Genomic DNA, 46,261 nt, shown 5'->3' with positions numbered 1-46,261 from the left:
GGGCGGACCGAGAGGTCCGCCCGGCCCTCACGCCGTCGTGCCCCCTGAGTGCTCGTGCGCGCCCGTCGCCGACCGGGTCGCCGACGTCCCGGTGGGTGCCGTCTCCGCTGCGGCGCCCCGGCGACGTCGTCACCAGAGAGCTGCGGAGAGGGCGGTCGCCGCCAGAGCGGGCGCAGTCGTCGAGCTCCAGCCGCACGACGGCCGGCTCCGACAGCGGGCGAGGTGCGGCCGTGTCGCCCTGGTGCGCCCGCCGACGGGGGCGACATGTGGCCATGTCGCCCCGGCGTGCCGCGAGCGGGGGCGATGTGTGGCCGTGTCGCCCTGCGGGGGTGCTGGGAGGGGTGGTGTGCGGCCGTGTCGGCCCGTGATGGTCGCCGCCCCGCCGGCGAGCTCAGCGGGTCAGCGCCGCAGCCGCGCGAGCGGCACCCAGCGGGCGCGCCAGCGCTGCCGGCGCGGGCGCCGGGCCGCGACGGCGGCGAGCACGACGTCGACGTCGGCCCGCGCCTCACGGGCGGCGGCCCTCGCGCGCCGCCCACGGTCGTCCACCGCCTCGGAACCCTCGACCTCGACCTCGACCTGAGGCTGAGGGACGCCGTAGCGCGCGGCCTCGAGCGCCTCGCGCTGCCGCCGCAGCCGGTCGCGGACGCCGACCGCCTCCGTCTCCGACTCCGCGGCCTCCTGAGGGGGCGGCGCCGGCGTCGAGGCGGGGCCCGGGTCCGCCACGGTCGGCCGCGAGGGGCTGGTGCCCTCGCCCGCGCCGTGGGCGGTGACGCCCGCGAGCACGGGCGACCGGTCCCCGTGCCCGTCACCGTCGTCCGGCTCGACGCCGGCGAGCCGGGCGCGGCGCCGCTCCTCGGCGCGCGGGGTGTCGGACGCCTGCGGGGCGAGGCCCAGGTCGGCCAGGCCGCGCCGCAGGTCGTCCTCGGCGCGCTCGACGAGGGCGGTGGGCGAGCCCGCTGCGGCCGCCCGCCGCGCCGCCCGCCACCGGCGCCGCCGCAGGAGGCCGGCCGCGGCGGCGGGACCGAGGGCGAGGACCAGGAGCAGCGCGCCCGCGACGAGGGACAGGGCGAGGACGGGGGCCCCGGCGTCGGCCGCCGGGTCCGACGCCCCGGGGACGGCGCCGTCCGCCTCCGGGACCTGGCCCGCCGGTCCCGGCTCCGCGGGCGCCGGCGCGGGCGCGGGGGCGGGGGACTGCGCCTCCTCCTGGGCGGCGACCGCCGCGTCCGCCGCGTCGACGGTGCTCCAGCGCGGCGCCGCCCCGGTGCGCACGCCGGGCGTCGGCTCGAAGCGCACCCAGCCGTCGCTGCCGAGGTACACCTCGGGCCAGGCGTGCGCGTCGCTCAGGCGCACGCGGTAGCTGCCGTCCGCCTGCGCCGTCCCCGGCAGGAAGCCCACGGACACGCGCGCGGGGAGCCCGAGGGACCGCGCCATGAGCGCCATGGCCGAGGCGAAGTGGACGCAGTAGCCGGAGCGGCGGTCGAGGAAGGCCGCCACCGAGCCGGCGCCGGTGCCGCCCGGCGCCTCCTCGCTGTAGGTGAAGCCGCCGTCGTCGCGGAAGAAGGCCTGCAGGCGGGCCACGCGCTGCAGGGGCTCGCCGTCGCCCGCCACCTGCTCGGCGAGCTCGCCGATCTCCGGCGGCAGGTCGTCCGGCAGCTCCGTCCACGTCGTCCGGACGGAGGCGGGGGGGCCGCCCACCTCGACGAGGTCGGCGGCGTCGGGCACGAGCCGCAGGGAGCGCACCGCGTAGGTCTGCCCCTCGGTCGTCGTCGTGCCGCCCTCGCCGACGAGGTCGAGCGTCCCCGGGCGCACCCCCCAGGCGCCGGCGTCCGGCTGCAGCTCCACCGCCGTGGCGGGGTAGGGGGCGGGCAGGTACTCCTGCCGCAGCGCGGCCACCTGGACCTGCAGCACCTGCGGCACGGCGACGCCCGCGTCGACGGCCGCCTCGACGTCGAGGCCGGGCGGCTCGGGCACGCCCTCCTCGAGGGGCTGCAGGGACGTGCCGTCGTCGCGGGGGCGCCAGGTGTCGCCGTCGAAGACGTCGACCGTCACGAGGCGCAGGGGCTCGGTGGCCGGGCCGCCGCCCTCGAGGCGGTAGGTGAGGGCCGTCGCGTCCGAGCGCTCGCCGAGGTCGTCCGCCAGGCTCAGCAGCGGGTTGACGCGGGCCCCACCCGGCCCGCTGCCGGCGGGCCCCCCGCCCCAGCCCTGCGCCCCGAGGAGGCCGGTGCCGCCCCAGGGCCCGAGGGCGGGCACGACGACGGCGGCGAGCAGGGCGACCGCCGCCGTCGCCGCGGCGGCCACCAGCGGCGGGCGCGGGCGGGTCGCCCGACCGCCGCCGCGGCGCCACCGGGTGGCCGTGCGCCCCCAGCGCCCCTCGCGCCAGCGGCTCTCCGCGCGCAGGAGGAGGAGGTAGGGCACCGCGGCGACGACGAAGGCCGCCACGGGCAGCCCGGTGCGCTGCAGCGCGGCGGCGGTGGCGACGAGGGCCAGCAGCGGCGCGCCGGCGGCGCTCACGCGCCCGAGGCGGACGGCCAGCACGTCGACCGCCACCGCGACGGCCCCGACGCCCCCGACGACGAGCAGCCGCAGGCCCTGCGGATCGGCGACGGGCGGCAGGGAGGACCGGACCACGGCCATGCCCTCGTCGACGAGGAGGCGCCCCGACGCGAACGCTGCGGGCCCGGGCAGCAGGCCGAGGACACCGCTGCCGGGCGCGTAGAGGGCGGTGAGGACCATGAGCGCCGCGAGGACCTGCGCGCCGGTCCGGACGAGCGCCGACGACGTCAGCGCGTCGAGCACGACGCCGACCAGGCCGACCACGACGACGACGACGACGGCGTCGACGAACCAGCCGGGCCCGTCGACGAGCGGCAGCAGCGAGAGGGCCGCCGCGAGGACGGCCGCGCCGGCGAGGAGCGAGGGGGCGCCCGGCGGCACGCCCTCGCGCCCGCCGGGCCGGCGCTCGGCGCTCACGCGGCGCCTCGCGCGCCCGCGTCAGGGCTGCCGGGTACCCGGCGCCCGCTGGTGGCGGAGGCGGTGGCGCTGGCGCGCCGGTCCTCCGGCGCGGTCGTCCCACCGCCCCGCAGGGCGGCGGCCCAGGCGTCGGCCAGGTCGTCGTCCGGGCCGAGGCGCGCGGCGCCCCAGCCGGCGGCCCGGAGGGCCCGCACGACGGCGCCCACGGAGTCCGGGTCCGTCCCCGCGGCGCCCGTCCCGGCCGGGCCCGCGGCCGTGCCCCGTCCACCGGAGCGGCTGCTCCCGGCGGCATCGGTGCCGTGGGGCGCGTCCGCCTCCGGGCCCTCGTCCCCGCGTGCGACGACGAGCGCGAGCCGCCGCCGCGCCGGCGCGGCGGCCAGGGCGCGCGCCTCCCGAGGGCCGCAGACGACGACGAGCAGGTCCTCCCGGCGGCCGCGGAGCTCCCTCACCGCAGCCTCCGCCGCGTCCCCGCCCCCGTCCCTCCCACGGCCCGCGCGCCCCGGCCCGCCCGCGTCGTCGGTGAGCTCCGGAGCGGCCTGCGACGTCGGCCCAGCGGCGGTCTCGGGCGTCACCAGGGCCAGGCGCTCGAGCCGGGCGGCGCGCCCCCGGGCGTCGGCCCGGGCGGCGTCCCCGGGGCCGCCGAGCAGGAGGCGGACGGCCAGGCCGTCGCGCGCGAGGCGCTCCGCGGCCGAGGCCGCCGCCGCGACGGCGCGCTCGAAGGCCGCGACGCCCCGGGCGTCGTCCGCGCCCGTCACCGCGCCGGCGCGGCGGTCCAGCAGCACCGAGGCGCCCGCGCGGCGCGGGCGCTCGTCGCGCCGGACCATGAGCTCGCCCCGGCGGGCGCTGGTGCGCCAGTGCACCCGGCGCCGGTCGTCCCCGGGGTGGTACTCGCGCGGCACGACGTCGTCCTCGCCCGCACCCGGGTCCACGGAGGAGGCGCCCGCGGAGTCGCCGCGCACGGCGACCGGCGCCAGCGGCGCGAGCGCGGGCACGACGAGGAGGGGGTCGACGGCGGTCGTCGAGCGGGTGACCGCCACGAGGCCGAAGGGGTCCTGCACCACGAGCCGCAGCGGGCCCACGGGGTGGCGGCCCCGGCGCTCGCCCCGCAGGGCGTACCGCACGGAGGCCGACGTCCCCTCGGGCAGCGCCTCGACGACGAAGCGGGGGCTGGCGCGCAGCGCCGGCGGCACGAGGTCCTCGGCCAGCAGGGTGCGGCCGCCGCGGCCGCGGCCGTGCAGGTCCAGGCGCACCGAGGCGCTCCCGCCGACCGGGACGACGCCGGGCGACACGGAGCGGTCGACGACGAGGGACGGCGACGCCGCGCGGGCTCCCACCCAGGCGGCGAGGGGAAGGACGAGCAGGAGGACGGCCAGGCGCACGAGGTCGCGGTGGCCCAGGGCGACGCCGAGCGCGGCGGCGACGACGCCCGTGGCGGTGAGCGCCGCCCCCCGCCCCGTGAGAGCGCCCCAGGAGGCGCGGGCGCGCGCGGCGGCCTCGCGCCGCCGACCCCGCGCCCGCTCGGTCACGGCTCTCAGCCGCCCCGGACCGGCGTGCGGGCGAGGACGTCGTCGAGCGCCGACCGCGCGGCCCGCTCGTCGGCGAGGAGGTCGCCGCGGTCCACCGTGACGAGCCGGTGGGACAGCACGGGGCCGCACAGCGCCTGCACGTCGTCGGGCAGCACGTGCGGCCGGCCGGCGAGCAGGGCCCGGGCGCGGGCGGCGCGCAGGAGGTGCAGGGCCGCGCGGGGGGAGGCGCCGAGCACCACGGAGGGGTGCTCGCGCGTCGCGGCCGCGAGGTCCACGACGTAGCGCACGAGCGCGGGCGCGGCGTGCACGCGGGCCGCCAGGTCCACGAGCCGCCGCACGTCGGCGGCGTCCGCGACGGGGCGGACGGCGTCCAGCGGGTCGCCCGCGGCCCCGCCGCTGCGCGCGAGGAGCACGGCCACCTCCTCGTCGGGAGCCGGGTAGCCCACCGACACGCGCGCGAGGAACCGGTCCCGCTGCGCCTCGGGGAGGGGGTAGGTGCCCTCCATGTCGGCGGGGTTCTGCGTGGCGACGACGAAGAAGGGGGTCGGCAGGGCGTGCGTGGTGCCGTCGACGGTGACGTGGCCCTCGGCCATGCACTCCAGCAGCGCGGACTGCGTCTTGGGCGACGCCCGGTTGATCTCGTCGGCGACGACGAGCCCGGCGAAGACGGCGCCGGGGGTGAAGGTGAAGCGGCGCTCGCCCGGGTCCCAGATGCTCACGCCGGTGACGTCGCTCGGCAGCAGGTCCGGCGTGAACTGGATGCGCCGCACGCTGAGGTCCACCGAGCGGGCGAGGGCCGTCGCGAGGACGGTCTTGCCCACGCCGGGGACGTCCTCGAGCAGGAGGTGCCCGCCCGCGACGAGCGTCGTGACGGCGGTGCGCACGACCTCGTCCTTGCCGCGCACGACGGCCCGCACCTCGTCCACGACGGCCGTGGCGACCCGCCGCGCCTGCTCGAGCTCCTCGGGGGAGGGCGGGGGCGGCGACGCCGCACCCGCCGTGCCGGCGCTCGGTGGCGCGGTCGTCGACGTCACCCGCGCACGGTACGTGAGCCCCCCGCCGGGCACGAGGTCCTCCCGCGGCGTCCCCCGGACGGGGCGTCAGGCCGCCCCACCGGTCCCCACCCGCCCGCCCCACCGGTCCCCACCCGCCCGCCCCACCGGTCCCCACCCGCCCGCCCCACCGGTCCTCGACCGTGCGCCGGGCGCCCCCCACTCCCCTCCACCCGCGTTCCTCGGCCACCCGGCGGGTGCCCTCCGCGCGCGTCTCGAGGCCCAGCAGGGCCCCGGAGGGGCGCCAGCGGGGCTCTGCGGCCGGGCGGCCCGGCGGCGGCGCCGCTCCGGGTGCCGCGCGCCCCCACCGCCCCTCCACCGCCCCCCACCACCGCCCGTCCGCCGTCTTGACGCGCTGACCTGGGCAGACGTCGTCCGCGCTGCTCCGGACGGGTGGTCCGGCGGGCGCGCGGCGCGTTGACGGTGGGGCGAAGTGGAGTACGGTGGGGGACGTCGGAGCGAGAGAGCGTCGACCGGCCCTCCCGGGCACCGGGGGAGGGGTGGTCGGGGCTCGCAGGGGAGGAGCGGCCGGTGTTCCTCGGCACGCACTCGCCGCGCCTCGACGACAAGGGCCGGCTGATCCTCCCCGCGAAGTTCCGGGACCAGCTGGCCGACGGCCTGGTGGTCACGAAGGGGCAGGAGCGCTGCCTCTACGTGTTCCCGGAGCGGGCGTTCGAGGAGCTGCACGAGCAGCTCCGCCAGGCGCCCGTGACGAGCAAGCAGGCCCGGGACTACGCGCGCGTCCTCCTCGCGGGGGCGTTCGACCAGGTCCCGGACCGGCAGGGGCGCATCACGGTGCCGCAGCCCCTGCGCACCTACGCGGGTCTCGAGCGCGACGTCGTCGTCATCGGGGCCGGCACCCGCATCGAGGTGTGGGACGCCGCCGCCTGGGAGGCCTACCTGGCCGAGCAGGAGGAGTCCTTCGCCAGCACCGCCGAGGAGGTCGTTCCCGGCCTCTTCTGACGGGGCGTCCCGAGCCGGTCCGCCCGGCACGGACCCCGGGGCGACGCGCCGCGCGCCTCCCTGGCCCGCGGGCCCCTGACCTGCACGATCGGTCAGCACAACGTGACGGGCCGCACAGCCAGTCACACGCTTCACGACAGTCACACGAGTCACACGAGCACCACCCGGCGCCCGGTCCGGCCTCCAGCCGCTCCCGCCGCCCCAGGTCCTGGCGCACTTCCCCGGCGCCAGGCCCCGGGACCGGCCGGAGCGGATGGGGACCAGTCCCGGCGGCGGAACGCGGCGGACGCGCGGCCCCCGGGCCGCAGGAGAGGGGGCGGGCATGGGCGAGCAGCCCGACGCGGTCACGCCCCCGGAGGGGGACCGCCTCCCCGACGGCCCCCCTCCCGGCGCGGCGCCCGAGCGGGGCACCGCCGACCGCCACGTGCCCGTGCTCCTCGAGCGGTGCGTCGACCTCCTCGCCCCCGGGCTCGCGGCCGAGGGCGCCGTCGTCGTCGACGCGACGCTGGGGATGGGCGGCCACGCCGAGGCGCTGCTGCGCCGCTGCCCGGGCGCGGTGCTCGTCGGCCTCGACCGCGACCCGCAGGCGCTCGCGCTCGCGGGGGAGCGCCTGGCCCCCTTCGGCGACCGGGTCCACCTCGTCCGCACGGTCTTCGACGGGCTGCCCCGCGCCCTGGCCGGTCTCGGCGTGCGCCAGGTGGGCGGCGTGCTGCTCGACCTCGGCGTCTCCTCGCTGCAGCTCGACGAGGTCGACCGGGGCTTCTCCTACGCCCGCGACGCGCCCCTCGACATGCGCATGGACCCCACCGGCGGCCCGACGGCGGCGGACGTGCTCGCCACCTACCCCGCCGGGGACCTGGCGCGGGTCCTGCGCGACTACGGCGAGGAGCGCTTCGCCCGCCGCATCGCCGACCGCGTCGTCGCGGCGCGCGAGGTCGCGCCGCTGCGGACGACGCGCGAGCTCGCCGACCTCGTGCGCGACGCCGTGCCGGCCGCCACGCGCCGGACGGGCGGCAACCCCGCCAAGCGGACCTTCCAGGCGCTGCGGGTGGAGGTCAACGGCGAGCTCGACGCCCTGCGCCGCGCGCTCCCCGCGGCGGTGGACGCGCTCGCCGTCGGCGGCCGCGTCGTCGTCATGAGCTACCAGTCCCTCGAGGACCGGATCGCCAAGCAGGTGCTGGCCGCCGGTGCGGCCAGCACCTCACCGCCCGACCTCCCGGTCGAGCTGCCCGAGCACGCGCCGCTGCTGCGCCTGCTCACCCGGGGCGCCGAGACGGCGCCCGAGCCCGAGACCGCCCGCAACCCCCGAGCCGCGTCGGTGCGGCTGCGCGCCGCCGAGCGCGTCCGCGGGGGCCGCCTCCGAAGGAGCGCCGCATGAGCGCCGCCAGCGCCGCTCGAGCCGTCAGCGCCACCGGCGCCGCCCGGCCCGCGCGCCCCCTCGGGCCTCCCCGCAGCCGGTCCGCCCGGGCCGCGTCCCCGCTGGCGCGCAGCGCGGGCGCCCGGCCCGGCTCCCGCCCCGCCCCTCGTCCTCCGGTCGGCGCGGCCGCCGCCACGGCGCGCGCCGCGGCGCCGGCCCGGCCGCTGCCCGGGCGTCAGGACACCGGTCGTGAGAGCGCCGCGCCGCGCGTGCGCCTCGTCGCACCGCCGGCCTCCTCGCGCCGGCGGCTGCCCTTCGGCGCCCTGTGCGCGGTCGTCGTCCTCGCGTCCCTGCTCGCCGTGCTCCTGCTCAACATCTCGCTGTCGCACGGGGCCTACGAGCTCCACGACGTGCAGGCCCGCCAGCAGCAGGCGGGGGAGCGCCGCCAGGCCCTCACCGAGCAGGTGCAGCGCAGCGCGTCCCCCGAGGAGCTCGGCCGGCGCGCCGCCGACCTCGGCATGGTGCCGTCGGGCACCACGGGCTTCGTGCGGCTGCCCGAGGGCGTCGTCGTCGGCGCGCCCGCGCCCGCCCCCGAGCCGCCCGCCGGCGAGGAGGGCGCGGCGGCGCCCGGGACGGCCGCAGCCGCGCCCGCCCCGGGGGACCTCGGCGTCGAGGACCTCGCCGCCGACGAGCCGCCGCCCGCCGAGGCGGCGGCCGAGGGCGACCGCACCGCCCGCGACCGGGCCGAGGACGAGGCCGCCGCCGGCGGCAGCACCGCCGAGGACAGCACCGCCGACGACAGCACCGCCGAGGAGAGCGCGCCCTGATGCCCGGCCCCGACCGCAGCCCGCACCGCACGCCCCACCACCCCGCGAGGCCGCTCGTGCGCCACGAGCGGCGGGCGCGGCTGATCCTCGCGCTCGTGCTGGCGCTCCTCGTCGTCTTCGCCGGGCGCCTCGTGCAGGTGCAGGCCGTCGACGCCGAGGCGGTCGCCCAGCAGGCGCTCGCCGACCGCATGGGCGTGGAGCAGCCGCTGCTGGCCCAGCGCGGGCGCATCCTCGACGCGAGCGGCCAGGTCCTCGCCGCGAGCGTGGAGCGCCGCGACGTCATCGCCGACCCGCAGATCGCCGCCGAGGGCTACGAGCGCGAGGACGCCGACGGCGAGGTCGTCGCCGAGGGGCTGGACGGCGCCGTCGCCGACCTCGCCGCGCTCCTCGATCGCGACCCCGCCGACGTCCGCGCCGCGCTGACCCGGGGCGGCGGGTCCCGCTGGAGCGTGGTGGCCCGCGACATCACGCCGGAGCTGTGGGCGCAGGTCAAGGCCCTGGGCGTCGCCGGCATCACGTCCGAGCCGCGCTTCAGCCGCAGCTACCCGGGCGGTGACCTCGCCGGGAACGTCCTCGGCTACACGGGCGGGGACGGCGACGCCGGGCTGGGCGGCGTCGAGGCGGTCATGGACGACGAGCTCGCCGGCACGGACGGCTTCCAGCGGGTCGAGCGCGGCCGGATGGGCCAGGCCATCCCCATGGGGGAGAGCCAGCGCGTCGAGCCCGTCCCCGGCTCCGACGTCCGCCTGACCATCGACCGCGACCTGCAGTGGACGGCGCAGGAGCGGGCGACCGCGATGCGCGAGCAGGCCGGTGCCGAGTGGGTCAGCGTCGTCGCGCTCGAGGTGGGCACCGGGCACGTCCTCGCCCTCGCCGAGTCGCCGACGGTCGACCCCAACGACTTCGCCTCGGCCGACCCCGCCGCGCTGGGCAGCCGCGCCGTCTCCGACGTCTTCGAGCCCGGCTCGACGAGCAAGGTCGTCACGGCGGCCGCGGCCCTCGAGGAGGGCGTCGTCGAGCCGCTGGACCGGTTCGAGGTGCCCTACACCTGGGAGGCGGCCAACGGCCAGTCCTTCCGCGACTCCCACCACCACGACCTCGAGAGGCTGACCTTCGCCGGCATCCTCGGCGAGTCCTCCAACACCGGGACCGTCCGGGTGGGCGAGCGGCTCACCCGGGAGCAGCGCCACGACTACATGCGGCGCTTCGGCTTCGGCGAGCGCACCGGGATCGAGCTGCCGGGCGAGACGCCGGGCATCCTCGCCGCCGCCGACGACTGGGACGGGCGCCAGCAGTACACGGTCCTCTTCGGCCAGGGCGTCTCCGTCAACGCGCTGCAGGCGGCGGAGGTCTACGCCACCATCGCGAACGACGGCGTCCGGGTCCCGCCGCGCCTCGTCGCGGGCACCGTCGACCCCGACGGCACGGAGCACCCGGCGGCCCAGCCGCCCGGCGTGCGCGTCGTGAGCCCCGAGACGGCCCAGCAGGTCTCGACGATGCTCGAGGGCGTCGTCGCCGAGGGCACCGGCGACGCGGCCGCGATCCCCGGCTACCGCGTGGCCGGCAAGACGGGGACGGCGGAGGCGCCGGACGACCGCGGGGGCTACACCGGCTACACGAGCTCCTTCATCGGCTACGCGCCGGCCGACGACCCGCAGGTCGTCGTGGCCGTCATCGTCCAGCGCCCGACCAACGGGTTCTACGGCGGCCAGGTGGCGGCGCCGGTGTTCAAGGACGTCCTGTCCTACGCGCTCACCGCCCGCGGCGACATGCCGTCCTCGGAGCCGGCGCGCCTCTACCCGCAGACCTGGTGAGCCGCCCGGAGCCGGCGGCGCCGGCCCTCCGCCGCCCCGCCCCCGCCCCCTCGGCGGCGCGGCGAGGGTCGCGCTCGCGCGCCGGTAGCCTCCCGGGGTGCCCGAGCCGACCCACGACGCCGCGCGCGGCGGCGGTCGGTCGGAGGCCGCGGTGAGCGAGCGGCGGACGGACCCCGTCGAGCGGGGTGCCCAGGGCGCCGGCGCGGACCTGACCGACCTCGTCGCGGCCCTGCCCGGCGCGCGGGTCGACGGCGACGCCGCGGGCGTGCGGGTCCTCGGGGCGACGCTGGACTCCCGCGCGGTGCGCCCCGGCGACCTCTACGCGGCTCTCCCCGGGGCGCGCGCGCACGGCGCCGACTTCGCGGCGGCGGCCGTCGCCGCCGGTGCGGCCTGCGTGCTCACCGACCCCGCGGGGGCCGGTCGCGCGGCGGCCGCGGGGGCGCCCGTCCTCGTCGTCCCCGACCCGCGCGCCGTCCTCGGCGACCTCGCGGCGCGCGTGCACCGCACGGGCGTCCACGCGGCGCCGGGTCGCGCCCCGGTGCTCCTCGGCGTCACGGGCACCAACGGCAAGACGACGACGGCCTACCTCCTCGAGGGCGCCCTGTCCGCGCTCGGCCGCACCACGGGCCTCGTCGGCACGGTCGAGACGCGCGTCGCGGGCGAGGTCGTGGCCAGCACGCGCACGACGCCGGAGGCGCCCGACCTCCACGCGCTCCTGGGGCGGATGGAGCGCGCCGGCGTGGAGGTGGCCGCCCTCGAGGTCTCGAGCCACGCGCTCGTCCTGCACCGCGTGGACGGCGTCGTCCTCGACGTCGCGGCCTTCACGAACCTCTCCCAGGACCACCTCGACTTCCACGACGGCATGGAGGACTACTTCGCCGCCAAGGCCTCGCTGTTCACCCCCGAGCGCTCCCGCCGGGGCGTCGTCGTCGTCGACGACGCCTGGGGCGAGCGCCTCGCGCGGGAGGCCCGGGTGCCCGTCACGACGGTGACGACCCGGCCCGGGGCGCGGCCGGGCGAGGACGCCGACTGGGTGGCGCTGGACCCGCAGGTGGGGAGCACCGGCACGGGCTTCGTCCTGGCGGGGCCGGGTGGGGCGCGCCTGCCGCTGCGGGCGCCGCTGCCCGGCGCCTTCAACGTCGCGAACACGGCGCTCGCCGCCGTCGTGCTGCTCGAGGCGGCGCCGCTCCTGCCGGGTGCGACGACGCCCGACGCCCTGGCGGCCGGCCTCGCGCGCGCCGGCGGGGTGCCCGGGCGCCTGCAGGTCGTGTCCCCCTCGCGCCCGGCCGGCGGGCCGGGGGCGGCCCGCGTCCCGCGCGTCCTCGTGGACTACGCCCACACCCCCGACGCGGTGGCGGCGGCGCTGGAGGCCGTGCGCCCCAGCGCGCGCGGGCGGCTCGTCGTCGTCCTCGGCGCGGGCGGCGACCGCGACCGCGGCAAGCGCGGCCCCATGGGCGCCGCGGCCGCCCGGCACGCCGACGTCGTCGTCGTCACCGACGACAACCCCCGCTCGGAGGACCCGGCGGCCGTGCGGGCCGCCGTCCTGGCCGGCGCCACCGCGCCGGAGCCCGACGGCGGCGCCCCCCGGGGGGCGCGGCCGGCCCCGCAGGTCCTGGAGGTCGCCGACCGCGCCGCGGCCATCCGCGCGGCCCTGGACGCCGCCGGCGAGGACGGCACCGTCCTCGTCGCCGGCAAGGGCCACGAGCGCGGCCAGGAGGTCGCGGGCGTGGTCCACCCCTTCGACGACCGCGACGAGGTCCGTGCGGCGCTGGACGCGCTGCTCGGCCCCGACGAGAGCGAGAGCGCATGATCCCCCTGTCCCCGCAGCGCCTGGCCGAGGTCGTCGGGGGTGAGCTGCGGCTGCCCGCCCACGGTCCCGAGGGGACCTCCGCCGACGGGTGGCCGGACGTCAGCGCGCCCGCGGCGACGGACTCGCGGTCGGTCGAGCCGGGCGGCCTCTTCGTCGCCCGCGCGGGGGAGAGCGCGGACGGCCACGACTTCGTCGTCGCGGCCGTCGCCGCCGGCGCCGCCGCGAGCCTCGTCGCCCGCCCCGTGGTGGACCCCGGTGCCGGGCCCGACGGCGACCTCGCGGGCCCCCAGGTCGTCGTGCCCGACGTGCAGGCCGCCTTCGAGGCGCTCGCCCGCCACCACGTCAACGCGCTGCGCGCCGAGGGCGCCGTCGTCGTCGGCATCACCGGCAGCGCGGGCAAGACGTCGACGAAGGACCTCCTGGCCGTCCTGCTCGCCGAGCTCGGCCCGACCACCGCCACGCCGATGTCCTACAACGGCGAGGTCGGCCTCCCGCTGACGGTCCTGGCCGCGCCTCCCGGCACCCGCCACCTCGTCCTCGAGATGGGGGCGCGGGGCGTCGGCCACGTCGCCGCGCTGTGCCGGGTGGCGCCGCCGGACGTCGCCGTCGTCCTCAACGTCGGCTCCGCGCACGTGGGCGAGTTCGGCTCGGTGGACGCCATCGAGCGCGCCAAGGGCGAGCTGCCCGAGGCGCTCGGCGAGGGCGGCGCGGCCGTGCTCAACGCCGACGACGAGCGGGTCGCGCGCATGGCGGCGCGCACCCGTGGCCGCGTGCTCGCCGTCCGGGCCGCGGGGTCGGGCGAGGGCGCGGCCGTGTGGGCGCAGGACGTCGACCTCGACGCGGGCGGGCGCGCGGTCTTCCGCCTCCTGTCGCGCCTCGGCCCGGGGGCGGGCGCGGGGGCCCACGACGACGCGCCGCAGGAGGCGCGCATCGCGCTGCGCCTCGTCGGCGAGCACCACGTCGCGAACGCCGTCGCCGCCGCGGCGGCGGCCCTGCACCTCGGCCTGCCGCTCGAGCGCGTGGCCGCGGTGCTCTCCCGCGCCGTCCCCGCGAGCCGGGCCCGCATGGAGGTCACCGAGCGCGCCGACGGCGTCACCGTCGTCAACGACGCCTACAACGCCAACCCGGAGTCGGTCCGCGCGGCGCTCAAGGCGCTCGTCGCGATGCGCCGCGGCCCCGACGGGCGCGAGCGCCGCACCTGGGCCGTGCTCGGGGAGATGCTCGAGCTGGGCGCCTCGAGCACCGCCGAGCACGACCTCGTCGGCCGGCTCGCCGTGCGCCTCAACGTCTCCCACCTCGTGGCCGTCGGGCCGGGCGCCCGCGCGGTGCACTCCGGCGCCCAGCACGAGGGCTCGTGGGGCGACGAGGCCGTGCACGTCGCCGACGTCGACGAGGCCCTCGCCCTGCTGCGCGCGGAGCTGCGCCCCGGCGACGTCGTCCTCGTGAAGTCGTCCAACGCCGCGGGCCTGCGGGCCCTGGGCGAGCAGCTCGTCGCCGACGCGCCCCCCTCCGACGCGTCCGCCGCGGCCGGCTCGGCCGCGCGCGGGGAGGGGGGCGCCGCGTGCTGACCGTCCTCGTCGCCGCCGCCCTCGCGCTCGTCCTGTCGCTGCTCGGCACGCCCGTCTTCATCCGCTGGCTCGTGCGCAAGGGGTACGGGCAGTTCATCCGCGACGACGGCCCGACGACGCACAAGACCAAGCGCGGCACGCCGACGATGGGCGGCGTCGTCATCGTCGCCGCGACGGTCCTCGCCTACCTCGGCGCCCACCTCGCGACGCTCGACGCCCCCACCGCCTCGGGCCTGCTCGTGCTCCTGCTCATGACCGGCCTGGGCGTCGTCGGCTTCCTCGACGACTACATCAAGATCTCCAAGCAGCGCAGCCTGGGGCTGCGCAGCCTGCCGAAGCTGCTCGGGCAGATCGGCGTCGCGGTCGTCTTCGCCGTCCTCGCGCTGCAGTTCCCCAACGACCGGTTCCGCACGCCGGCGTCGACGAGCATCAGCTTCATCCGCGACACGGGCGTCGACCTGGCCTTCGCGGGGGCCCTGCTGGGGACGGTGCTCTTCGTCGTCTGGGCGCTGCTCATGGTCGCCGGGGCCAGCAACGGCGTGAACCTCACCGACGGCCTCGACGGCCTCGCCACGGGCGCGACGACGGCGGTGGCCGGGTCCTACCTGCTCATCGGGGTGTGGCAGTCCAACCAGAGCTGCCAGAGCATCGCGACGGCGGGGCCCAACTGCTACGAGGTGCGCGACCCGCGCGACCTCGCCGTCGTCGCGGCCGCCCTCATGGGCGCCTGCTTCGGCTTCCTGTGGTGGAACGCCTCGCCCGCCAAGATCTTCATGGGCGACACGGGCTCGCTGGCCCTCGGCGGCGCGCTCGCCGGCCTCGCGATCCTCTCGCGCACCGAGCTGCTGCTCGTCCTGCTCGGCGGCCTCTTCGTCATCATCACGCTGTCCGTGGTCATCCAGGTCGGCTCCTACAAGCTCACCGGGAGACGGGTGTTCCGCATGGCGCCCCTGCAGCACCACTTCGAGCTCGCCGGGTGGGCCGAGGTGACCATCGTCATCCGCTTCTGGATCGTCGCCGTGCTCTTCGCGGCGCTCGGCCTCGGCATCTTCTACGCCGAGTGGGTCGTCGGGACGGGCCTGTGAGCCCCCTCGGCCCGGGGGAGCAGCCCGTCACCGCCCGCACCGCGCCCCTCGTCGACGCCGGCGCGGAGTGGGCGGGCCTGCGCGTCGTCGTCGCCGGCGTCGGCGCGTCGGGGTTCGCCGCCGCCGACGCGCTCGCCCAGCGCGGTGCCCGGGTGCTCGTCGTCGACGCGCGCGACGGGGCGGAGGAGTGCGAGAAGGTCCGCGTGCTCGACGTCATGGACGTCCGGGCGCTCCTCGGCGACGACGCCGCGGCCGCCCTCGGCGGCGACCTGCCGCGCGTCGACGGCGCGGCGCCCGACCTCGTCGTCACCTCGCCCGGGTGGCGGCCCACCGCGCCGCTGCTCGCGGCCGCGACCGCGGCCGGCGTCCCCGTCTGGGGCGACGTCGAGCTCGCGTGGCGCCTGCAGCCGCCGCCGGGCAGCCCCGGCCGCGCGCCCTGGCTCGCGATCACCGGGACGAACGGCAAGACGACGACGACGCGGATGCTCGCCGCCATGCTGTCCGCCGCCGGCCTGCGCACCGCGGCGGTCGGCAACGTGGGGACGCCCGTGCTGCACGCCGTCGTCGACCCGCAGCCGTACGACGTGCTCGCGGTCGAGCTCTCGAGCTACCAGCTGCACTGGAGCTCCTCGGTCGCCGCTCAGTCCGCGGCCGTGCTCAACCTCGCGCCCGACCACCTCGACTGGCACGGCGGCATGGAGGCGTACGCGGCCGCCAAGGGCCGGGTCTACGAGGGCGTCGAGCGCGCGTGCGTCTACAACGTCGCCGACCCGGTGACGGAGCGGCTCGTGCGGGATGCCGACGTCGTCGAGGGCGCGCGGGCGGTGGGCGTGACGCTCGGCGTCCCGTCCGTCGGCATGCTCGGCGTCGTCGAGGACGTCCTCGCCGACCGCGCCTTCGTCGCCGAGCGGTCCGGCGCGGCCGCCGAGCTCGGCACGCTGGAGGACCTCCTCGCCGCCTCGGGCGGCACCGGGCCCGCCCCGCACGTCGTCGAGGACGCGCTGGCCGCCGCGGCGCTCGCCCGCTCCCACGGCGTGCCGCCCGCGGCGGTGCGCGACGCGCTGCGCGGGTACCGCCCCGACGCCCACCGCATCGCGCTCGTCGCCGAGGCGGACGGCGTGCGCTGGGTGGACGACTCCAAGGCCACCAACGCCCACGCCGCGTCGGCCTCGCTGACGGCGTTCGACCCGGTGGTGTGGGTGGCCGGGGGCCTCGCCAAGGGCGCCTCCTTCGACGAGCTCGTGGCCCGCCACGCCCACCGGCTGCGCGGCGTGGTGCTCGTGGGGCTCGACCGCGAGCCGCTGCGGTCGGCCCTGCGGCGACACGCCCCCGAGGTCCCCGTCGTGGAGGTCGAGCGGTCGCAGGATGCGGGGGTGGCTCAGCCCGTGGCACCTCCGACGACGGCCCTGACGGGGCGCGCGGTCATGGACCGCGCCGTCGCGCTCGCCGGCGACCTGGCCCGCCCGGGCGACGTCGTCCTGCTGGCCCCGGCGTGCGCGTCCATGGACCAGTTCACCGACTACGGCGCCCGCGGTGACGCCTTCGCCGCGGCGGTCCTCGCCCGCACCGGCGGCGCCGACGGGGACGGCGGGCGCTGACCGTGGCCTCGAGGACCTCGCCCGCCCGTGCGCACCAGGGCACCGCCCGCCCGCCCGCGCAGCGCGGCGCGCGCCACCCCGGCCCCGCCGGTGCGGCGGCCCGGGCCGGTGCCCACCCGGCGCCCGACCCCCGCCGCGGCGGACCGCGCCGCGCGCTGGAGCGCGCGGGCGGGGTGGTGGTGTCGTGGCTCGCCCGCGCGGACACGCCCGCGACGAGCTTCTACCTGCTGTCCGCGACGACGGGGGTCCTCGTCGTCCTCGGGCTCGTCATGGTCCTGTCGAGCTCGAGCGTGGAGTCGCTGCAGGCGGGGAACTCGCCGTTCGCCGCCTTCACGAGCCAGCTGCTCTTCGCCGTGCTCGGGCTGCCGCTGGCCTACGCCGCCTCACGGGTGCCGGTCCGGGTCTGGAAGGCGCTGGCGTGGCCGGCGGTCGGCCTCGCGGCGGTCCTCCAGCTGCTCGTCTTCAGCCCGCTGGGCGACGAGGTCGGGGGCAACCGCAACTGGATCTACGTCGGGGGCTTCTCGCTCCAGCCCTCGGAGTTCGCCAAGCTCGCCCTCGCGGTGTGGCTCGGCGCGGTGCTCGTGCGCAAGGCCCCGCTGCTGCGGGACTGGAAGCACGTCGCCGTGCCCGTCGTGCCGGTGGCCGGGGGCGTGCTCGGCCTCGTGCTGCTCGGCCACGACCTCGGCACGGGCATGGTCGTCATGCTCGTCATCGCCGCCGCGCTGTGGGTCGCCGGCGTGCCCGCCAAGATCCTCCTGCTCCCGGCCGGGGCGCTCGCCGCGGTGGCCGCCGTCATGGTCCTCACGAGCCCCAACCGGATGACGCGCATCGGCGACTTCCTCTCGGGGGAGTGCGACCCGCAGGGCGGCTGCTACCAGTCGGCGCACGGGCTCATGGCGCTCGCCGGCGGCGGGGTCACGGGACTCGGCCTCGGGTCGAGCCGTGAGAAGTGGTCCTACCTGCCCGAGGCCCACAACGACTTCATCTTCTCCATCATCGGCGAGGAGCTGGGCCTGCTCGGGACGCTGCTCGTGCTCGTCCTCTTCGGCGCGCTCGCGGTGGGGTGCATGCGCGTCATCAAGCGGCACGAGGACCCCTTCGCCAAGGTCGTCACCGCGGGCGTCATGGCGTGGGTGGTGGGCCAGGCCCTCGTCAACATGGCCGTCGTCCTGGGCCTCGTCCCCGTCATCGGCGTGCCGCTGCCGCTCGTCAGCGCGGGCGGCTCCGCCCTCGTGGCGACGCTGCTGGCCCTCGGGGTGGTGCTCTCCTTCGCGCGCACCGAGCCCGGGGCACCGGCGCTGCTCGCCACCCGCGCCGGCGTCGTCCGGCGCTCGCTCGTCGTGGCCGCCGCGCCGCTCTCGCGGCGCTCGGCGGGCGGCCCGAGCGGGCGGGGGCGCCGCGGCGCCCGCCGCGCCGAGCGCGGGGCCGCCCGGTGACCGCCCCGAGCCCCGCGTCGTCGTCCGGAGCCCTCCCGTCGCAGGACGCCTCGACGCGGCCGGGCGAGGACGTCGCGGCCACCCGGCCGCCCTCGGTGCTCCTGGCGGGCGGCGGCACGGCCGGTCACGTCAACCCCATGCTGGCGCTCGCGGACGCCCTGCGGCGCCGGTACCCGGACGCGTCCCTCCTGGCCCTCGGCACCGAGGCGGGCCTGGAGTCCCGCCTCGTGCCGGCGCGCGGCTACGAGCTGGCGCTCGTGCCCCGCGTGCCGCTGCCGCGGCGCCCGTCGGCCGAGCTGCTGTCGCTGCCCGGCCGCCTGCGCGCGGCCGTCGCGGCGGCCGACCGGGCGCTCGCCTCCTGCGGGCCGGACGGCGCGGACGTCGTCGTCGGCATGGGCGGCTACGTGGCCGTGCCCGCCTACCTGGCCGCGCGGCGGCGCGGCGTGCCCGTCGTCGTCCACGAGCAGAACGCCCGCCCGGGCGTCGCCAACCGCCTCGGCGCCCGGCTCACCCCCCACGTCGCGACGACCTTCCCGGGCACGCCGCTGCGGGGGGCCGTGCGCGTCGGCCTGCCCATGGCCCCCGCGCTCGCCCACCTCGACCGGGCCGCCCTCCGCGGGGAGGCCGTGCGGCACTTCGACCTCGACCCCGACCGCCCGACCCTCCTCGTCGTCGGCGGGTCGCTGGGGGCGCAGCGCCTCAACGAGGCCGTCGCCGGGGCGTGGCCGGACGTCGAGGCGGCGGGCGTCCAGGTCCTCCACCTCACCGGCGCCGGCAAGGCCGTCGTGGCGGCGCACCGGCCGGGCGGCCCCGCCCACCGCGTCCTCGAGTACACGGACCGCATGGACCTCGCCTACGCCGCCGCCGACGCGGCGCTGTGCCGCTCCGGCGCCGGGACGGTGTGCGAGGTGAGCGCCGTCGGCCTCCCGGCCGCCTTCGTCCCGCTGCCCATCGGCAACGGCGAGCAGCGGCGCAACGCCGAGCCCGTCGTCGAGGCCGGCGGGGCCCTGCTGGTGGCCGACGCCGACCTCGACGCGGCGTGGCTGCGCGAGCAGCTCCTCCCGCTCCTCGTCGACCGCCCGCGGCTCGCGGCGATGGCGGCCGCGGCGCAGGCCAGCGCCGTGCGGGACGCCGACGAGCGCCTCGCCGACCTCGTGCTCGCCGCGGCGGGCCGCTCGTGAGCGCCGCGCCCACCGCCGGGGTCCCGTCCGCCGGGGACCTCTCGGCCGCCGACGCCGACCTCCTGTCCGGCGACGTGCCCCTGGCCTTCGACGTCGCCGCCCCCGTCCCGCCGGCCGCCGAGCTCGGCGGCGTGCACCTCGTCGGCGTCGGCGGGGTGGGCATGTCGGGCATCGCCCGGGTGCTGCTGGCCCGCGGGCTGCCCGTGAGCGGCAGCGACGCCAAGGACGTGCCCGTCCTGGCGGCGCTGCGCGCCGTGGGCGGTCGCGTCGACGCCGGCTTCGACGCCGCCCGCCTCGACGGCGCCGGGACCGTGGTCGCGTCCTCGGCCATCCGCGCCGACAACGTCGAGCTCGTCGCCGCCCGCGAGCGGGGCCTGCGGGTCCTGCACCGCTCGCAGGGCCTGCAGGCCCTCATGGCCGACCGACGGGCGGTCGCCGTCGCGGGCACCAACGGCAAGACGACGACGACGTCGATGCTCGTCGTCGCGCTGCAGCACGCGGGCCTCGACCCGTCCTTCGCCGTCGGCGGCGAGCTGCGCGGCGCCGGGACCAACGCCCACGAGGGCACGGGGGACCTCTTCGTCGCCGAGGCCGACGAGTCCGACGCGTCGTTCCTCGTCTACGAGCCCGAGCTGTCCGTCGTCACCAACGTCCAGCCCGACCACCTCGACCACTACCGGGAGGCGGCGGCCGTCGAGCGGGCCTTCGGCGCCTTCGCGGGGCGCGTGCGTCCCGGCGGCGTCCTCGTGGCCTGCGCGGACGACCCGGGCGCGGCCCGGCTCGCCGCGGCCGTCGCACGGGCGCACGAGCGCGAGCCCGGCGCCTGGCCCCGGGTCGTCACCTACGGGCAGTCCCCGGCCGCCGACGTGCGCCTGGAGGACCTCGAGCCGGAGGGCGGGCGGACGTCGTTCGCCCTCGTCGACGCGGGCCGCCGCGAGGGCGAGGTCCACCTGCAGGTGCCCGGGCTGCACAACGCCCTCGACGCCGCGGCCGCCTACACGGCCGCGACGCGCCTGGGCGTCGCCCCCGCCACCGCCGTGGCCGGCCTGGAGGCCTTCACCGGCACGCGGCGCCGCTTCGAGGACCGCGGCCGCGCCGACGGCGTGCGCGTCTACGACGACTACGCCCACAACCCGGCCAAGGTCGCGGCGGCCGTCGCCACGGGTCGCCAGGTGGCGGGGGAGGGGCGCCTCGTCGCCGTCTTCCAGCCCCACCTCTACAGCCGCACGATGGACTTCGCCGCCGAGTTCGGCGCCGCGCTCGGCGCGGCCGACGAGGTCGTCGTCATGGACGTCTACGCGGCGCGCGAGGACCCGGTGCCCGGGGTGACCGGCGGGCTCGTCGCCCGCGCCGTGCCGCTGCCCCCGGAGCGGGTGGCGTACGTGCCCTCGTGGGGCGACGCCGCGCGGGAGGCCGCGGGGCGCGCCCGGCCCGGTGACCTCGTGCTGACCATCGGGGCCGGTGACGTGACGATGGTCGCCGGCGAGGTCCTGGGGGAGCTCGAGCGCCGCTCGCCCGCCGCGACGGCCGGTGGTGGCGCGGCGTGAGCCGGCGACCGCTGGCGCCGCGGGCCCGTCCGGCCGCCGAGGCCCCTCCGGCGGCGGACCCCGGCCTTGCCCCCGGGCGCACCGAGGTGCCCGAGCCCGTCGAGGACGCCGACGAGCCGACCGGCGCGGCTCCCGTCGACGACGTCGACGGCGCCCCCGAGCGCCGGGACGGCCGCCCCCGACCGCCGCAGGGCGGTCTGCCGCCCCGCCCGCGCGGCGGGTCCTCGCCGGTGTCCCGCAGCTCCTCGTCGCCGGTGTCCCGCAGCTCCTCCTCGCCGGTGTCCCGGCCGGGGAGCCCCGGGCCGGTGCACCTGCGCCGGTCGTCAGCGGCCTCGGCCGCGGCGCCGTCCGGCGCCGCCCCCGCCGCCGTGCTGGGGCGCCGCCGCGCCGCGGCGGCGCCCACGGACACGGCGCGGCGCTTCGCCGAGCGGGCGCGGGCGCGCCGGCGCCTCGCGCTGCGCCCCCTCCTGGCCGTCCTCGCGGCGCTCGTCGTGGTGGCCGGGCTCGCCTACGTCCTGCTGTGGTCGCCCCTGCTCGTGGTGCGCGAGGTCGGCGTCGTCGGCGTCGAGCGCCTGGAGCGCCCGGCCGTCGCCGAGCTCGTCGAGCCCGCCGTCGGCACCCCGCTGGCCCGCGTCGACACCGCGGCGCTCGAGGAGGTCGTGGAGCAGGTGCCGCTCGTCGAGACGGCGACCGTGGCGCGCGTGTGGCCCTCCGGCCTCGAGGTGCGCGTCGTCGAGCGGGTGCCCGTGGCGGCCGTCGCCGACCCCGCCGGGGGCTACAGCGTCGTCGACCGGACGGGCCTCACCGTGCTGCACGAGGCGGAGGTGCCGACGGACGTCCCGCTCGTGGCGGTGGACCTCGGGAGCGCGCGGCCCGGCACGGTCGAGGCCGTGACCCGGGTGCTCGACGGGCTGCCGCCCCAGCTGCGCGAGCAGGTGGCGACCGCCGGCGGGACGAGCCCGGACGACGTCGTGCTGCAGCTGCGCTCCGGCGCGCGCGTCGTCTGGGGCGGCGCCGAGCAGACGCCCGTCAAGGCCGACGTCCTGACGGCGCTGCTGCAGCGCCCCGCGGCCGTCTACGACGTCAGCTCCCCGGCCGCGCCGGTCACGCGCGAGGGCTGACCCCCCGCCCCGGCGCCGGACCGCCCGCCGTGCGGCACCCGGCGTGACGGCAGCCCCTCGGGCACCCCGGCGAGCGACCCTCCGCCCGGCCCGTGAGCCCTCCTCGTGCCTCGGCGCGCCCGGACGTCGGCGCGTCGCGGCGTGTCCCGGCGCGGCGGTCGACAGCGCCGACCCGGGGGACCTACCGTTCAGCCCAGCACGGACCTGACATAACTATCACCCTCAACCTGAGGGTGAGGGTCCACCCGGCACCGCACCCAGGAACTCCAGCGAAGGGCTCGCCTCGTGGCATCACCGCAGAACTACCTCGCCGTCATCAAGGTCGTCGGCATCGGCGGCGGCGGGGTCAACGCCGTGAACCGGATGATCGAGGTCGGCCTCAAGGGCGTCGAGTTCATCGCGGTCAACACCGACGCGCAGGCGCTCCTCATGTCCGACGCCGACGTCAAGCTCGACGTGGGCCGCGAGCTCACCCGCGGCCTGGGCGCGGGCGCCGACCCCGAGGTCGGCCGCAAGGCGGCCGAGGACCACGCGGAGGAGATCGAGGAGGCCCTGCGCGGGGCTGACATGGTCTTCGTCACGGCCGGCGAGGGCGGCGGCACCGGCACGGGCGGCGCGCCCGTCGTCGCGCGGATCGCGCGCGAGCTCGGCGCCCTGACGATCGGCGTCGTGACGCGGCCCTTCACCTTCGAGGGCCGTCGGCGCGCCAACCAGGCCGACAGCGGCATCGAGAGCCTCCGCGAGGAGGTCGACACCCTCATCGTCATCCCCAACGACCGGCTGCTGTCCATCAGCGACCGCGCCGTGAGCATGCTCGACGCCTTCCGCTCCGCCGACCAGGTGCTCCTGTCCGGCGTGCAGGGCATCACCGACCTCATCACGACGCCGGGCCTCATCAACCTCGACTTCGCCGACGTCAAGAGCGTCATGCAGGGCGCCGGCAGCGCCCTCATGGGCATCGGGTCGGCCCGGGGTGACGACCGCGCCGTCCTCGCCTCCGAGGCGGCCATCTCCTCGCCGCTGCTCGAGGCCAGCATCGACGGCGCCCACGGCGTGCTGCTGTCCATCCAGGGCGGCTCCGACCTCGGCCTCTTCGAGATCAACGAGGCCGCGCGCCTCGTGCAGGAGGCGGCGCACCCCGAGGCCAACATCATCTTCGGCGCCGTCATCGACGACGCCCTCGGCGACGAGGTCCGCGTCACCGTCATCGCCGCCGGGTTCGACGGCGGCACCCCGTCGCGCCGCCGCGACGAGCGCGGGGCCGCGCAGGCGGCCCCGGCCCGCCCGCAGCCCGCGCGCGGCGCCGTCCCCCCGCGCCAGCAGCCGGCGCCGGGCGGTGACGACGTCCCGACCTCGCCGTGGCCGGGTGCCACCGCGGGCCAGGCGTCGGGCTCCTCCCAGCAGCAGGGCCAGCAGCAGGGCCAGCAGGAGCAGGAGGCGCCGGCGGAGGAGCGCCCGGGGAGCCGCGAGGAGGCGCCCTCGCCGCAGCCGCTCGACCAGGGGCCGGCCTGGGGCCGCGGGCAGCGCTCCTCCGACGACGACCTCGACGTCCCGGACTTCCTGCGCTGAGCGCGCACGGCACCGCCGGGGGGACGACGCTCCCGCCCGCGCCGCAGCCCGCCGACCCGTCCGCTCCCGGGCGGGGCGGCGGGCTGCTCGCGTGGTCGCGGGCGCTCCCCGGTCGCGGCGGCGGCAGCGGGGACGGGGAGGTCGGCGACGGGGAGGGCGGCCCCGGGGCCGGGCCGGGGGCGGTGCTCGCCCTCACCTCGCGCGCCGGCGCCGGGTGGGGGCCCCCGGGCGCCGGGGGCGCCCCGCCGGGGCCCTACGACGGCCTCGACCTCGCCCTGCACGTCGGCGACGACGAGACGGCCGTGCGCGCCGCGCGGCGCGCGCTCGCCCGTGAGCTCGCGGGCCGCGGCGCCCGCGAGGTGCGCTACCTCCAGCAGGTCCACGGCGCCGACGTCCTCGTCGTCGACGAGGCGGGCCCGGGCGGCGCCGACGGGGTCCCCGACGCGCCGGCGGTCGACGCCGCCGTCACGGCCGTCCCCGGGGTGGCGCTCGCCGTCCTCGTCGCCGACTGCGTGCCCGTGGTGCTGGCCGACCCCGTCGCCGGGGTGGTGGGCGTGGCCCACGCCGGGCGCCGGGGCGCGCTGCTCGGCGCGCCCGTGCGCGCGGTGGAGGCGATGCGCGGGCTCGGGGCCCGCGACGTGGTCGCCGTCCTCGGCCCCAGCATCTGCCCGCGCTGCTACGAGGTGCCGGCGGACCTGCGTGCGGCGGTGGCCGCCGAGCACCCCGTCGGTGCGAGCACGACGTGGGAGGGCGCCCCGGCGCTCGACGTCGCGGCCCTCGTGCTCGAGCAGCTCGCCGGTGCCGGCGTCCGCGTCGAGCAGGTGCCCGGCTGCACGGCCGAGCGCGCCGACCTCTGGTCCTACCGCCGCGACGGCGCGGCGAGCGGCCGCACGGCCGGTCTCGCGTGGGTGCCGGCGTGAGCGCCCGCCCCCCGGCCCCGGGTGGTGGGCGGCCCGACGCGGAGGGCGGCCCCGAGGGGCCCGGGCGGCGCGCCGAGCTCGCCGCGGCGCTGGACGACCTGCGCCGTCGGGTCGGGGGCGCCTGCTCCGCGGCGGGGCGCGACCCGGCGGGTGTCCGCGTCGTCGTGACGACGAAGACCTTCCCCGCGACCGACGTCCTCCACCTCGCCGGCCTCGGCGTCCGTGACGTGGGGGAGGCGCGCGAGCAGGAGGCCCGCGCCAAGCGGGAAGAGGTCCTCGCCGCCGGAGGGGGGGAGGAGCTGCGCTGGCACTTCCTCGGGCGGCTGCAGCGCAACAAGGCGGGCGCCGTCGCCGCCTGGGCCCACCTCGTGCACTCGGTCGACAGCGCGCGGCTGGCCGACGCCCTGGGGCGGGGCGCCGAGCGCGCCGGGCGCGAGCTGCCCGTCCTCGTGCAGGTCGACCTCGACGGCGAGGAGGGCGACGAGGCGCGCGGCGGCGCGCCCGCCGGCGTCGTGCCCGCGCTCGCCGACCACGTCGCCGGCGTCCCCGGCCTGCGCCTGGCGGGCCTCATGGCCGTCGCCCCCCGCGAGGCCGACCCGGCGGCCGCCTTCGCCGCCCTGGCGGCCCTCGCGGCGCGGGTGCGGGCCGACCACCCGGGTGCCGACGTCCTGTCGGCCGGCATGAGCGAGGACCTCGAGGAGGCCGTCGCGGCGGGCGCCACGCACCTGCGTGTCGGGCGCGCCGTCCTCGGCGGCCGTCCGCCGCTCCGGTAGCGTCTCGCCCCGAGGCGCGGCCCGCAGGGGGCCCGGCGCCGGACGGCGAGGACGGGCGGGAGCCCGCGGGCACCGCACGGCGGACGGCGAGGGAGTGGCATGGCAGGCGCGCTGCGCAGGACGATGGTCTACCTCGGCCTGGCGGAGGAGGACCCCCGCGAGGACGAGCTCGACGGCTACGACGGCGAGGAGCGCCGCGACGCCGACGAGCGCCGCGGCGGGGCGCACCGCTCCGCCGAGCGTCCCGCCGACCCCGAGCCCCGGGGCGAGTCCCGGGCCGAGCAGAGGCCCGAGCACCGGGCCGCCGTCACGCCGATCACCCGGGAGCGCTCCATGTCACGCGTCGTGCCCGAGCCGCTGGGGGGCGACCTCAGCCGCATCACGACCATCCACCCGCGCAGCTACAACGAGGCCAAGGCCATCGGGGAGAGCTTCCGCGAGTCGGTGCCGGTCATCATGAACCTCACCGACATGGACGACGCGGACGCCAAGCGCCTCGTCGACTTCTCCGCCGGGCTCGTCTTCGGGCTGCGGGGTTCCATCGAGCGGGTCACGAGCAAGGTCTTCCTGCTCTCCCCGGCGCACGTCGAGGTCACCGCCGAGCAGGCGAGCCCGCAGCGGACGGGCACCTCCAGCTCGTTCTTCAACCAGAGCTAGGGGCTCCGTGTCCGTCGTCCTCGAGCTGCTCTCCCTCGTCGTCCTCCTCTACATCGTCGTGCTGCTCGGCCGCCTCGTCCTCGACTGGGTCCAGGTGTTCTCGCGCGACTGGCGCCCCACGGGGCCGGTGCTCGTGCTGGCGGAGGGCGTCTACTCCCTGACCGACCCGCCGCTGCGCGCGCTGCGCCGGGTCATCAAGCCGATCCGCATCGGCCAGGTGCAGCTCGACCTCGCCTTCATCGTCCTCTTCCTCGGTCTCGGGCTGCTGCGCTCGCTCCTCGGCGGCCTCGCGGTCGCCGCCCGCTGAGCGCACCGGTCGGCGAGGAGCAGGCGGCCCGGTCCGCTACCGTCGTCCCGCTCCCCGGCGACGGCGGAGCCCGACCCGAGGACGAAGGTGGAGGCTCATGGCTCTGACGCCCGAGGCCGTGACGGAGCGCACGTTCACGCAGACGCAGTTCCGGCACGGCTACGCCGTGGAGGAGGTCGACGACTTCCTCGACGAGGTCGTCGGCGAGCTCACGCGCCTGCGCAGCGAGAACGACGGGCTGCGGGAGCAGCTCGCCGACGCCGAGCGCCGCGCCGAGGAGGCCGCGTCCGCCCGCGACGAGGCCCCGGTGCCGCAGGACGCCCCGGCGCAGGAGGCGGTCCCCGCGCCGTCCGCGCCCGCCGTCCCCGCGCAGGCCACGGCGCCCGAGGACGCGGTGGCAGACGAGGGCCTCGCCGGCGGCTCCGCCGCCCCGGGGGCCGCGGGCAGCGCCGCGGGCGTCCTCGCCCTCGCCCAGCGGCTGCACGACGAGCACGTGCGCGCGGGCGAGGAGCAGCGCGACCGCCTCGTCGGCGACGCGTCGGCCGAGGCCGAGCGCCTCGTCACCGAGGCGCAGGAGCAGCGCCGCACGACCCTCGAGCAGCTCGAGGAGCAGCGCACGAGCGAGCTCGGCGCCCTCGAGCGCGAGCGCACCCTGCTGGAGCGCAAGATCGACGAGCTGCGCGGCTTCGAGCGCGAGTACCGCAGCCGCCTGCGCGCCTACCTCGAGGGCCAGCTGCGCGACCTCGACGGCACGGCGGCCGTCGTCCCGGGCTCGGACGGCACCGCGACGACGGGGAGCCCCAGCTGACCGCTGGCACCCCCGGTCCGCCCGCCGCCGACGACGAGCGCCCCGGGCGCCCGCAGGAGGGCGCCCCGCTCACGGGGCCGGACGAGCCCGTCGTCCCGCCCGCGCGGCGGCGCCGTCTGCTCGTGCTGCTGGTCTCCGTCGTCGCGCTCGTGGGGGGCCTGGACCAGCTGACGAAGGCGCTGGCGGTCTCGCGCCTCACCGAGGGCGAGCCGGTCGAGCTCGTCCCGGGCGTGCTCGACCTGTACCTGCTCTACAACCCCGGCGCGGCGTTCTCGCTCGCCACGGGGCTCACCTGGGTGCTCACCCTCGTCGCCGTGGGCGTCGTCGTGGCGGTGGCCCTCATGGCGCGCCGCCTCGGCTCCCGGGCCTGGGCGTACGCGCTCGGGCTGCTGCTCGGCGGCGCGCTCGGCAACCTCATCGACCGGCTGCTGCGCGAGCCCGGCTTCGGCACGGGGCACGTCGTCGACTTCCTCCGCCTGCCGCGCTGGCCGGTGTTCAACCTCGCCGACTCGGCCATCGTCGTGGCCGCCGTGCTCGTCGTCGTCCTCAGCTTCCGCGGAGTGGGGGTCGACGGGCGTCGTGAGCCCGGTCGTCGTGAGCACGCGGACGCGGCCGCCGACGCCCGCCCGTCCTCCGAGCAGCCGTCGGAGTCGTCCGGGCAGCCGTCCGGAGGTCCCACCGAGGAGGACCGCCGTGGGTGAGCTCCGGTCGATGCCCGTCCCCGACGGGCTGGCGGGCCAGCGCGTCGACGCCGCCCTCGCGCGCCTGCTGGGGCTCTCGCGGTCCCGCGCGGCCGAGGTCGTCGCCGCAGGCGGCGTGCGGGTGGACGGGCGCGACGTCGTCAAGGCCGAGCGCCTCCCGGAGGGCGGCTGGCTCGAGGTGGAGCTCCCCGACCCGCCGGCACCGCCGACGGTCGTGGCCGAGCCGGTGCCGGGCATGCGCGTGGTCCACGACGACGACGACCTCGTCGTCGTGGACAAGCCCGTCGGCGTGGCGGCGCACCCGAGCCCCGGCTGGACGGGGCCGACCGTGGTCGGGGGCCTGGCCGGCGCCGGCTACCGGATCGCGACGTCGGGCGCGGCGGAGCGCCAGGGCGTCGTCCACCGCCTCGACGTCGGCACGTCGGGGCTCATGGTCGTCGCGAAGAGCGAGCGCGCGTACTCGGCGCTCAAGCAGGCCTTCCGGGAGCGGACGGTCGAGAAGACGTACCACGCGCTCGTCCAGGGCCACCCCGACCCGTCGGCGGGCACGATCGACGCCCCCATCGGGCGCCACCCCACCGCCGACCACCGCTTCGCGGTCGTCGAGGGCGGGCGCGACAGCGTGACCCACTACACGACCCTCGAGGCGCACCGGGCGGCGTCCCTGCTCGAGGTGCGCCTGGAGACCGGGCGCACGCACCAGATCCGCGTGCACGTCTCGGCGCTGCGCCACCCCTGCGTCGGCGACCTGGCCTACGGGGCCGACCCGCGCCTGGCCGACCGCCTCGGGCTGCGGCGCCAGTGGCTGCACGCGGTGCGCCTCGGCTTGACCCACCCCGGCACCGGCCTGCCCCTCGTCGTGGAGAGCACCTACCCCGACGACCTCGCCACCGCCCTCGAGCGGCTGCGGGCCTGACCGCTCGGAGCGGGGCTCCCGCCCGGGAGCCCCGCACCGAGCGCGTCAGAAGGACATGCCGAACGCGAGCCCGCCCAGGCCGTAGGCGGCGAGCGTGATGAGCACCACGCCGACGACGTTGAGGACGACGCCGCCGCGGACCATCTCGCCGATCGTCACCTTGCCCGTCGCGAAGACGATGGCGTTGGGCGGCGTGCCGACGGGGAGCATGAAGGCGCACGTCGCGGCCAGGGCCGCGGGGATGAGCAGCGTGAGGGAGTCGACGCCGAGCCCGAGCGCCACCCCGCCGAGGACGGGGATGAAGGTCGCGGCCGTGGCCGTGTTGCTCGTGACCTCGGTGAGCAGCAGGACGAGGAGCACGACCGCGGCGACGAGCAGGACGAGCGGGAGCGCACCGAGGGGCTCCACCTGCTCGCCGATCCACACGTCGAGGCCGCTGGCGGCGACCGCCCCGGCGAGGCTGAGGCCGCCGCCGAAGAGGAGCAGCACGCCCCAGGGGAGGCCCTTCTGGGCGTCCTCCCACACGAGCACCATGCGCCCGCCGCGCTCGGCGGGGATGAGGAAGAGCGCGAGGCCCGCGGCGATCGCGATGGCCGTGTCGTCGAGCTCGCCGAGCCACGGGGCCGCGTCGCCGAGGCCGGGCAGCTGGGCGAGGAGGCCGGGGACGACCCAGAGGAAGGCTGCGGAGGCGAAGACGAGGGCGACCATCCGCTCGCCGCGGCTCATGGGGCCCATCTCGGCGAGCTGCTCGTCGATCATCTGCCGCCCGCCGGGGATCTCGGGCAGGTCGGAGCGGAAGAGCACGCGGGTGATGAGCAGCCAGGCCACCGCGACGAAGACGACGACGAGCGGGACGCCGAGGAGCATCCACTGGAGGAAGCCGACCTCGCCGCCCAGCTCGTCGGCGACGTAGCCGGCGACGATGGCGTTCGGCGGGCTCCCGAGCAGCGTCCCGAGGCCGCCGATGGAGGCCGCCCACGCCACGGACAGGAGCAGGCCGACGCCGAAGGTCTTCACGGCGGGGTCGCTGACGGCGTCGGCGATCGTCGTCGTGGAGTCGGTGACGGCGTCCTGCTGGGCCGCGCGCTCGGCCTGCGAGCCGGCGCCGACCCGGTCCACGACGAGCGTGAGGACGCTGAGGGCGATGGGCAGCATCATCAGCGTCGTGGCGGTGTTGGAGACCCACATCGACAGGAAGGCGGTCGAGACCATCATCCCCAGCACGATGCGCCTCGGGCTGGTGCCGACGGCGCGCAGCGTCCTCAGGGCGATGCGCCGGTGCAGGCCCCACCGCTGCATGGCGATGGCGATGAGGAAGCCGCCGAGGAAGAGGAAGACGATGGGGTTCGCGTACGGCCCCGTGGCCTCGGCCACCGTGAGGACGCCCAGGACGGGCAGCGCCACGACCGGCACGAGCGCGGTGGCCGACAGCGGCAGCGCCTCGGTCATCCACCACGTCGCCATGAGCACGGCCACGGCCGCGGTGAGGCGGCCCTCCTGCGAGAGGTCCTCGGCCCCGCCGAGGAGCGCGTAGACGACGAGGGCGAGGACGACGCCCAGCCCGCGCAGGGCCCAGGTGCGGCCCGGCGAGCGGTGGGGACCGCCCTCGGTGTCGTCCCCGGGGCCGTTCGCCCGGTCGGCGGAACGGCCGGTGCCCCGGGCGGGCCGGGACCCGTCGGTCGGGCCGCCGCCGGTGCTCGACGTCGTCGTCACGTGCGCCTCCTCGCGTCGCGGGCCCGCACCACCTCGCGCGTCCGCGGCCCCGCGGGCCACCGAACCACAGCGGCCCCCCGGGAGGTGCCGGCGGCGCGTGTGCGGTCGGCCACGTCGCCGCGGGCGGACGGGGCAGGTCGGGGCCCCGGCGCGGCGGCGCCTGCTCCGGGCTGTCGGCGCCCCGACCTACACTCGCCGGGTCCTCCTGCCGCGCCCCCCGCGGGGGTGCGGGAGCACCAGGCGAGGACGGTCCCAGACACCACCGCGCCGCCCCGGCGGCGCCCCCGGGAGGCCCGCACGATGCCCCAGCCCGCGACGACGTCGACGTCCAGCAGGTCGGGGGAGGACCAGTTCGTCCACCTCCACGTGCACACCGAGTACTCGATGCTCGACGGCGCGGCGCGGGTGGACGACCTCATGGCCGAGGCGGCGCGGCTCGGGATGCCGGCCATCGCCACGACCGACCACGGGTTCGTCTTCGGCGCCCACGACTTCTGGCGCGCGGGCCAGAAGCACGGCGTCAAGCCGATCATCGGCCTCGAGGCCTACGTCGCGCCGGGCACCCACCGCGGCGACCGCACGCGGGTGAAGTGGGGCGCCCAGGGCACCTCGAGCCGCGACGACGTCTCCGGCGGCGGCGCCTTCACGCACATGACGATGCTCAGCGAGACCACGGAGGGCATGCACAACCTCTTCCGGCTCGCCTCGCGGGCGTCCATGGAGGGTCACTACTTCAAGCCGCGCATGGACCGGGAGATCCTCAGCCGGTACGCGAAGGGGCTCATCGCCACCACGGGCTGCCCGTCCTCGGAGGTGCAGACCCGGCTGCGGCTCGGGCAGTACCGCGAGGCGCTGCAGGCGGCGAGCGACTACCGCGACATCTTCGGCGCCGAGAACTACTACCTCGAGCTCATGGACCACGGCCTCGACATCGAGCGCCGCACGCGCGACGACCTGCTGCGCCTGGCCAAGGACCTGCAGCTGCCGATGGTCGCCACCAACGACCTGCACTACACGCGCGCGGAGGACGCGACGGCGCACGCGGCGCTGCTGTGCGTGCAGTCGGGCTCCACCCTGGCCGACCCGCACCGCTTCAAGTTCGACGCGGACGACTTCTACCTCAAGAGCGCCGCGGAGATGCGGCGCACGTGGCGCGAGCTGCCCGAGGCGTGCGACAACACCCTGCTCATCGCCGAGCGCTGCGACGTGTCCTTCACCGAGGGCAACGGCACGTACATGCCGCGCTTCCCCGTGCCGGAGGGGCACACGGAGGAGTCGTGGTTCGTCGAGGAGGTGCAGCGGGGCCTCGAGCGCCGCTACCCCGGCGGCATCCCCGAGGCGTCGCAGGCGCAGGCGGACTTCGAGTGCCAGGTCATCGCCCAGATGGGCTTCCCGGGCTACTTCCTCGTCGTCGCCGACTTCATCACGTGGTCCAAGGAGAACGGCATCCGCGTCGGGCCGGGCCGCGGCTCCGGCGCCGGGTCGATGGCCGCCTACGCCATGCGGATCACCGACCTCGACCCCCTCGAGCACGGCCTCATCTTCGAGCGCTTCCTCAACCCCGAGCGCGTGTCCATGCCCGACTTCGACGTCGACTTCGACGAGCGCCGCCGCGGCGAGGTCATCCGCTACGTGACCGAGAAGTACGGCGACGACCGCGTCGCGATGATCGTCACCTACGGCACCATCAAGGCCAAGCAGGCGCTCAAGGACTCCTCGCGCGTGCTGGGCTACCCCTTCGCCATGGGGGAGCGGCTGACCAAGGCCATGCCCCCCGCGGTCATGGGCAAGGACATCCCGCTGTCGGGGATCTTCGACCCCGAGCACAAGCGGTACGCCGAGGCGGAGGAGTTCCGCCAGCTGCACGGCCAGGACGCCGACGCGCAGAAGGTCGTCGGGACCGCGCGCGGCCTGGAGGGCCTCAAGCGCCAGTGGGGCGTGCACGCGGCCGGGATCATCATGTCGAGCGAGCCGCTCATCGACATCATCCCGATCATGCGCCGCGAGCAGGACGGCGCCATCATCACGCAGTTCGACTACCCGACCTGCGAGGGCCTCGGCCTCATCAAGATGGACTTCCTGGGGCTGCGCAACCTCACGGTCCTCGACGACGCCCTGAAGAACATCGTCACCAACGGCGGCGAGCCGGTCGACCTCGACGTGCTCACCCTCGACGACCCGAAGACCTTCGAGCTGCTGCAGCGCGGCGACACCCTGGGCGTCTTCCAGCTCGACGGCGGGCCCATGCGCTCGCTGCTGCGGCTGATGAAGCCCGACGTCTTCGCCGACATCTCCGCCGTCGGCGCCCTGTACCGCCCGGGGCCGATGGGCGCGGGGTCGCACACGAACTACGCGCTGCGCAAGAACGGCCAGCAGGAGATCACCCCGATCCACCCCGAGCTGGCGGAGCCGCTGGCCGACGTCCTGGGCGAGACCTACGGGCTCATCGTCTACCAGGAGCAGGTCATGGCGATCGCGCAGAAGCTCGCCGGGTACTCGCTCGGCAAGGCCGACCTGCTGCGCCGCGCCATGGGCAAGAAGAAGCGCGAGGTGCTCGACGCCGAGTACATCGGCTTCCGCGACGGCATGGCGGCCAACGGGTACTCCGAGGCCGCGGTCAAGACGCTGTGGGACATCCTCCTGCCGTTCTCCGACTACGCCTTCAACAAGGCGCACTCGGCGGCGTACGGCGTCGTCTCCTACTGGACGGCGTACCTCAAGGCCAACCACCCGGCCGAGTACATGGCGGCGCTGCTCACGAGCGTGCGCGACGACAAGGACAAGTCGGCGCTCTACCTCGGTGAGTGCCGGCGCATGCGCATCACCGTGCTGCCGCCCGACGTCAACTCCTCGATCGGCACGTACGCCGCCGTGGGCGAGGACATCCGCTTCGGGCTCGCCGCCATCCGCAACGTCGGCCAGAACGTCGTCGACGCGATCGTCGCCGCGCGCGAGGAGAAGGGCGCCTTCACCTCGTTCGAGGACTTCCTGCGCAAGGTGCCGGCGGTGGTGTGCAACAAGCGGACCATCGAGTCGCTCATCAAGGCGGGCGCCTTCGACTCCCTCGGGCACACCCGCCGGGGCCTGGCCGCGGTCCACGAGGTCTACGTCGACGCGGTCGTCGTCGAGAAGCGGGCCGAGGCCATCGGCCAGGACTCGCTCTTCGGCGGGCTGGGGGACGAGTCCGCCGTCCAGCTGGCCGCCCTGCCGCCGGTCGGCGACGGGGAGTGGGACAAGCGGGAGCTGCTCGCGAGCGAGCGCGCCATGCTCGGGCTCTACGTCTCCGACCACCCGCTCTTCGGCCTCGAGCACGTCCTGGCGTCCGCCGCGGACTGCTCGATCTCCGCCTTCGTCGCCGACGAGGGCCGTCAGGACGGCTCGACCATCACCATCGCGGGGATGGTCACGACGGTCACCCGCAAGATGACCAAGCAGGGCAGCGCGTGGGCCATCGCCACGGTCGAGGACCTCGAGGGCTCGGTCGAGGTGCTCTTCTTCCCCAAGACGTACGCCGAGGTCATGCACGAGCTGCGCGAGGACCTCGTCTGCGTCGTGCGGGGCCGGGTCAACCGGCGCGACGACGTCCCGACGATCTACGCCTCGGAGATGTCGATCCCCGACACGAGCCAGGCGGCGGGCGGTCCCCTCGTCATCGAGATGCCGACGAGCCGCTGCACGCCGCCGCGGGTCGAGCGGCTCAAGGACGTGCTGCTCATGCACGCGGGCCCCACCGAGGTGCACCTGCGGCTGCGGACGTCGCCGGAGCGGGCGACCCTCATGCGCCTGGACTCCGCGCTCGGGGTGACGCCGTCGCCGTCCCTCTACGGGGACCTCAAGGCGCTGCTCGGGCCCTCGTGCCTTGCGTGAGGCGCCCGTGAGGGCGCTCGGGGCCGTCCCCGCGCGGGGCCTGCTCGTCCGGCTCCGCTCGTGAGCGCCCTGCTCGCACGGGTCCTGCCGGTCTGGGCGGGTCTCGTCCTGGTGTCCGCGCTGGCGTGGTGGCTCCTGGCGCCGCAGCCGCAGGTCGTCACCGACGGGACGCAGCGCGTCTCGCCCGGCCTGCCGGAGCTCGCGGCGGCGCAGGACGGCGTCTTCGTCCTCGTCACCGCGGTGGCGGGGCTCGCCGCCGGCGCGGCCGTCCTGCGCGCCCGTCGCGGGCCCACCGGCCCCGCCGCGGTGGTGGCCCTCGTGGCGGCGGCCGCCGGTGCGCTCGCGACGTCGTGGCTGGGCAGCGCCCTGGGCGGTCTCGTGGCAGGGCCGCGCCGCGGGCCGGCGCTGCCCGAGGACGTCGCCTCCCGGCTCGCCGAGGGCGTCCAGGTCGCCCCCGCCGGCCTGCAGCTGCAGGCGACCGTCGCGCTCGCGGTGGCGCCGACGGCGGCCGCCCTCCTCGTGACGGTCGTCCTCATCGCGGGGATGCTCCGCGCCCCGGCGCGGCGGGAGCCGTCCACCGCCGACTCCGGGGACGCCGCCGCCCAGGGGGACGCCGCCCGGGCGGACGCCGCTCGGGGGGACGCGGCCGCCCAGGGGGACGCCGCTCAGGGGGACGACGGCCGGGCGACCTCGGCGTAGGCGCCCCCGCAGAGCCGCAGGAGGTCGGCCGGCGCGATCTCGACGTCGAGCCCCCGGCGTCCGGCGCTGACGAGGACGGCCTCGTGCGCGGCGGCGCTCGCGTCGACGACGACCGGGAGCGGTCGGCGCAGGCCCAGCGGGCTGATGGCGCCCACCACGCCGCCCGTGAGCCGCTCCGCCGCGGCCGGCTCGGCCAGGACGGCGCGGCGACCGCCCCGTGCGGTCGCCAGCGCCCGCAGGTCGAGGCGCCCCGTCACCGGGACGACGGCGAGCAGGGGCTGCTCGTCCACGAGGGCGACGAGCGTCTTGAGCACGCGGTGCGGGTCGACGCCGAGCGCGCTGGCGGCCTCGAGCCCGTAGCCCTCGCCGGCGGCGGCGCGCGGGTCCTGCGCGTAGGGCCGCAGGGCGTGCGCGGCGCCGTCGGCGACGAGGACCCGCACGGCGGCGGTCGGGGCGGGGGTCCGGCGGGCCACGGCGCTCCTCCGTCCTGCGGGCGGCGCGGGGTCAGTTGGGCGTGGCGAAGGACAGGTCGGGCCCGGTCTGGGGCAGCGCGCCCGTCGCGTCGAGCAGCGCCTCCTCGCGGGCGAGCAGGCGCAGCTGGGCGCGCAGCCGGGCGACGGCGTCCGGCTGCTCGAGCAGGGCCTGCCGCTCGGGCAGCGGCAGGACCATCCCGGCGGTGACGAGGTGGGACAGGACGCGCGGCGACGTGACCCCGACCGCGTCCTCGGCGCCGCCGAGGCGCGCCCGGTAGGCGGCGAAGGCGGCGGCGACGCGCACGCCCAGCGCCGCCGCCTCGTCGGGGTCGCCCTCGGGGTCCTCGAGCGGGGTCACGAGGCCCGTGGCCCACGGGGTGCCGGCCGTGTCGTCGAGGCCGTGGAGGCGGAAGCGCAGGGCGCCGCTGGTGACCATCTCGAAGCGGCCGTCGTCGAGCTCGGTGATGTCGCGGACCACCGCGGTGCAGCCGACCTCGTGGACGGCGTCCGCGCCCTGGCGCACGTCCCGGCCCGGGCGCAGGGCGACGACGCCGAAGACCCGGCGCTCGGGCGGCGTGTCGAGCAGGTGGCGGGCGAGGGCGCGGTAGCGCGGCTCGAAGACGTTGAGCGGCAGCACCAGGCCGGGCACCAGCACCGACGGGAGCGGGAACAGCGGGAGCGGCTGCACCGCGCGAGCGTACGGCGCGGCCCCGCGCGGTGCGGAGGGAGGCCGCGCGCCCGGGTGGGCCCCGGGGCGCGCCGAGGACGCGCCGGGGCGCGGTGGCGCCGCCCCCTACCATCGAGCGGTGATCCGTCGCCTGGACCTGCGCGGTCGCGCCCTGGACGCGCGCGAGCTGCGCGGCACGCTGCCCCGCGCCGAGCAGGACGTCGAGTCGGCCCTCGAGGTCGTCCGCCCGATCGTGGAGGACGTGCGCGCCCGTGGCGCCGCGGCGCTGCGCGACCTCGGCGAGCGCCTGGACGGCGTCCGGCCGCCGCACCTGCGGGTGCCGGCCGACGCCCTCGCCGACGCCCTGGCCGCCCTGGACCCGGCCGTGCGCGCCGCGCTCGAGGAGTCGGTGCGCCGCGCGCGCCTCGTCCACGCCGACCAGCGCCGCACGGACACGACGACGCAGGTCGTGCCCGGCGGCACGGTCACCGAGCGGTGGGTCCCGGTGGGGCGCGTGGGCCTCTACGTCCCCGGCGGCGTGGCCGTGTACCCCAGCAGCGTCGTCATGAACGTCGTGCCGGCGCAGGAGGCCGGGGTCGGCTCGCTCGTCGTCGCGAGCCCGCCGCAGCGCGACCACGGCGGACTGCCCCACCCGACGGTCCTGGCGGCGTGCGCGCTGCTCGGCGTCGAGGAGGTCTACGCGGTCGGGGGCGCCCAGGCCGTCGCGATGCTCGCCCTCGGCGCCCGCGAGGACGACCGCTCTCGCCTGTGCGCGCCCGTCGACATGGTCACCGGTCCGGGCAACCGCTACGTCGCGGCCGCCAAGCGCCTCCTGCGCGGCGTCGTGGGCATCGACGCCGAGGCCGGCCCCACGGAGGTCATGGTCCTCGCCGACGGCTCCGCCGACCCCGCGCTCGTGGCCGCGGACCTCGTCAGCCAGGCCGAGCACGACGCGGTGGCCGCCGCCGTCCTCGTCACCACCTCGGAGGACCTGGCCGCGCGCGTCGAGGCCGAGCTCGAGGTCCAGGCGTCCGCCACCAAGCACGCGGAGCGGGTGCGGACGGCGCTCGCCGGCCCCCAGTCCGCCGTCGTGCTCGTGGACGACGAGGCCGGGCTGCTCGCCGTCGCCGACGGCTACGGCGCCGAGCACCTCGAGGTGCAGACGGCCGACGCCGCCGGGCTCGCGGCGCGGGTGCGCAACGCGGGCGCGATCTTCGTGGGGCCGCACGCCCCCGTCTCCCTCGGCGACTACTGCGCGGGCTCCAACCACGTCCTGCCGACCGGCGGCTGCGCCTGCTTCTCCAGCGGGCTGTCGGTGCAGACCTTCCTGCGCGGCATCCACGTCGTCGAGTACTCGGCGCAGGCGCTCGCCGACGTCGCCCCGCACGTCGTCGCGCTCGCCGAGGCGGAGGACCTGCCCGCGCACGGCCAGGCCGTCACGGCGCGCCTGCGCGGGAGCGGCGCGTGAGCGGCGACGCCGGCCCCGCCGGCGCGACGACGACGGACCCGGTGGCGGCCGTGCCGGCCCCCGACGCCGCCGCGGCGCGGGCGGCCTCCCTCGCCGACCTGCCGCTGCGCGACGTCCTGCGCGGCGTCGAGCCCTACGGCGCTCCGCAGCTCGACGTGCCGGTGCTGCTCAACGTCAACGAGAACCCCGTCCCGCCGTCGGAGGTCGTCGCCCGGGAGATGGGGGAGGCCGTCGCCGCCGCCGCGCGCGGGCTCAACCGCTACCCCGACCGCGAGTTCCTCGACCTGCGGGCCGACCTCGCCGACTTCCTCGCGCTCGAGTCGGGGGTCCGCCTGCCGGCCGAGCAGCTGTGGGCGGCCAACGGGTCCAACGAGGTCATGCTCCAGGTGCTGCAGGCCTTCGGCGGCGAGGGCCGCACGGCGGTGTCCTTCGCGCCGACCTACTCGATGTACCCCGAGTACGCGCGGGACACCGGCACCCGCTGGGTCGTCGGCCGGCGCCGCGACGACTTCACCGTCGACCCGGCGGCGGCGGTGGCGCTCGTCGAGCGGGAGCGGCCGTCCGTCGTCCTGCTCGCCTCGCCGAACAACCCGACGGGCACCGCGCTGCCGCGCGAGGTGGTCGAGGCCGTGTGCGACGTCGCGCCGGGCGTCGTCGTCGTCGACGAGGCGTACGCCGAGTTCCGCCGCGAGGGCGTCCCGAGCGCGCTGGAGCTGCTCGAGCGCTACCCGCGCCTGGCCGTCAGCCGGACGATGAGCAAGGCCTTCAGCCTGGCGGGCGCGCGCGTGGGCTACCTCGCGTCGTCGCGGGCCGTCGTCGACGCGCTGCGCGTCGTCCGGCTGCCGTACCACCTGTCCGGCGTCACCCAGGCGGTGGCGAGGGTCGCCCTGCGGCACTCCGCCGAGCTCCTCCGCGGCGTCGACGCGCTGCGCGCCGAGCGCGACGCCCTCGTCACGTGGCTGCGCGGCCTCGGCCTCGAGGTGGCCGACAGCGACGCCAACTTCGTGCTCTTCGGGCGTCTCGCCGACCGCCACGCCGCCTGGCAGGGCCTGCTCGACCGCGGGGTGCTCGTCCGGGAGACGGGCCCCGAGGGGTGGCTGCGCGTGTCGGTGGGAACGCCGCAGGAGACCGCCGCCTTCAGGGACGCGCTCGTCGAGGTCCTCGCCACCCCCGCCGGCGCCCGCGCGGCCGGCCCCGACGCCCCGGAGGGCACCCGATGACCGACCCCGCCGCCGTCCAGAGCCCGGCCCGTCGCGCGCGCGTCGAGCGCCGCACGAGCGAGTCCTCCGTCGTCGTCGAGGTCGACCTCGACGGCACGGGCGAGTCCCGCATCAGCACGGGCGTGGGCTTCTACGACCACATGCTCACGGCGCTCGCGCGCCACAGCCTCGTCGACCTCGTCGTCGAGGCCGAGGGCGACCTGCACATCGACGCCCACCACACCGTCGAGGACGTCGCCATCTGCCTCGGGCAGGCCTTCCGGCAGGCCATGGGCGACAAGCGCGGCCTCGTGCGCTTCGGCGACGCCACGGTGCCGCTCGACGAGGCGCTCGTGCAGGCCGTCGTCGACGTCTCCGGGCGCCCCTACTGCGTCCACTCGGGGGAGCCGGCCGGCCAGGAGCACGTGCTCATCGGCGGCGGCCCGGGCAACACCCCCTACCTCGGCTCGCTGACCCGGCACGTCCTGGAGTCCTTCGCCTTCCACGCCCACATCGGCCTCCACGTGCGGGTCCTCGCGGGGCGCGACGCGCACCACGTCGTCGAGACGCAGTTCAAGGCGGTCGCCCGGGCGCTGCGGACGGCGCTCGCGCACGACCCGCGGGTCACGGGCGTCCCGAGCACCAAGGGCGCGCTCTGACCGGCGGGCCCGACGAGCCCCTCGACGGGCCCCTCGACGGGCAGGGCGACGACGTCGAGGACGCGCCGGTCGGGGGCCCGGCGGAGCGCGTCGTCGTCGTGGCGCCCGTCGCCGACGCCGGCCGCCTCGCCGGTGCGCTCGCGCTCGCGCGGGTGGCCGCCGTCGTCGCGCCCCTCGACGGGCGCGGGTGCCTCGTCGCGGCGCCGAGCGACGGTGACCCGGACGCCGTCGTGCGCGGCGCCTCGCGCGCGCTCGGGCCGGTGCCCGTCGTCGTGCTGCGCTCGGACGTCACCGCGGGAGCGGGCGGGTCGGTCCGCGCGGAGCAGTGGCGCCGCGGCCGGCGGGAGGAGGGCGCGGACGCCGTCCGCTCGCCGGGCCTCGTGCTGGCGGGGCTGCCCGACGCCGCCGAGCGCGTGGTCCACGGCGCCGTGGAGGCCGCCGACCTGCCGGGAGCGACGAGCAGCGCCGGGCTGGGGCGCGTGGCCGCCGCCCGGGCGGCGGCGGGCCGCAGCGGCGCACCGGCCGGCGGACCGGGGGCGCCACGCCCGCCCTCGCCGGTCCTCCCCGCGGTCCTCGCCGTCGCGGGCCTGCTCGTCCTCCTCCTCGAGGTGGCGCAGCTGCTCGCCGGGCGCGGGTCGGTGCTCGTCGCCGCCGTGGCGCTCCTCGGCGTCGTGCTCGGCGCGACCGCCGCGCTGCGCCGTCGCGCCGCCGCCCGGGAGGACCGCGCGGACTCCTCCGACACCTGACGCCGACGGCGACGCCGACGGCGACGCCTGGCCGGGCGGCCGGCCGCTCCTCGGCTCAGACGCCGAGGTAGGCCGCCAGGTGCTGCCCGGTGAGCGTGGAGCCGTCGGCGACGAGCTCGGCGGGCGTGCCCTCGAAGACGACGCGGCCGCCGTCGTGCCCCGCTCCGGGCCCCATGTCGACGACGCGGTCGGCGTGCGCGACGACGGCCTGGTGGTGCTCGACGACGACGACCGACGTCCCCTCGTCGACCAGCCGGTCCAGCAGCCCGAGGAGGTGCTCGACGTCCGCGGGGTGCAGGCCGGTCGTGGGCTCGTCGAGGACGAGGACCCCGCCGGGGGAGGCCATCGCCGTGGCGAGGCGCAGCCGCTGGCGCTCGCCGCCGGACAGGGTCGTCAGCGGCTGCCCCAGCCGCAGGTAGCCGAGCCCGACCGCGTCGAGGCGGGCGAGGACGGCGTGGGCGGCCGGCACGCGGGCCTCCCGGTGCTCTGAGGCGGGGCCGAAGAAGGCGACGGCCTCAGCCACCGGCATCTCGAGGACCTCGCTGACGTCCTTCCCCCCGAGGCGGTGCTCGAGCACCGAGGCGTCGAAGCGGCGGCCCTCGCACGCCTCGCAGGTGGTCGAGACCCCGCCGCCGACGGCGAGGTCCACGTAGACGGCTCCTGCGCCCGAGCAGACGGGGCACGCGCCGGCCGAGTTGGCGCTGAAGAGGGCGGGCTTCACGCCGTTCGCCCTCGCGAAGGCCTTGCGGACCGGCTCGAGCAGTCCCGTCCACGTCGCCGGGTTGCTCCGACGGGATCCCTTGAGGGGCGTCTGGTCGACCCGCACCACGGGTCGCCCGTCGACCTCCCGGGGCAGCGAGCCGTGGACGAGCGAGCTCTTGCCCGACCCGGCGACGCCCGTGACGACGAGGAGGACGCCCAGCGGGAGGTCGACGTCGACGTCGCGCAGGTTGTGCCGCGTGGCCCCGCGCACCTCCAGCACGCCCGTCGGCGTGCGCACGTGCTGCTTGAGCGGCGTGCGGTCGGCGAGGTGGCGACCCGTGAGCGTGCCGCTGGCCCGCAGCTCCTCGACGGTGCCCTCGAAGCAGACGGCGCCGCCGGCCGAGCCGGCGCCGGGGCCGAGGTCGACGACGTGGTCGGCCACGGCGACGACCTCGGGCTTGTGCTCGACGACGAGCACGGTGTTGCCCTTGTCGCGCAGGCGCCGCAGCAGCGCCGTGAGCCGCTGGACGTCGTGCGGGTGCAGGCCGCTGCTCGGCTCGTCGAAGACGTAGGTGACGTCGGTGAGCGAGGAGCCCAGGTGGCGCACCATCTTCGTGCGCTGGGACTCCCCGCCCGACAGCGTGCCGGTGGCCCGGTCGAGGGTGAGGTACCCCAGCCCCACCTCGACGAAGGAGTCGAGCAGCCCCTGCAGCGCCCCGAGGAGCGGTGCGACGGAGGGCTCGTCGAGCCCGCGGAGCCAGGTGGCGACGTCGGTGACCTGCAGCGCGCAGACGTCGGCGATGGAGCGGCCCGCCACCCGCGAGGAGCGCGCGCCCTCGGAGAGCCGGGTGCCGCCGCAGGCGGGGCAGGGCGCGAAGGTGGCGGCGCGCTCGACGAAGGCGCGCACGTGCGGCTGCAGGGACTCCACGTCCTTGGACAGGAAGGACTTGCGGATCTTGGGGACGAGCCCCTCGTAGGTGAGGTTGATGCCGTCGACGACGACCTTCGTCGGCTCCTTGTGGAGCAGGTCGTGCAGCTCGGCGTCAGTGAACTCGCCGACGGGCTTGGTCGGGTCGAAGAAGCCCGAGCCCCGGAAGATGCGGGCGTACCAGCCCTCCGTGCTGTAGCCGGGCACGGTGATGGCGCCCTCGTCCAACGACAGGGAGGCGTCGTAGAGGGCCGTGAGGTCGATGTCGTCGACGCGCCCCAGCCCCTCGCACCGCGGGCACATGCCGCCCGTGACGGTGAAGCTCCGGCGCACCGCCTTCGCCGCGCCGACCGTCACGGCTCCGCTGCCGCTCGCCGACGCCACGTTGAACGAGTAGGCCTGCGGCCCGCCGAGGTGCGGCTCGGCGAGCCGGCTGAAGAGGATGCGCAGCATCGCGTTCGCGTCGGTGGCCGTGCCGACGGTCGAGCGGGCGTTCGCGCCCATCCGCTCCTGGTCGACGACGATCGCCGTCGTCAGGCCGTCGAGGACGTCGACGTCGGGGCGCGCCCGGCCGGGCATGAGGCCCTGGAGGAAGGCGCTGTAGGTCTCGTCGACGAGGCGCTGCGACTCCGCGGCGATGGTGCCGAACACGAGCGAGCTCTTCCCCGACCCCGAGACGCCCGTGACGACGGTGATCCGGCGCTTGGGCAGCTCGACCGAGATGTCGCGCAGGGTGTTCTGGCGGGCGCCGTGCACGCGGATGCGGTCGTGGCCGTCGGCCGGGTGCCCCCCGCCGCCCGTGGCCGCGGCGAGGTCGGGGGGAGCGGGAGCCATGGCGACCTCCGGACGGCGGGCCCGCCCCGGCGGCGGCCCCGCGGGCTTCCTACCGCAGCCCCGCACCGGCGGGAAGGGCCGCGCAGGGCGCTCGGGCGGCGACCGCGGCCCGCCTAGGCTGGGCGCGTGACCTCCCCGCGCGTCGTCGTGCTCGACCACGGCTCGGGCAACGTCCGCTCCGCCGTCCGCGCCCTCGAGGCGACGGGCGCCGACGTCGCGCTGACGGGCGACCGCGCGGCGGCGCTCGCCGCCGACGGCCTCGTCGTCCCCGGCGTCGGCGCCTTCGCGTCCGTGGCCCGGGACCTGCGCGCCGTCGGCGGACACGAGGTCGTGGCCGAGCGGCTGGCGGCCGGCCGACCCGTGCTGGGGATCTGCGTCGGCCTGCAGGTGCTCTTCGGCCGGGGGCTGGAGCACGCCGACGACCCCGCGTCCGCCGCCGAGGGGCTGGGGCTGTGGCCCGGCGACGTCGCCCGGCTGCCCGCGGCCGTCGTCCCGCACATGGGGTGGAACACCGTCGAGGCGCCGGCCGGGTCGGTGCTCTTCGGTGAGGACCCGGACCCCGAGGAGCGGTACTACTTCGTGCACTCCTTCGCCGTGCAGGAGTGGCGCGGCCCGTCGACGGCGGGGGTCGCGTGGGCCGAGCACGGCACGCGCTTCGTCGCCGCCGTCGAGGACGGGCCCCTGTCGGCCACGCAGTTCCACCCGGAGAAGTCCGGCGACGCCGGCCAGCGGCTGCTGCGGCGCTGGGTCGCCGCGCTGGGCGACGGGGGAGCCGCGTGAGCCAGCTCGTCCTCGGGCTGGTCCTCGCCGTCCTCGCCGCCTTCCTGCTCGGCGGGGCCCTGTCGCTCGGTCGCCAGGGCCTGCGCCGCGGCGCCGTGGTCACCGGGGTGCTCGCCGTGCTCGCCCTCGTCGGGGCCGGGCTCTACCTCGTGCCGTACGCCCTCGACCGCTGACGGGAGCCCGGGCCTCCTCACGGCCGGGCGCCCGAGCGGGTCAGACGACGCAGAACTCGTTGCCCTCCGGGTCGGCCATGACGACGTGGTCGAGGCCGCGGGCCGTCCGGTGCTCCGCGAGCACCCGCGCGCCGAGGGCGCCCAGCCGTACGACCTCCGCCCGGACCAGCCGCTCGCGGTCCTCGGCGCTCCGCGCGCGCCCTCCGCTGACGGGCAGGTCGACGTGCCAGCGGTTCTTCTGCAGCTTCGCCTCCGGGACACGGAGCAGCGACACGGCCGGCCGGTCACCGGACGGGTCGACGATCGCGGCGCCGTCGTCCCACTCCGCCCGGGGGACGCCCATCGCCGTCAGCCACGCCGGCCAGCTCGCGAAGCCGTCGGGCGGCGGCGCGTCGACGTAGCCGAGCGCCGCCTTCCAGAAGGTCGCCATGACCCCGGGGTCGGCGCAGTCCACGGTGAGCGTCCACGCCGGACCAGCCACGACGCGATGCTAGGGCCGGGGCCCGGTCCGCGGCTGCCAGGATGAGCGGGTGACCTCCAGCGACGAGAAGCCGAGCGACCAGACCCCCGGCGAGGCCGAGCGCCTGCAGCTGCTGCCCGCCGTCGACGTCGCCGACGGCCAGGCCGTCCGCCTCGTGCAGGGCGAGGCCGGCTCCGAGACCGGCTACGGCGACCCGCTCGAGGCGGCGCTCGCGTGGCAGGAGGGCGGGGCGGAGTGGATCCACCTCGTCGACCTGGACGCCGCCTTCGGGCGCGGCTCGAACGCCGAGCTGCTCGCCGACGTCGTCGGACGCCTCGACGTCGCCGTCGAGCTGTCGGGCGGCATCCGCGACGACGCCTCCCTCGAGCGGGCGCTCGCCACCGGCTGCCGTCGCGTCAACCTCGGCACGGCCGCGCTCGAGGACCCGGAGTGGACCCGCCGGGCCATCGCCGAGCACGGCGACCGCGTCGCCGTGGGCCTCGACGTCCGCGGGACGACGCTCGCCGCGCGGGGCTGGACGCAGGAGGGCGGCGACCTCTGGGAGGTGCTCGCCCGGCTCGACGCCGACGGCTGCGCCCGCTACGTCGTCACCGACGTCACCAAGGACGGCACCCTCCGCGGCCCGAACGCCGCTCTGCTGGAGCAGGTGTGCGCGGCCACCGACCGACCCGTCGTCGCCTCGGGCGGCGTCTCGAGCCTCGAGGACCTGCGCCTCCTGCGCGCCCTCGTGCCCAGCGGCGTCGAGGGCGCCATCGTCGGCAAGGCGCTCTACGCGCGGGCGTTCACGCTCGGCGAGGCGCTCGACGTCGCCGGGCGGCCGTGACGACGCCCGCTCCCGGCCACGGCCACGGCCACGGGGCGGGCGCCGACTCCGGCGGCGTCCCGTGGGCCGGGCGCACCCTCACGCCCAGCCCCTTCGCGGGCGACGACGGCGCGGCCGACGGGCGCGTGCTCGCCGCCCTCGCTGACCGTGACGCCACGGGCCCCGCGGCGGTCGTGGCGGCGCTCGCCGGCACGCGCGTCTTCGTGCCCGTCGTGGCCGTCGCGGCGGGGGAGGAGGCCCCGCCCCTCACCGGTGCCACGTCCGACACGGGGGCCGACATGGCCGTCGTCACGCTGCAGGCCCCGGACGGGCGCCGGGCGCTGCCCGTCTTCACCTCCACGGCCGCGCTCAGCGCCTGGGACGCCGCGGCCCGGCCCGTGCCCAGCGAGGTCGAGCGCGCCGCGCTGTCCGCCGCGGACGAGGGCTGCGCGCTGCTCGTCGTCGACCCTGCGGCGGAGCGGCCCTTCGTCGTGCCGCGCCCCGCGCTCGAGGCGCTGGCCCAGCAGCGGGCGTGGCGGCCGTCGTGGGAGCGCGAGGACGTCGCCGCGGCCGTCCGGACCGCCGCGGAGGTCGAGCCGGCGGTGGCCTCCGCCGTCGTCGAGCGCGGACGGCGCGCGGAGACGGCGGTCGTCCTCGCGCTGGCGCCCGGCCTCGACCGCCCCGCCCTCGACGCCCTGCTCGAGCGCGTGCAGACGCGCCTGGCCGCCTCGCCCCTCGTCGCCGAGGCGGTCGACTCCCTCGAGGTGCGGCTCACCACGGCGTCCTGACCCGCCGCGCCCCACCGGCCCTGACGAGGCGGGTGGAACAGCCGCCGGGGGAGGCCGGTTGGCAGGCCCCATGACCACCATCGCCATCATCGGCGCCGGCCGCGGCCTGGGTCGCGCCGTCGCCCGCCGCTTCGGCTCCGAGGGCTTCTCCGTGGCCCTCCTGTCCCGCAGCCAGTCCCGCGTCGACGCCCTCGCCGACGAGCTCGGCGCGGAGGGCGTGCACGCCCGCGGCTTCGCCGCCGACGTCCGCGACCCGGCCTCCCTCGCAGCGGCTCTCGAGCGGGCCACCGCCGAGCTGGGTCCGATCGAGGTGCTGCAGTACAGCCCGCTGCCGCAGAAGGACTTCATGCGGCCCGTGCTCGAGACGACGCCCGAGGACCTGCGCGGCCCGGTCGAGTTCTCGATCTACGGCCCCGTCGCCGCCGTCCACCAGGTGCTGCCCGGCATGCGGTTCCTCGGCGAGGGCAGGGGGACCCTGCTGTTCGTCAACGGCGGCTCGGCCGTCACGCCCGGCCGCGCCGTCACCGGCACGAGCGTCGCCTTCGCCGGCCAGGCCGCCTACCTCCAGCTCCTCCACGACGAGCTGCGCGACGAGGGCATCCACGTCGCCCAGCTCGTCATCGGCGGCCAGATCGTCGAGGGCGACCCCGAGAAGGACCCGGGCGTGCTCGCCGACCACCTGTGGGACCTCCACACGGGCCGCGACCGCTTCCGGCTGCAGATCAGCGCCGACTGACCGTCAGGTCCGGCCGGCGGCGGCCCGCTCCCGGGCCGCC

At 77.9% G+C, this 46,261-nt stretch carries 39 protein-coding genes; 31 read left to right on the top strand and 8 right to left on the bottom strand.

Going from position 1 to position 46,261, the window contains the following annotated elements:
- Nucleotides 1-399: 399 nt before the first annotated feature.
- From WDV85_RS14420 to WDV85_RS14410, 3 genes are read right to left on the bottom strand one after another with little or no spacing between them, the layout of a single operon-like run.
- Complete coding sequence (locus tag WDV85_RS14420; protein ID WP_339571281.1) at nt 400-2,970, bottom strand: transglutaminase-like domain-containing protein; 2,571 nt, start codon at nt 2,968-2,970, stop codon at nt 400-402.
- Nucleotides 2,967-4,496 carry a DUF58 domain-containing protein gene (locus WDV85_RS14415; protein ID WP_339571280.1) on the bottom strand — a complete coding sequence of 510 codons (1,530 nt, stop codon included), beginning with the start codon at nt 4,494-4,496 and terminating at the stop codon, nt 2,967-2,969. The genes WDV85_RS14420 and WDV85_RS14415 overlap by 4 nt, the downstream gene beginning before the upstream one ends.
- 5 nt (nt 4,497-4,501) lie before the next feature.
- Entirely contained in the window at nt 4,502-5,530 is a 1,029-nt protein-coding gene (locus WDV85_RS14410) for an AAA family ATPase (protein WP_339571279.1), read from the bottom strand.
- Nucleotides 5,531-6,079: 549 nt separating this feature from the next.
- On the opposite strand from WDV85_RS14410, the gene mraZ reads away from it, so the two are divergent.
- The 20 genes from mraZ (at nt 6,080) to WDV85_RS14310 (ending at nt 28,506) form a co-directional block, all read left to right on the top strand.
- Nucleotides 6,080-6,511, top strand: a complete 432-nt coding sequence (gene mraZ, locus WDV85_RS14405; RefSeq protein ID WP_171204286.1) for a division/cell wall cluster transcriptional repressor MraZ — start codon at nt 6,080-6,082, stop codon at nt 6,509-6,511.
- Between the two features lie 322 nt (nt 6,512-6,833).
- Nucleotides 6,834-7,889 carry a 16S rRNA (cytosine(1402)-N(4))-methyltransferase RsmH gene (gene rsmH, locus WDV85_RS14400; RefSeq protein WP_339571278.1) on the top strand — a complete coding sequence of 352 codons (1,056 nt, stop codon included), beginning with the start codon at nt 6,834-6,836 and terminating at the stop codon, nt 7,887-7,889.
- On the top strand, nt 7,886-8,695 hold the full coding sequence (locus WDV85_RS14395) for a hypothetical protein (RefSeq protein WP_339571277.1): 810 nt from the start codon (nt 7,886-7,888) through the stop codon (nt 8,693-8,695). Before rsmH ends, WDV85_RS14395 begins: the two co-directional genes overlap by 4 nt.
- Nucleotides 8,695-10,509 carry a peptidoglycan D,D-transpeptidase FtsI family protein gene (locus WDV85_RS14390; protein WP_339571276.1) on the top strand — a complete coding sequence of 605 codons (1,815 nt, stop codon included), beginning with the start codon at nt 8,695-8,697 and terminating at the stop codon, nt 10,507-10,509. Before WDV85_RS14395 ends, WDV85_RS14390 begins: the two co-directional genes overlap by 1 nt.
- A gap of 97 nt (nt 10,510-10,606) precedes the next feature.
- Nucleotides 10,607-12,319: a UDP-N-acetylmuramoyl-L-alanyl-D-glutamate--2,6-diaminopimelate ligase gene (locus tag WDV85_RS14385; RefSeq protein WP_339571275.1), complete on the top strand. Its 1,713-nt coding sequence runs from the start codon at nt 10,607-10,609 to the stop codon at nt 12,317-12,319.
- Complete coding sequence (locus WDV85_RS14380) at nt 12,316-13,887, top strand: UDP-N-acetylmuramoyl-tripeptide--D-alanyl-D-alanine ligase (protein WP_339571274.1); 1,572 nt, start codon at nt 12,316-12,318, stop codon at nt 13,885-13,887. Before WDV85_RS14385 ends, WDV85_RS14380 begins: the two co-directional genes overlap by 4 nt.
- Nucleotides 13,881-14,972 (top strand): phospho-N-acetylmuramoyl-pentapeptide-transferase, encoded by a 1,092-nt coding sequence (gene mraY / locus WDV85_RS14375; RefSeq protein ID WP_339571273.1) that lies wholly within the window; start codon nt 13,881-13,883, stop codon nt 14,970-14,972. The genes WDV85_RS14380 and mraY overlap by 7 nt, the downstream gene beginning before the upstream one ends.
- Nucleotides 14,969-16,570: a UDP-N-acetylmuramoyl-L-alanine--D-glutamate ligase gene (gene murD / locus WDV85_RS14370; RefSeq protein ID WP_339571272.1), complete on the top strand. Its 1,602-nt coding sequence runs from the start codon at nt 14,969-14,971 to the stop codon at nt 16,568-16,570. The genes mraY and murD overlap by 4 nt, the downstream gene beginning before the upstream one ends.
- A 2-nt stretch (nt 16,571-16,572) precedes the next feature.
- On the top strand, nt 16,573-18,006 hold the full coding sequence (gene ftsW / locus WDV85_RS14365) for a putative lipid II flippase FtsW (RefSeq protein WP_339571271.1): 1,434 nt from the start codon (nt 16,573-16,575) through the stop codon (nt 18,004-18,006).
- 137 nt (nt 18,007-18,143) lie between these two features.
- A complete protein-coding gene (locus tag WDV85_RS14360) occupies nt 18,144-19,187 on the top strand; it encodes a UDP-N-acetylglucosamine--N-acetylmuramyl-(pentapeptide) pyrophosphoryl-undecaprenol N-acetylglucosamine transferase (protein ID WP_445263349.1) in 1,044 nt (347 codons plus the stop codon).
- Nucleotides 19,184-20,734 carry a UDP-N-acetylmuramate--L-alanine ligase gene (gene murC / locus WDV85_RS14355; RefSeq protein WP_339571269.1) on the top strand — a complete coding sequence of 517 codons (1,551 nt, stop codon included), beginning with the start codon at nt 19,184-19,186 and terminating at the stop codon, nt 20,732-20,734. Before WDV85_RS14360 ends, murC begins: the two co-directional genes overlap by 4 nt.
- Nucleotides 20,731-21,855, top strand: a complete 1,125-nt coding sequence (locus tag WDV85_RS14350) for a cell division protein FtsQ/DivIB (protein WP_339571268.1) — start codon at nt 20,731-20,733, stop codon at nt 21,853-21,855. The genes murC and WDV85_RS14350 overlap by 4 nt, the downstream gene beginning before the upstream one ends.
- Before the next feature lie 285 nt (nt 21,856-22,140).
- Entirely contained in the window at nt 22,141-23,424 is a 1,284-nt protein-coding gene (gene ftsZ / locus WDV85_RS14345) for a cell division protein FtsZ (protein ID WP_339571267.1), read from the top strand.
- Between the two features lie 182 nt (nt 23,425-23,606).
- Complete coding sequence (locus tag WDV85_RS14340; RefSeq protein WP_339571266.1) at nt 23,607-24,344, top strand: polyphenol oxidase family protein; 738 nt, start codon at nt 23,607-23,609, stop codon at nt 24,342-24,344.
- Nucleotides 24,341-25,117 carry a YggS family pyridoxal phosphate-dependent enzyme gene (locus tag WDV85_RS14335; protein ID WP_339571265.1) on the top strand — a complete coding sequence of 259 codons (777 nt, stop codon included), beginning with the start codon at nt 24,341-24,343 and terminating at the stop codon, nt 25,115-25,117. The genes WDV85_RS14340 and WDV85_RS14335 overlap by 4 nt, the downstream gene beginning before the upstream one ends.
- Before the next feature lie 99 nt (nt 25,118-25,216).
- On the top strand, nt 25,217-25,774 hold the full coding sequence (locus tag WDV85_RS14330) for a cell division protein SepF (RefSeq protein WP_298801526.1): 558 nt from the start codon (nt 25,217-25,219) through the stop codon (nt 25,772-25,774).
- Between the two features lie 7 nt (nt 25,775-25,781).
- Nucleotides 25,782-26,081: a YggT family protein gene (locus tag WDV85_RS14325; RefSeq protein WP_339571264.1), complete on the top strand. Its 300-nt coding sequence runs from the start codon at nt 25,782-25,784 to the stop codon at nt 26,079-26,081.
- Nucleotides 26,082-26,178: 97 nt separating this feature from the next.
- Nucleotides 26,179-26,889 carry a DivIVA domain-containing protein gene (locus WDV85_RS14320; RefSeq protein WP_339571263.1) on the top strand — a complete coding sequence of 237 codons (711 nt, stop codon included), beginning with the start codon at nt 26,179-26,181 and terminating at the stop codon, nt 26,887-26,889.
- Between the two features lie 122 nt (nt 26,890-27,011).
- Nucleotides 27,012-27,590, top strand: a complete 579-nt coding sequence (gene lspA, locus WDV85_RS14315) for a signal peptidase II (protein ID WP_339571262.1) — start codon at nt 27,012-27,014, stop codon at nt 27,588-27,590.
- A 10-nt stretch (nt 27,591-27,600) separates the two neighbouring features.
- The gene (locus tag WDV85_RS14310; protein ID WP_445263348.1) at nt 27,601-28,506 is read left to right on the top strand and encodes an RluA family pseudouridine synthase; all 906 of its coding nucleotides are present in this window, start codon (nt 27,601-27,603) and stop codon (nt 28,504-28,506) included.
- A 45-nt stretch (nt 28,507-28,551) separates the two neighbouring features.
- Here the strand turns inward: WDV85_RS14310 and WDV85_RS14305 are convergent, their stop codons facing one another.
- Nucleotides 28,552-30,219, bottom strand: a complete 1,668-nt coding sequence (locus WDV85_RS14305; protein ID WP_339571260.1) for an SLC13 family permease — start codon at nt 30,217-30,219, stop codon at nt 28,552-28,554.
- 300 nt (nt 30,220-30,519) lie between these two features.
- Here WDV85_RS14305 and dnaE point away from each other — a divergent pair, with 300 nt between their 5' ends.
- Nucleotides 30,520-34,086: a DNA polymerase III subunit alpha gene (gene dnaE, locus WDV85_RS14300; RefSeq protein WP_339571259.1), complete on the top strand. Its 3,567-nt coding sequence runs from the start codon at nt 30,520-30,522 to the stop codon at nt 34,084-34,086.
- 60 nt (nt 34,087-34,146) lie between these two features.
- Complete coding sequence (locus WDV85_RS14295; RefSeq protein ID WP_339571258.1) at nt 34,147-34,785, top strand: hypothetical protein; 639 nt, start codon at nt 34,147-34,149, stop codon at nt 34,783-34,785.
- On the opposite strand, the gene WDV85_RS14290 is transcribed toward WDV85_RS14295, so the two are convergent.
- Together WDV85_RS14290 and WDV85_RS14285 are read right to left on the bottom strand one after the other, a co-directional pair.
- A complete protein-coding gene (locus WDV85_RS14290; RefSeq protein WP_339571257.1) occupies nt 34,752-35,258 on the bottom strand; it encodes an aminoacyl-tRNA deacylase in 507 nt (168 codons plus the stop codon). The genes WDV85_RS14295 and WDV85_RS14290 overlap by 34 nt on opposite strands.
- 31 nt (nt 35,259-35,289) lie before the next feature.
- Nucleotides 35,290-35,946, bottom strand: coding sequence for an LON peptidase substrate-binding domain-containing protein (locus WDV85_RS14285; RefSeq protein WP_171203429.1), 657 nt, complete (start codon nt 35,944-35,946; stop codon nt 35,290-35,292).
- Nucleotides 35,947-36,064: 118 nt separating this feature from the next.
- On the opposite strand from WDV85_RS14285, the gene hisD reads away from it, so the two are divergent.
- The 4 genes from hisD to WDV85_RS14265 all read left to right on the top strand — a co-directional run bounded on the left by hisD (nt 36,065) and on the right by WDV85_RS14265 (nt 39,997).
- Entirely contained in the window at nt 36,065-37,393 is a 1,329-nt protein-coding gene (gene hisD, locus WDV85_RS14280) for a histidinol dehydrogenase (RefSeq protein ID WP_339571256.1), read from the top strand.
- Between the two features lie 50 nt (nt 37,394-37,443).
- Complete coding sequence (locus WDV85_RS14275; RefSeq protein ID WP_445263347.1) at nt 37,444-38,613, top strand: histidinol-phosphate transaminase; 1,170 nt, start codon at nt 37,444-37,446, stop codon at nt 38,611-38,613.
- Nucleotides 38,610-39,251 carry an imidazoleglycerol-phosphate dehydratase HisB gene (hisB, locus tag WDV85_RS14270; RefSeq protein ID WP_339571254.1) on the top strand — a complete coding sequence of 214 codons (642 nt, stop codon included), beginning with the start codon at nt 38,610-38,612 and terminating at the stop codon, nt 39,249-39,251. The genes WDV85_RS14275 and hisB overlap by 4 nt, the downstream gene beginning before the upstream one ends.
- Nucleotides 39,252-39,349: 98 nt before the next feature.
- On the top strand, nt 39,350-39,997 hold the full coding sequence (locus WDV85_RS14265; protein WP_339571253.1) for a hypothetical protein: 648 nt from the start codon (nt 39,350-39,352) through the stop codon (nt 39,995-39,997).
- A 55-nt stretch (nt 39,998-40,052) separates the two neighbouring features.
- Here WDV85_RS14265 and WDV85_RS14260 read toward each other — a convergent pair whose 3' ends face one another.
- Complete coding sequence (locus tag WDV85_RS14260; RefSeq protein WP_339571252.1) at nt 40,053-42,461, bottom strand: excinuclease ABC subunit UvrA; 2,409 nt, start codon at nt 42,459-42,461, stop codon at nt 40,053-40,055.
- A 126-nt stretch (nt 42,462-42,587) separates the two neighbouring features.
- On the opposite strand from WDV85_RS14260, the gene hisH reads away from it, so the two are divergent.
- On the top strand, nt 42,588-43,241 hold the full coding sequence (hisH, locus tag WDV85_RS14255) for an imidazole glycerol phosphate synthase subunit HisH (RefSeq protein WP_339571251.1): 654 nt from the start codon (nt 42,588-42,590) through the stop codon (nt 43,239-43,241).
- Nucleotides 43,238-43,414 (top strand): hypothetical protein, encoded by a 177-nt coding sequence (locus tag WDV85_RS14250; protein WP_339571250.1) that lies wholly within the window; start codon nt 43,238-43,240, stop codon nt 43,412-43,414. Before hisH ends, WDV85_RS14250 begins: the two co-directional genes overlap by 4 nt.
- A gap of 40 nt (nt 43,415-43,454) precedes the next feature.
- Here the strand turns inward: WDV85_RS14250 and WDV85_RS14245 are convergent, their stop codons facing one another.
- Nucleotides 43,455-43,895 (bottom strand): VOC family protein, encoded by a 441-nt coding sequence (locus WDV85_RS14245; protein ID WP_339571249.1) that lies wholly within the window; start codon nt 43,893-43,895, stop codon nt 43,455-43,457.
- Between the two features lie 49 nt (nt 43,896-43,944).
- Here WDV85_RS14245 and priA point away from each other — a divergent pair, with 49 nt between their 5' ends.
- The 3 genes from priA to WDV85_RS14230 all read left to right on the top strand — a co-directional run bounded on the left by priA (nt 43,945) and on the right by WDV85_RS14230 (nt 46,221).
- Nucleotides 43,945-44,718, top strand: coding sequence for a bifunctional 1-(5-phosphoribosyl)-5-((5-phosphoribosylamino)methylideneamino)imidazole-4-carboxamide isomerase/phosphoribosylanthranilate isomerase PriA (gene priA / locus WDV85_RS14240; RefSeq protein ID WP_339571248.1), 774 nt, complete (start codon nt 43,945-43,947; stop codon nt 44,716-44,718).
- Nucleotides 44,715-45,485: an SseB family protein gene (locus tag WDV85_RS14235; RefSeq protein WP_339571247.1), complete on the top strand. Its 771-nt coding sequence runs from the start codon at nt 44,715-44,717 to the stop codon at nt 45,483-45,485. Before priA ends, WDV85_RS14235 begins: the two co-directional genes overlap by 4 nt.
- Before the next feature lie 70 nt (nt 45,486-45,555).
- Nucleotides 45,556-46,221: an SDR family NAD(P)-dependent oxidoreductase gene (locus tag WDV85_RS14230; protein WP_339571246.1), complete on the top strand. Its 666-nt coding sequence runs from the start codon at nt 45,556-45,558 to the stop codon at nt 46,219-46,221.
- Nucleotides 46,222-46,261: the final 40 nt, after the last annotated feature.

The sequence above is a fragment of the Pseudokineococcus sp. 5B2Z-1 genome (assembly GCF_037482305.1).
Classification (GTDB): Bacteria; Actinomycetota; Actinomycetes; order Actinomycetales; family Quadrisphaeraceae; genus Pseudokineococcus.
The sequence above is the reverse complement of the archived record's forward strand: the minus strand, read 5'-3'. Positions and strand labels throughout refer to the sequence as shown.

Bases quoted from the DNA above. Each gene is read 5' to 3' on its own strand.
- rsmH (WP_339571278.1), top strand. From the start codon at position 6,834: ATGGGCGAGCAGCCCGACGCGGTCACGCCCCCGGAGGGGGACCGCCTC.
- WDV85_RS14395 (WP_339571277.1), top strand. From the start codon at position 7,886: ATGAGCGCCGCCAGCGCCGCTCGAGCCGTCAGCGCCACCGGCGCCGCC.
- WDV85_RS14390 (WP_339571276.1), top strand. From the start codon at position 8,695: ATGCCCGGCCCCGACCGCAGCCCGCACCGCACGCCCCACCACCCCGCG.
- WDV85_RS14380 (WP_339571274.1), top strand. From the start codon at position 12,316: ATGATCCCCCTGTCCCCGCAGCGCCTGGCCGAGGTCGTCGGGGGTGAG.
- WDV85_RS14360 (WP_445263349.1), top strand. From the start codon at position 18,144: ATGCTGGCGCTCGCGGACGCCCTGCGGCGCCGGTACCCGGACGCGTCC.
- WDV85_RS14330 (WP_298801526.1), top strand. From the start codon at position 25,217: ATGGCAGGCGCGCTGCGCAGGACGATGGTCTACCTCGGCCTGGCGGAG.
- WDV85_RS14320 (WP_339571263.1), top strand. From the start codon at position 26,179: ATGGCTCTGACGCCCGAGGCCGTGACGGAGCGCACGTTCACGCAGACG.
- WDV85_RS14310 (WP_445263348.1), top strand. From the start codon at position 27,601: ATGCCCGTCCCCGACGGGCTGGCGGGCCAGCGCGTCGACGCCGCCCTC.
- dnaE (WP_339571259.1), top strand. From the start codon at position 30,520: ATGCCCCAGCCCGCGACGACGTCGACGTCCAGCAGGTCGGGGGAGGAC.
- hisB (WP_339571254.1), top strand. From the start codon at position 38,610: ATGACCGACCCCGCCGCCGTCCAGAGCCCGGCCCGTCGCGCGCGCGTC.
- WDV85_RS14260 (WP_339571252.1), bottom strand. From the start codon at position 42,461: ATGGCTCCCGCTCCCCCCGACCTCGCCGCGGCCACGGGCGGCGGGGGG.
- WDV85_RS14230 (WP_339571246.1), top strand. From the start codon at position 45,556: ATGACCACCATCGCCATCATCGGCGCCGGCCGCGGCCTGGGTCGCGCC.